Annotated in this window: 54 protein-coding genes (2 of these 54 cut by a window edge); 25 read left to right on the plus strand and 29 right to left on the minus strand. The window is 60.2% G+C overall.

Annotation, left to right across the window (positions count from 1 at the left end; genetic code table 11):
* Positions 1-639, plus strand: the end of a protein-coding gene (locus CFBP4996_RS24970; protein WP_080853398.1) for an ABC-F family ATP-binding cassette domain-containing protein. 969 nt of this gene lie to the left of the window's left edge; 639 of the gene's 1608 nt are visible here — the last part of the coding sequence; its start codon lies off the left edge, out of view; the stop codon is at positions 637-639.
* Here CFBP4996_RS24970 and CFBP4996_RS24975 read toward each other — a convergent pair.
* From CFBP4996_RS24975 to CFBP4996_RS24990, 4 genes are read right to left on the minus strand one after another with little or no spacing between them, the layout of a single operon-like run.
* Positions 633-1583: a Csu type fimbrial protein gene (locus CFBP4996_RS24975; protein ID WP_080853397.1), complete on the minus strand. Its 951-nt coding sequence runs from the start codon at positions 1581-1583 to the stop codon at positions 633-635. The two genes, CFBP4996_RS24970 and CFBP4996_RS24975, sit on opposite strands and share 7 nt — an antisense overlap.
* Positions 1580-4018 (minus strand): fimbria/pilus outer membrane usher protein, encoded by a 2439-nt coding sequence (locus tag CFBP4996_RS24980; protein WP_080853396.1) that lies wholly within the window; start codon positions 4016-4018, stop codon positions 1580-1582. The genes CFBP4996_RS24975 and CFBP4996_RS24980 overlap by 4 nt, the downstream gene beginning before the upstream one ends.
* The gene (locus CFBP4996_RS24985) at positions 3990-4709 is read right to left on the minus strand and encodes a fimbrial biogenesis chaperone (RefSeq protein ID WP_080853395.1); all 720 of its coding nucleotides are present in this window, start codon (positions 4707-4709) and stop codon (positions 3990-3992) included. The genes CFBP4996_RS24980 and CFBP4996_RS24985 overlap by 29 nt, the downstream gene beginning before the upstream one ends.
* A gap of 21 nt (positions 4710-4730) precedes the next feature.
* Entirely contained in the window at positions 4731-5228 is a 498-nt protein-coding gene (locus CFBP4996_RS24990; RefSeq protein ID WP_080853394.1) for a Csu type fimbrial protein, read from the minus strand.
* A gap of 359 nt (positions 5229-5587) precedes the next feature.
* Here CFBP4996_RS24990 and CFBP4996_RS24995 point away from each other — a divergent pair, with 359 nt between their 5' ends.
* Positions 5588-8377, plus strand: a complete 2790-nt coding sequence (locus CFBP4996_RS24995; RefSeq protein ID WP_080853393.1) for a bifunctional aconitate hydratase 2/2-methylisocitrate dehydratase — start codon at positions 5588-5590, stop codon at positions 8375-8377.
* 332 nt (positions 8378-8709) lie between these two features.
* Entirely contained in the window at positions 8710-9345 is a 636-nt protein-coding gene (catB, locus tag CFBP4996_RS25000) for a type B chloramphenicol O-acetyltransferase (protein ID WP_080853392.1), read from the plus strand.
* Here the strand turns inward: catB and CFBP4996_RS25005 are convergent.
* Positions 9309-11249, minus strand: a complete 1941-nt coding sequence (locus CFBP4996_RS25005; RefSeq protein ID WP_233283608.1) for a chloride channel protein — start codon at positions 11247-11249, stop codon at positions 9309-9311. The two genes, catB and CFBP4996_RS25005, sit on opposite strands and share 37 nt — an antisense overlap.
* Before the next feature lie 161 nt (positions 11250-11410).
* Between CFBP4996_RS25005 and CFBP4996_RS25010 the strand changes: the two genes are divergently transcribed.
* Entirely contained in the window at positions 11411-11830 is a 420-nt protein-coding gene (locus tag CFBP4996_RS25010) for a MarR family winged helix-turn-helix transcriptional regulator (RefSeq protein WP_080853391.1), read from the plus strand.
* Between the two features lie 79 nt (positions 11831-11909).
* Here CFBP4996_RS25010 and CFBP4996_RS25015 read toward each other — a convergent pair whose 3' ends face one another.
* Together CFBP4996_RS25015 and CFBP4996_RS25020 are read right to left on the minus strand one after the other, a co-directional pair.
* On the minus strand, positions 11910-12236 hold the full coding sequence (locus tag CFBP4996_RS25015) for a tetratricopeptide repeat protein (protein ID WP_080853390.1): 327 nt from the start codon (positions 12234-12236) through the stop codon (positions 11910-11912).
* 81 nt (positions 12237-12317) lie between these two features.
* Positions 12318-13397 (minus strand): LacI family DNA-binding transcriptional regulator, encoded by a 1080-nt coding sequence (locus tag CFBP4996_RS25020; RefSeq protein ID WP_080853389.1) that lies wholly within the window; start codon positions 13395-13397, stop codon positions 12318-12320.
* Between the two features lie 238 nt (positions 13398-13635).
* On the opposite strand from CFBP4996_RS25020, the gene CFBP4996_RS25025 reads away from it, so the two are divergent.
* The 8 genes from CFBP4996_RS25025 (at position 13636) to CFBP4996_RS25060 (ending at position 21854) form a co-directional block, all read left to right on the plus strand.
* Positions 13636-14613 carry a substrate-binding domain-containing protein gene (locus CFBP4996_RS25025; RefSeq protein WP_003521644.1) on the plus strand — a complete coding sequence of 326 codons (978 nt, stop codon included), beginning with the start codon at positions 13636-13638 and terminating at the stop codon, positions 14611-14613.
* A gap of 117 nt (positions 14614-14730) precedes the next feature.
* On the plus strand, positions 14731-16221 hold the full coding sequence (locus tag CFBP4996_RS25030) for a sugar ABC transporter ATP-binding protein (protein ID WP_080854781.1): 1491 nt from the start codon (positions 14731-14733) through the stop codon (positions 16219-16221).
* Complete coding sequence (locus tag CFBP4996_RS25035; RefSeq protein WP_080853388.1) at positions 16214-17230, plus strand: ABC transporter permease; 1017 nt, start codon at positions 16214-16216, stop codon at positions 17228-17230. The genes CFBP4996_RS25030 and CFBP4996_RS25035 overlap by 8 nt, the downstream gene beginning before the upstream one ends.
* Positions 17227-18222 (plus strand): ABC transporter permease, encoded by a 996-nt coding sequence (locus tag CFBP4996_RS25040; protein ID WP_080853387.1) that lies wholly within the window; start codon positions 17227-17229, stop codon positions 18220-18222. Before CFBP4996_RS25035 ends, CFBP4996_RS25040 begins: the two co-directional genes overlap by 4 nt.
* Before the next feature lies 1 nt (position 18223).
* Positions 18224-19072: a sugar phosphate isomerase/epimerase family protein gene (locus tag CFBP4996_RS25045; protein ID WP_137396289.1), complete on the plus strand. Its 849-nt coding sequence runs from the start codon at positions 18224-18226 to the stop codon at positions 19070-19072.
* A 26-nt stretch (positions 19073-19098) separates the two neighbouring features.
* Entirely contained in the window at positions 19099-19764 is a 666-nt protein-coding gene (locus CFBP4996_RS25050; RefSeq protein WP_080853386.1) for a nucleoside triphosphate hydrolase, read from the plus strand.
* Between the two features lie 65 nt (positions 19765-19829).
* The gene (locus CFBP4996_RS25055) at positions 19830-20699 is read left to right on the plus strand and encodes a D-psicose 3-epimerase (RefSeq protein ID WP_080853385.1); all 870 of its coding nucleotides are present in this window, start codon (positions 19830-19832) and stop codon (positions 20697-20699) included.
* A gap of 159 nt (positions 20700-20858) precedes the next feature.
* Positions 20859-21854: a hypothetical protein gene (locus CFBP4996_RS25060; protein WP_080853384.1), complete on the plus strand. Its 996-nt coding sequence runs from the start codon at positions 20859-20861 to the stop codon at positions 21852-21854.
* Positions 21855-21865: 11 nt separating this feature from the next.
* On the opposite strand, the gene ehuA is transcribed toward CFBP4996_RS25060, so the two are convergent.
* The 11 genes from ehuA to CFBP4996_RS25115 all read right to left on the minus strand — a co-directional run bounded on the left by ehuA (position 21866) and on the right by CFBP4996_RS25115 (position 33791).
* On the minus strand, positions 21866-22645 hold the full coding sequence (gene ehuA, locus CFBP4996_RS25065; RefSeq protein ID WP_080853383.1) for an ectoine/hydroxyectoine ABC transporter ATP-binding protein EhuA: 780 nt from the start codon (positions 22643-22645) through the stop codon (positions 21866-21868).
* On the minus strand, positions 22642-23334 hold the full coding sequence (ehuD, locus tag CFBP4996_RS25070) for an ectoine/hydroxyectoine ABC transporter permease subunit EhuD (protein WP_080853382.1): 693 nt from the start codon (positions 23332-23334) through the stop codon (positions 22642-22644). Before ehuD ends, ehuA begins: the two co-directional genes overlap by 4 nt.
* Positions 23335-23346: 12 nt before the next feature.
* On the minus strand, positions 23347-24012 hold the full coding sequence (gene ehuC / locus CFBP4996_RS25075) for an ectoine/hydroxyectoine ABC transporter permease subunit EhuC (protein ID WP_003521633.1): 666 nt from the start codon (positions 24010-24012) through the stop codon (positions 23347-23349).
* Between the two features lie 60 nt (positions 24013-24072).
* Positions 24073-24924 carry an ectoine/hydroxyectoine ABC transporter substrate-binding protein EhuB gene (gene ehuB / locus CFBP4996_RS25080; RefSeq protein WP_080853381.1) on the minus strand — a complete coding sequence of 284 codons (852 nt, stop codon included), beginning with the start codon at positions 24922-24924 and terminating at the stop codon, positions 24073-24075.
* A 61-nt stretch (positions 24925-24985) separates the two neighbouring features.
* Entirely contained in the window at positions 24986-25999 is a 1014-nt protein-coding gene (gene doeB / locus CFBP4996_RS25085; RefSeq protein WP_080853380.1) for a N(2)-acetyl-L-2,4-diaminobutanoate deacetylase DoeB, read from the minus strand.
* Positions 26000-26003: 4 nt separating this feature from the next.
* Positions 26004-27182, minus strand: a complete 1179-nt coding sequence (gene doeA / locus CFBP4996_RS25090; protein WP_080853379.1) for an ectoine hydrolase DoeA — start codon at positions 27180-27182, stop codon at positions 26004-26006.
* Positions 27179-28192 carry an ectoine utilization protein EutC gene (gene eutC, locus CFBP4996_RS25095; protein ID WP_080853378.1) on the minus strand — a complete coding sequence of 338 codons (1014 nt, stop codon included), beginning with the start codon at positions 28190-28192 and terminating at the stop codon, positions 27179-27181. Before eutC ends, doeA begins: the two co-directional genes overlap by 4 nt.
* Positions 28189-29208, minus strand: a complete 1020-nt coding sequence (eutB, locus tag CFBP4996_RS25100; protein WP_162936014.1) for a hydroxyectoine utilization dehydratase EutB — start codon at positions 29206-29208, stop codon at positions 28189-28191. Before eutB ends, eutC begins: the two co-directional genes overlap by 4 nt.
* Positions 29209-29276: 68 nt before the next feature.
* Complete coding sequence (gene ehuR, locus CFBP4996_RS25105; protein WP_080853377.1) at positions 29277-30725, minus strand: MocR-like ectoine utilization transcription factor EhuR; 1449 nt, start codon at positions 30723-30725, stop codon at positions 29277-29279.
* Positions 30726-30895: 170 nt separating this feature from the next.
* Positions 30896-32299, minus strand: coding sequence for an aspartate aminotransferase family protein (locus tag CFBP4996_RS25110; protein WP_080853376.1), 1404 nt, complete (start codon positions 32297-32299; stop codon positions 30896-30898).
* Between the two features lie 13 nt (positions 32300-32312).
* The gene (locus CFBP4996_RS25115; RefSeq protein WP_080853375.1) at positions 32313-33791 is read right to left on the minus strand and encodes an NAD-dependent succinate-semialdehyde dehydrogenase; all 1479 of its coding nucleotides are present in this window, start codon (positions 33789-33791) and stop codon (positions 32313-32315) included.
* A 121-nt stretch (positions 33792-33912) separates the two neighbouring features.
* Between CFBP4996_RS25115 and CFBP4996_RS25120 the strand changes: the two genes are divergently transcribed.
* A complete protein-coding gene (locus tag CFBP4996_RS25120) occupies positions 33913-34380 on the plus strand; it encodes an Lrp/AsnC family transcriptional regulator (RefSeq protein WP_003521623.1) in 468 nt (155 codons plus the stop codon).
* A 53-nt stretch (positions 34381-34433) separates the two neighbouring features.
* Here the strand turns inward: CFBP4996_RS25120 and CFBP4996_RS25125 are convergent, their stop codons facing one another.
* The 6 genes from CFBP4996_RS25125 to CFBP4996_RS25150 form a co-directional block, all read right to left on the minus strand.
* Positions 34434-34847 (minus strand): curlin, encoded by a 414-nt coding sequence (locus tag CFBP4996_RS25125; RefSeq protein WP_162936013.1) that lies wholly within the window; start codon positions 34845-34847, stop codon positions 34434-34436.
* 167 nt (positions 34848-35014) lie between these two features.
* Positions 35015-35413: a curli-like amyloid fiber formation chaperone CsgH gene (gene csgH, locus CFBP4996_RS25130; protein WP_080853373.1), complete on the minus strand. Its 399-nt coding sequence runs from the start codon at positions 35411-35413 to the stop codon at positions 35015-35017.
* Between the two features lie 62 nt (positions 35414-35475).
* The gene (locus CFBP4996_RS25135; protein ID WP_080853372.1) at positions 35476-35913 is read right to left on the minus strand and encodes a curlin; all 438 of its coding nucleotides are present in this window, start codon (positions 35911-35913) and stop codon (positions 35476-35478) included.
* Positions 35914-36049: 136 nt separating this feature from the next.
* Entirely contained in the window at positions 36050-36859 is an 810-nt protein-coding gene (locus CFBP4996_RS25140; RefSeq protein ID WP_121490309.1) for a cyclase family protein, read from the minus strand.
* Between the two features lie 176 nt (positions 36860-37035).
* The gene (locus tag CFBP4996_RS25145) at positions 37036-38244 is read right to left on the minus strand and encodes an MFS transporter (RefSeq protein WP_059756463.1); all 1209 of its coding nucleotides are present in this window, start codon (positions 38242-38244) and stop codon (positions 37036-37038) included.
* Between the two features lie 187 nt (positions 38245-38431).
* Complete coding sequence (locus CFBP4996_RS25150) at positions 38432-39298, minus strand: alpha/beta fold hydrolase (RefSeq protein ID WP_080853371.1); 867 nt, start codon at positions 39296-39298, stop codon at positions 38432-38434.
* A gap of 176 nt (positions 39299-39474) precedes the next feature.
* Here CFBP4996_RS25150 and CFBP4996_RS25155 point away from each other — a divergent pair, with 176 nt between their 5' ends.
* The 5 genes from CFBP4996_RS25155 (at position 39475) to CFBP4996_RS25175 (ending at position 43607) form a co-directional block, all read left to right on the plus strand.
* Positions 39475-39975 (plus strand): hypothetical protein, encoded by a 501-nt coding sequence (locus CFBP4996_RS25155; RefSeq protein WP_080853370.1) that lies wholly within the window; start codon positions 39475-39477, stop codon positions 39973-39975.
* Complete coding sequence (locus CFBP4996_RS25160) at positions 39972-40298, plus strand: hypothetical protein (RefSeq protein ID WP_137396288.1); 327 nt, start codon at positions 39972-39974, stop codon at positions 40296-40298. The genes CFBP4996_RS25155 and CFBP4996_RS25160 overlap by 4 nt, the downstream gene beginning before the upstream one ends.
* 95 nt (positions 40299-40393) lie before the next feature.
* A complete protein-coding gene (locus CFBP4996_RS25165; RefSeq protein ID WP_080853368.1) occupies positions 40394-40594 on the plus strand; it encodes a hypothetical protein in 201 nt (66 codons plus the stop codon).
* 72 nt (positions 40595-40666) lie between these two features.
* The gene (locus tag CFBP4996_RS25170; protein WP_080853367.1) at positions 40667-42610 is read left to right on the plus strand and encodes an ABC transporter ATP-binding protein/permease; all 1944 of its coding nucleotides are present in this window, start codon (positions 40667-40669) and stop codon (positions 42608-42610) included.
* Between the two features lie 184 nt (positions 42611-42794).
* On the plus strand, positions 42795-43607 hold the full coding sequence (locus CFBP4996_RS25175; RefSeq protein WP_035261435.1) for a nickel-binding protein: 813 nt from the start codon (positions 42795-42797) through the stop codon (positions 43605-43607).
* 41 nt (positions 43608-43648) lie between these two features.
* Here CFBP4996_RS25175 and CFBP4996_RS25180 read toward each other — a convergent pair whose 3' ends face one another.
* On the minus strand, positions 43649-45664 hold the full coding sequence (locus CFBP4996_RS25180; protein ID WP_080853366.1) for an aq_1923 C-terminal domain: 2016 nt from the start codon (positions 45662-45664) through the stop codon (positions 43649-43651).
* A gap of 146 nt (positions 45665-45810) precedes the next feature.
* Positions 45811-47046 carry an ROK family transcriptional regulator gene (locus CFBP4996_RS25185; RefSeq protein WP_121490308.1) on the minus strand — a complete coding sequence of 412 codons (1236 nt, stop codon included), beginning with the start codon at positions 47044-47046 and terminating at the stop codon, positions 45811-45813.
* Positions 47047-47349: 303 nt separating this feature from the next.
* Here CFBP4996_RS25185 and CFBP4996_RS25190 point away from each other — a divergent pair, with 303 nt between their 5' ends.
* The 4 genes from CFBP4996_RS25190 to CFBP4996_RS25205 all read left to right on the plus strand — a co-directional run bounded on the left by CFBP4996_RS25190 (position 47350) and on the right by CFBP4996_RS25205 (position 52167).
* Entirely contained in the window at positions 47350-48375 is a 1026-nt protein-coding gene (locus CFBP4996_RS25190) for a substrate-binding domain-containing protein (protein WP_035238465.1), read from the plus strand.
* Between the two features lie 230 nt (positions 48376-48605).
* Positions 48606-49691, plus strand: coding sequence for an ABC transporter permease (locus CFBP4996_RS25195; protein WP_080853365.1), 1086 nt, complete (start codon positions 48606-48608; stop codon positions 49689-49691).
* Complete coding sequence (locus CFBP4996_RS25200; protein ID WP_080853364.1) at positions 49688-50464, plus strand: ATP-binding cassette domain-containing protein; 777 nt, start codon at positions 49688-49690, stop codon at positions 50462-50464. Before CFBP4996_RS25195 ends, CFBP4996_RS25200 begins: the two co-directional genes overlap by 4 nt.
* Before the next feature lie 98 nt (positions 50465-50562).
* The gene (locus CFBP4996_RS25205) at positions 50563-52167 is read left to right on the plus strand and encodes an FGGY-family carbohydrate kinase (protein WP_080853363.1); all 1605 of its coding nucleotides are present in this window, start codon (positions 50563-50565) and stop codon (positions 52165-52167) included.
* 25 nt (positions 52168-52192) lie between these two features.
* On the opposite strand, the gene CFBP4996_RS25210 is transcribed toward CFBP4996_RS25205, so the two are convergent.
* Genes CFBP4996_RS25210 through CFBP4996_RS25220 form a run of 3 tightly spaced genes read right to left on the minus strand, consistent with a single transcriptional unit; the run spans position 52193 to position 55127 of the window.
* Complete coding sequence (locus CFBP4996_RS25210; protein ID WP_080853362.1) at positions 52193-53014, minus strand: DeoR/GlpR family DNA-binding transcription regulator; 822 nt, start codon at positions 53012-53014, stop codon at positions 52193-52195.
* A gap of 60 nt (positions 53015-53074) precedes the next feature.
* Complete coding sequence (locus CFBP4996_RS25215; RefSeq protein WP_080853361.1) at positions 53075-53848, minus strand: SDR family NAD(P)-dependent oxidoreductase; 774 nt, start codon at positions 53846-53848, stop codon at positions 53075-53077.
* 10 nt (positions 53849-53858) lie between these two features.
* Positions 53859-55127, minus strand: a complete 1269-nt coding sequence (locus tag CFBP4996_RS25220; RefSeq protein WP_080853360.1) for an ADP-dependent glucokinase/phosphofructokinase — start codon at positions 55125-55127, stop codon at positions 53859-53861.
* 108 nt (positions 55128-55235) lie between these two features.
* On the opposite strand from CFBP4996_RS25220, the gene CFBP4996_RS25225 reads away from it, so the two are divergent.
* From CFBP4996_RS25225 to CFBP4996_RS25235, 3 genes are all read left to right on the plus strand, one after another.
* On the plus strand, positions 55236-55430 hold the full coding sequence (locus CFBP4996_RS25225; protein ID WP_080853359.1) for a hypothetical protein: 195 nt from the start codon (positions 55236-55238) through the stop codon (positions 55428-55430).
* Positions 55431-55624: 194 nt separating this feature from the next.
* A complete protein-coding gene (locus CFBP4996_RS25230; RefSeq protein WP_080854777.1) occupies positions 55625-56641 on the plus strand; it encodes a hypothetical protein in 1017 nt (338 codons plus the stop codon).
* Positions 56642-56755: 114 nt separating this feature from the next.
* On the plus strand, positions 56756-56908 hold the 5' end (the start) of the coding sequence (locus CFBP4996_RS25235; RefSeq protein WP_059756491.1) for an ABC transporter substrate-binding protein. Its footprint extends 1134 nt past the window's final position; 153 of the gene's 1287 nt are visible here — the first part of the coding sequence; the start codon lies at positions 56756-56758; its stop codon lies off the right edge, out of view.

A 56908-nucleotide genomic window follows, 5' to 3' on the forward strand; every position in this document is an offset into this window, starting at 1 on the left:
ACATTGCCGCCCAGCGGGCTGCACGCGACAAAGACCGTTCTCAGCCTGCAAAATCTGACCGCGGGGTATCAGGCCGAACACCCCGTGCTTCGCGATCTGTCCTTCGAGATCACCGGGCCGCAACGCGTCGCCGTCACCGGTCCGAACGGGTCTGGAAAAACGACGCTGCTTTCGGTGATCACGGGGGACTTGCCGCCATTCGAAGGGGCGGTGCATGTTGGGGTGAAGTCCGTGTTTCTCGACCAGCAGGTCAGCCTGCTCGAGGCGAGCCTGTCCATCCGCGACAACTTCCTTCGGCTTAACCCTAAGGCCGGGGAGAATGCCTGCCGCTCCGCGCTTGCGCGCTTCATGTTTCGTGCCGATGCCGCCTTGCAGATCGTTGCAACACTCTCGGGCGGGCAGATGCTCAGGGCCGGTCTCGCCTGTGTTCTGGGAGGCCCGCAGCCTCCGCAATTGCTGATCCTCGACGAGCCGACCAACCATCTGGATATCGATTCCATCGCGGCCGTGGAGGCTGGCCTTCAGGCCTATGATGGCGCCTTGCTGGTGGTCAGCCATGATGAGGCGTTCCTCGCCGCCATTGGCATCGAAAGGCGGCTGGAACTTGGGAAGTCAGAGATGCGTTCGGGCGCTCAGTAGTTCACCGTCACGACGACCGTATCGGAGTAGTTTCCCGGCGCTGGCGTGTTCTGCGCCGGGACGCGGCCATAGACGGTCAATGTCTGCAGGCTGCCCGTTCCGGTGCCGGTGGCGATCTCGCCCGCCGCACTTCCCCAGACATTCGTGCGGTTCACGTCGCGGTAGAGACCATAGGTTATCGATGCGCCCGCCTGCACCATTTGGCGCGCAGCGGGCGGGCTGTTGCTCAGGCCGCCATTGAGCGCCACACTGTAGTTCAGATTGGTGGTGCAGGTCAGATTGATCGCTCCGGTCGCATTGACTGCCGTGTTCAGCACACCATGACTGCCGAAATCGATGTTCTGGGCCGAGATGATGCATGTGGGTGCCACTGCAGCCGAGACGTTGAACGGCACCTGCGTGGGGTTCTGGGTCATGGAAGAGCAGCTCGGTGCGAGCAGGGTAAAGCTCGTATAGGTGAAGCTCGTTTCCGCGCCGGCGAAGCTGGAGAGGTAAAGGCCGCGCGCTGCCGAGGCCTGACCGGCGTTGATCCGGCCATAGACCGTGCGGCTCGTGGTGTTGATCAGGAGCGGCAGCGCCATATCGATTGGCGGAGGCGAGCCGAGTGCGGGCTGCGTGACCGATCCCCATGAGGTTGTCCGCGCCGCGTTCTGGTAGAGCTGGTAATTGAGGATGTTGCTGCCCTGAAGCATGCGACGTATGCCGCCCGACTGCCCGCCGCTTCCGGCATTGATATTGGGGCAAATGCGGATGGAAAGCGCCAGCGACAAGGGGTTGGAGCAGGTGACTGACAATGTCGCCGTCGTGTCCACGGCGCTGCCGCTTGCGAGATTGACGAAGCCGAAATTCATATCCGACATGCTGAAGGTGCAGCTTTGCGCCAGTACCGGTGAAGCCGGGAGGAAAGCGGCGATGGCAAGGGCGGTACGGGTCAGGACCTTCATTGGATGCTCCTGCATAGGGCTTCGAAAGTTGCGCGCGTCGTGCCGGCAGAGGGGAGGGTGATCTGTGCTTCGCATTCGCCCTTCGTCGGCTGCATGATGCGGAGGCGATGCGTTTCGCTGATATTGTCTAGATAGGCCTGTCCGTCATAACCGACGATGAAATCGCGCTTGCCGTCGATTTTGCCGGTCGATCCGGTTTCGATGAATTGGCCGCTCTCGTCTTTCAGCGTCACCAGCGCCACCTGACCCTCGGTTTCCACCTTGAAATTGACCACCGCGCCGGCCTGCTGTGTCGGCCTGACGGTCTGTTTCGTCCGGTCGATGCGGGCGTCGACCGGGAGATTGCTCGGGTCGAGCGTGATGTTGTTGACGTCATAGGAACGCAGGTTCGGAAGCAATATCTTGCCGCGGCGGTTGGTCTGGCCAATGGGGCGGTTTTCCAAAAGGATATTGACGCCGGGCGCGCCCGCATCCACCACGGCGAAGGCGTCATCGATCCGGTTGCCGACAAAGACATCGCCGCCGGCGAGCGCTATCGATCCTTCGATCTGCGCATAGGCCTGTGTCGTGCGGTTAAATTGATCGACGCCGGCCGAAACGCGCGCGGCGCTGCCGCGGTAACTGCCGGAAACGGAGGCGATATCGTTGCCGCCGGTCGAGCCGCGCAGACGCCAGCCATAACTTCCCTCGGCCTGCTCTTCGGATTTTCCGACCTCGGCCGTCAGCGAATATCCATCCGCATCCGACGACATGCCGGCCGAGCCGGAGACGCCGCCGCCGAACGACCAGGAGAGGCCTGCGAAGATGCCGTAGGATTTGTTGTCCTCAAGGTCCTTATAGGCGGTGATGAAGATATTGCCGTTCTCGCCGAACGGCCGCGTGGCGGAAAGGCCGAGCAGCCGGGATCGCCTTTCATCGAAGGTTTCGAGTTCCGTATAGGAGAAATTGAGGCTGGTCTCATCGAAACCGAGCTGGGTGGAAACGGAAATCTGGTCGAGGGCACGCGGCGGCCGCGCGCTCAGCAGCCCGGATGCCGTGCGGATATCGGACAGGTCGGCGGAGACGGAGGCCATATCGTGATAATCGCCGAATGTCCTTTGCGACCGTGCGTGAAATTTTACCCCCAGCAATTCCGCTTCGACGCTTGCGGAGAGCTGATAACCGCTTTCCGCGCCAAAGCGGCTCGATGCGCCCGAAACCGCCGCCAGTCCCTCCGCTCCAAGGGTGAAGACGCCGCCAAAGCCGATATTGTAGAAATTCTCGCCGCCTTCCGCATGGCCTTCCAGCGTCAGACTGTCCGACACGCCATAACGCAGCGTCGCAGACCCCAGCGGTTTGTCATCGTAATCGAAAGACGAGGTTCCGTAATTGCGCCGGGCAAAGCCAAGCTCGGCCGAAAAATCGATGAGGCCCTGCGCTAGCAGATCCGGTGAAGCATAAAAGGGCGTTTCGGACACGGTTTCGCGCCCCAGCGCATCCCGCACCACCAGCCGCGCATTGCCTGCACCGCTGATGACGGGGAGATTGGTGATCGAGAACGGCCCTTCGGGAACATCCTGCGACAGGCGGCGGACATTGTTGACATAGACGTCGACGGTGGAGGGCACAGCCGCGGAACCGGCAAATTCCGGCATCGGCATGGTGACGATATCCGGCCGCAGGTCGAAATTACGGCGAATCTGCAGGCCGCCCAGCCGCGTCGGGCGTGTCCAGCTCAGCCCGCCGGTGATAAGATCGCCGGCCCGATAGCTCGTCAGTGTGTCCTCGTCCGAATAGCTCCAGGTGGTATCGAGGCGCTGGGTATCGAACTCCGACAGGCGCGATGTGCTCAAAACCTGCGATGAGGAGAGCACGCCGAGCGGGCCGAAGGCCCTGCTTTCCAAAAGGGCCGAGACACCGTTGAAATCGGCGATATCCGACCATTTGCTGCCGCCGGAGGAACCATAGATCGTGTAATTCACCAGACCTCCAAAATCGCTCGTGGCCTTTTCCCGGGTCTCTTCGTCTTGCTTCTGCGCAATCTTGCCGGAGGCGTCGATCACCCTGTTTGCCCGCGCCGCCATCGGCAGGGTGAAATGCATGGACTGGCTGCCTTCATCGTAACGCGCCACCACATCCGGCAGCCGGGAAACATCGATCCAGCCATCATCGCCGGCAGCGCTTTCAGCCGGGGAAATCCCGATATTGGTGAGCTGTTCCGGCTCGATGAGAAACGATCCGGCGTCGTTTTGACGAAATGTGGCGATCAGTTCTGTCGAAACATCGTTGATGTAGACTTCGAGCTGCAACTGTCCCGCTTCTTTTGCGGCAAAAGAGGCCGGTTGCGCCGCAGGGGGTATATCCTGCGCCACGGAGAAATTGCCCGATGAAATGACCGTCAGAGCGGCAATCGTCAAAACGGCGAGATCAGCCGCCCGAGACGCGCGCCGTCGCATTGACGGGGCCGCCTTCGCTGTCTGCCGAAATCTTCAGCGTACCGCCGCCTTTCTTGCCGCCCGTTGCCGGAACCACAAAGCTTGCGGCGGATCCGCCAAGTACATAACCCACCAGCCCCTGCTGCCGGGCAAGCGCCTGTCCGTTGCTACCGGAAAGCATCAGGTTGGCGATCCTTATCCGCTTTGCGCCCGTGTTGGATACCGAGACCCGGTAGCCATTGCCCTGCGGCGTTACCTTCCAGGCCGGTTCCGCGTCGCTCGTGGAGGCGGGTGAGAAGAAAACGGGTATGGAGTGGCGCACCACCAGATTGACCGTGCCGGATTGCGGTCTTCCCGCCGGCGGCAATTCGTCGACAATGACGCGGTAACTCTCTTCGGCCCGCAGCGGCGCCTTGGAAAGCCGGACGATGCGGATAAGGTTTTCCGCGCCTCCCTTCAGCTGCGTCATCGGCGGGCTGGCGACGACGTCCTGCGCCGCCGTATAGACGTCCTGCCCGTTCTGCTGGGTCCAGCGGAAGATCCTGACCTGAACGTTGATCGGGGTTTTCGCATCGTTCCAGATGCGGAGGCTGGAGGCCGCCGTGGGCGCTTTAAGATCCAGAAGCACGGGTGCGACCCGTAGCGATGCGGACTGTGAAGGTGAAACACTCAAACCGGCAAAAAACGCAGCCGCTAAGGTAAAAACACGCATGCGCGATCCTCCCTGTGGCGATCAGTAGTTGAGCGTGGCCGTCACCGTATCGGTATAGACGCCGACCGCGGGTGTCGTCTGGGCAGGTACGCGCCCATAGACAGTGAAAGTCTGCGGCGCCCCGGTTCCGGTTCCCGTTTGCCGGTCCGTTACCACGGTGTTCCCCCACACCGTGCTATGTGCCGCAGTCGTATAAAGCGAGTAGGAAATGGTCGCGCCCGCAGGCGATGTCATCAGACGGTTGGCGACCGTCGCTCCAGAGCCGGCACCGGCGCTGAGACCCAGGCTGAAGGGAGTGCTGGCCGTGCATTGCACGACAATATCGCTGGTCGCATCGATATTGCTGCCGATCACACCGTTGGTGCCGAAATTGAGATTGCCGGCGGAATTGATCTGGCACGCCGCCTGAATGGTGATCTGGACGTTGAAATTCGTCGTGGCGACCTGCGCGACGCCCGATGCCGGTGAGAGGACCAGTGCCGCAAATGATAATAAATAGCCTGATGCTGCAAACTTCATGCTGCCTCCCCAAGCTGCTGCGCTGCTGATTTTTCGATGCACAACATGGAATTACGCCAATAACGGGTAATTAGAATAATCTAATACTCGTACCGATTTGGTTAATAAATCCTTAATGGGGGATGCCTGAAAAACCACTGGCTGAAATGCAGCGGGCGCCACAATCAAAAGTGTCGCGACGTGGTTGCAAAGCACAGGATCGACGCTAAATCCCGTCTACGAGTTTTTTACTGAAATGCGACATCTTGTCAGCCGGCCCCGGTTGGCGTACTCGAAATCGATAGAAACCCGGGCCGATCAACAGTACCGTTCGGTGACGCTGTGTTCGGCCCCATAGACATCATGACGTTGGGATTGCGATGAACCTTTACTTGGATTACCTGGCTGAAATCAAAAGCAGAGAACCACAGGGTCTCGCGCCCAAGCCGATCGATGACGGTGCACTGACGGCCGAGATTATCGAGCTGATCAAGGATGCGGGCAGCGAGCACCGCACTGACGCCCTGAAATTCTTCATCTACAACACCCTGCCGGGCACCACGAGCGCCGCCGGCGTCAAGGCGGCCTTCCTGAAGCAGATCATCCTCGGCGAAGTCGTCGTGCCGGAGATCGCGCCTTCCTTCGCGCTGGAGCTGCTGTCGCACATGAAGGGCGGCCCGTCGATCAAGGTGCTGCTCGATATCGCGCTCGGCAACGACGCTGCGATTGCCGCTGAGGCCGGCGAAGTGCTGAAGACGCAGGTGTTCCTTTACGATGCCGACATGTTCCGCCTGCGCGACGCCTACAAGGCCGGCAACGCCATCGCCAAGTCCGTGCTGGAAAGCTACGCCAAGGCCGAATTCTTCACCAAGCTTCCGGATGTCGAAGACGAGATCAAGATCGTCACCTTCATCGCCGCCGAAGGCGATATTTCCACTGACCTCCTGTCTCCCGGCAATCAGGCGCATTCGCGCTCGGACCGCCAGCTGCACGGCCAGTGTATGATCTCGCCGGAAGCGCAGGCGGAAATCGTCGCGCTGCAGAAGCAGCATCCGGATAAGCGGGTGATGATGATCGCCGAAAAGGGCACAATGGGCGTCGGCTCGTCGCGCATGTCGGGCGTCAACAACGTAGCGCTGTGGACCGGTAAGCAGGCCAGCCCCTATGTGCCCTTCGTCAATTACGCCCCCATCGTCGCCGGCACCAACGGCATCTCGCCGATTTTCGCCACCACCGTCGATGTGACGGGCGGCATCGGCATCAACCTGAAGAACTGGGTGAAGAAGCTCGGCGAAGACGGCAAGCCGATCCTCAACAACGATGGCAACCCGATCCTCGAGCAGAAATATTCGGTCGAGACCGGCACTGTCCTCAAGATTGACGCGAAGAACCGCAAGCTCCGCGACGAGGCCGGCACGGAACTGGTGGATATCGCCTCTTCCTTCACGCCCCAGAAGATGGAATTCATGAAGGCCGGCAGCTCTTACGCTATCGTCTTCGGCAAGAAGCTCCAGACATTTGCGGCTGAAACGCTCGGTGTCGAGACCACTCCGGTCTTCGCGCCCAACAAGGAAATTTCCATCGAAGGCCAGGGTCTCACCGCCGTCGAGAAGATTTTCAACCGCAACGCCGTCGGCGTCACACCCGGCAAGGTGCTGCATGCCGGCTCGGACGTTCGCGTCAAGGTCAACATCGTCGGCTCACAGGATACGACCGGCCTGATGACCGCGCAGGAACTGGAAGCGATGGCGGCCACCGTCATTTCGCCGCTGGTGGATGGCGCCTACCAGTCGGGCTGCCACACGGCCTCCGTCTGGGACAAGAAGGCGCAGGCGAATATTCCGAAGCTCATGTCCTTCATGAACAATTTCGGCGTCATCACCGCACGCGATCCGAAGGGCGCCTATCACTCCATGACGGACGTGATCCACAAGGTGCTGAACGACATCACCGTGGATGACTGGGCGATCATCATCGGCGGCGACAGCCACACCCGCATGTCCAAGGGCGTTGCCTTCGGCGCTGACTCCGGCACCGTCGCACTGGCGCTGGCAACGGGCGAGGCGACCATGCCGATCCCGCAGTCGGTCAAGGTCACCTTCAAGGGCACGATGCAGCCCTATATGGACTTCCGCGACGTGGTGCACGCCACGCAGGCGCAGATGCTGAAGCAGCACGGCGACAACGTCTTCCAGGGCCGCATTATCGAAGTGCATATCGGCACGCTGCTCGCCGATCAGGCCTTCACCTTCACCGACTGGACGGCCGAAATGAAGGCCAAGGCGTCGATCTGCATCTCGCAGGACGAAACGCTGATCGAGTCGCTGGAAATCGCCAAGTCGCGCATCCAGATCATGATCGACAAGGGCATGGATAACCCCGCCCAGACGCTCAAGGGACTGATTGCCAAGGCGGATCAGCGCATTGCCGAAATCCGCTCCGGCGAAAAGCCGGCGCTGAAGCCCGATGACAATGCGAAATATTTCGCCGAAGTCGTCGTGGATCTGGACGTGATCGACGAGCCGATGATCGCTGACCCTGACGTCAACAACAACGACGTGTCACGACGCTACACCCACGACACGATCCGCCCGGTCTCCTATTACGGCGGCACCAAGAAGGTCGATCTCGGTTTCGTCGGTTCGTGCATGGTGCACAAGGGCGATATGAAGATCGTCGCCCAGATGCTGAAGAACATCGAGAAGTCCGAAGGCAAGGTCGAGTTCAAGGCGCCGCTCGTCGTCGCCGCGCCGACCTACAACATCATCGATGAACTGAAGGCGGAAGGCGACTGGGAAATCCTGCAGAAATATTCGGGCTTCGAGTTCGATGATCTGAAGCCGAAAACCACCAACCGGACGGAATACGAGAACATTCTCTATCTCGAACGCCCGGGCTGCAACCTGTGCATGGGCAACCAGGAAAAGGCCGAAAAGGGCGACACGGTTCTTGCAACCTCCACCCGCCTGTTCCAGGGGCGCGTGGTGGAAGATACGGCTGAAAAGAAGGGTGAATCGCTTCTGGCCTCCACCCCGGTCGTGGTGCTCTCGGCGATCCTCGGCCGCACGCCGAGCATCGAGGAATATCGCTCTGCCGTCGAAGGCATCGACCTGACGAAGTTCGCCCCGCCAAAGGTAACGCCGATCGATTCCCAGTCGGTCCATTACTGAGGTCGTGATTATCGCGGTGCGTGGGCTACAGGCGCCGCGCTGGCGATGCACTGAAAATGCCGAATGAACGCGGACAGCGGGGAGAAATCCCCGCTGTTTTTTATGGGCCGGAGGTGATCCAACTAAGCGGTGGGAGACTGGAGACATGTCTCGGCTTGGCCTTCGCCTCTTTTTGCGGTAACCAGACTGAATGATAAAAGCATCGAGTATCACCTGCATCTAGCTCCCGCCGCCGCGTGAGGAGCATCGAGCGAAAAGCCGACAGGTTTGGCGCTCGGCGTCGGCTTGTCTGAAGGCAAGCGAATGCGAACATATGCAGTGAGATTACTCCAATGGAAAATTACTTCGAAAGCCCGTTCCGGGGCATCACGCTTGACAAGCAGGTCAGGAGCCCGAACCTCGTGGTCGGGAAATACAGCTATTATTCCGGCTATTATCACGGCCATAGTTTTGAGGATTGCGCCCGTTATCTGCTGCCGGATGAAGGCGCGGACAGGCTGGTGATCGGAAGCTTCTGCTCGATCGGTTCGGGCGCCGCCTTCATCATGGCCGGCAATCAGGGCCATCGCAACGAGTGGATCAGCACCTTCCCGTTCTTCTTCATGCCGGAGGTGCCGGAATTCGAGAATGCCGGCAACGGTTATCTGCCGGCGGGCGATACCGTCATCGGCAACGATGTCTGGATAGGCTCGGAAGCGATCATCATGCCCGGTATCACTGTCGGCGATGGCGCCGTGATCGGAACGCGGGCGCTGGTGACGAAGAATGTCGAACCCTATGCCATCGTCGGCGGCAATCCCGCAAAAACGATCCGCAAGCGGTTCGATGACGACAGCATCGCCATGCTGCTCGAGATGAAATGGTGGGATTGGCCGGCGGCGCGGCTGAAGGCGGCAATGCCGCTCATGACCAGCGGCAATGTCGCCGAGCTTCATCGGTTCTGGCTATCCGATAAGCCGCAGTCGTAAAAATGCCCGGCCCGTTTCATGGAGGCGGGCCGGCGCTTTCGGGTGATATGCGGGCGAGCGGAAAGATCTGCCCTGTTTGAGGGCGTCGTCGCAGGCTGGCGGCGATTTGTCATTGCCGTTCCGATGAAGGGTTGCCGTTCCTGCTCGGACCTCTGCTGCGCCCGGCGCAGATGAAGCAGGTCCTTGCGCGTAACGAGACCGACGAGACTATTCGAGGACTTGTCTACAATGGCGATCCTACCCGTGTCGGCGCTAAGCATCAGGTCGGCGATCAAGCCAACGGGGTCGTTTTCGTGCGCAACCGGGATTTCACGGTCAGCCAGCCTGTCGGCCAATGTTTCTTCGCCGCCATGCGGCTCCTGTTGCCAGGAGAGAATGTCTGCCCTCGACACAAGCCCCACCAGCGTTCCCTCGGGCTGTACCACTGGATATGTCCGGTGCGTTTCCTGCGAGCCGGTGAAGAATGAAATCGCCTGCGATACCGTCATCCCGGCAGGCAGCGTGTCGACCTTGCGGATCATGATCTCGGACGCACGGGTGAGCTCAAAGGAATCGATCGCATATTCGCGCGTGATGTGCTGGCCGCGCCGGGCGATCTTTTCCGTGAGGATCGAGCGCCGCATCAAAAGGACGGTGACGGAATAGGCGGCCACGGTGGCTATCATGAGCGGGATCGCGGTGCTGAGATCGCCAGTGATCTCAATCGCGAAGAAGATCCCGGTCAGCGGTGCGCGCATTGTCCCACCCATCATGGCGGCCATGCCGAGCAACGCCCAGAGGGCGGGCTCGCCGGGCAGGAATGTCCCTGTCAGATAACCCGCCGATCCGCCGAGGATGAGAAGCGGCGCGAGCACACCGCCGGATGTGCCCGAGGACAGGGCGATGAGCCAGATTCCCGACTTGACCAGAAGAATGGTGAGGACGGCCTGAGCGGCAATATGGTTGTCGAGAAGGTCGGCAATGATGTCGTAACCGACGCCGAGCGCTCTTGGCTCCATCAGGCCGCCGAGGCCGACGGCGAGGCCGCCGAGCGCCGGCCACCACATCCAGTGGATGGGGAGCTTTTCGAAAAGATCTTCGATCTTGTAGAGCAATATAGTCATCAATCCCGACTGCAGGCCGGCGAGCACGCCGATCAGGACGCAGGGTGCAAGCCCCCACCATGGCAGGTCATAAGTGAAATCCGTAGGAAATAGCGGACCGGTGCCGAAATAGAACGGCCGCCAGGTAATCGAAACCGCAGCAGCGACTGCAACCGGTATGAAGCTTCTCGGCTTCCACTCGAATAGCAGGAGTTCGACCGCGAGCATGACAGCGGCGATCGGCGAACCGAAGATCGCCGTCATGCCGGCGGCGGCGCCTGCCACAAGCAGGGTTTTGCGTTCCGCGCTGCTCATGTGGAAACATTGCGCAAAGAGAGAGCCGATCGCGCCGCCCGTCATGATGATCGGGCCTTCCGCGCCGAAGGGCCCGCCGCTACCGATCGAAATGGCAGACGAGAGAGGCTTCAGGAGCGCCACTTTCGGCGACATACGGCTGCCGCCGATGAGGATCGCCTCGATCGCTTCCGGAATGCCGTGTCCCCGGATTTTTTCCGAACCGAAACGGGCCATCAGCCCGATGACGATACCGCCAAGAACCGGCGCCACGACCATCCACAGGGACGGATGTACGTCTGCGAAACTGACCTCGTGCGTGCTGAACCTGCCAAGCCAGACGCTGTTGGTAACAAGCTGGATGAGACTGACCAGAAGCCATGCGGCAAAGGCCCCGAGCGAGCCGACGATGCATGCCATGGCGATCAGCAGCAGCACGCGTTTGTCCGTCGTGAAATCTCCGGCTTGCCGCCTTGGAAAACCGCTATCGAATTGACTTGATCTGGAGGGTGAAGAGGCTTGGGTCAACGGCTTATCCTTGGGTGCGCGAAAATAGTGGCGCGATAAATATATCGTAATACGATATAAATCAATGGATTTGTAATCTCTCAGAATATCCGGCGATTTTCATTCGCGGATAGTCGGGCTAAAGAAGAATGGGAGGCGACCAGGATAAGGGCTTGCGAAATATGACATTGCCGACCCAATCGGAATATGAGGCGCTTGCCGTCTTTCGCCACACGCTTAAGAAATTCATGGATTTCAGCACCTCGGCCGCTCAGGCGGCGGGCCTGCCGCCGCAGCAGCATCAGGCGCTTCTCGCCATCAAGGGCTTGCCGGCGGGCGAGGTCATGACGGTGGGGCTACTTGCGGAACGGTTGCTGATCGTGCCCCATTCGGCAACCGAACTCGCCGGTCGTCTGTTAAGCGGCGGCCTCATCACGCGCGAACCAGACCCTGCCGATCGCCGCCGTCAGACGTTACAGCTGACGGAAAAGGCCGAGCAGGTCATGGCGCATCTGAGCGCGATCCATCTCAAGGAAATCCGCGAAACGGCGCCGCAGCTGATTGCCATATTGAGCGAGCTTGGAAACGTAGAGAAGACTTAGACGGAGACATGCCTGTCGCCCGGGGGCGCCTTGAGCTGCAGCGACAGATATTGCGAATAGGGCCGCGATACGCGTCTCATCAACTGACGCCTTTCAGGGCGCGTGACCGCAAACGTCGCAGCCGGACCTCCATCTGCCTCTTTGCCTGAATGTCGCCACGCCTGACGGCCACCGCGATGCCTTCCACCCATGCCGCAATGGCGCCGTCGTCATCTCCCAGCCGTGCGCGACATTCGCCGAGTTCGGCCCAGACCGCCGAATAGTCGGGATCCTGCCGGATAGCCGCCTGGAGATGAAGCGCGGCATCTTCGAACTGCCCGGCCGCCTTGAGCGTCTTTGCGATTGAAAAGCGCAGGAGCGGACTGTCCCGTCCGTCTTCCAGCATCCTCATGAGTTTTTCGATCATCATTATCCCGTTGCAATGGTGAAGCACCATGCAATCGGTACGACCTCAAGCGCAGTTGAGGTCAAGCGGGATTTCGCGCGGTCACTTCGCCATGCGACGCAATGCAACCGGGTCCCATATGTCGTCGAGCGGGCCTTCGAGAGCGGTTCGCGGGGAAATCAGCTTCGGTTCGATGATGGTGACTTCCGGCTCGGTCCGGTTCTCTTCCAGCAGTTCGAAACCCTTTTCGAGCATCTGTGCGATATCGGGTTTGATCATATAGACCGGGAAGGGAAGGAAGGATGCGAACGGGTCGTAGTCGAAGCAGCCGACAACGATGTCGCCGAAGGCCTCGCCATCATGACGCCCCATGAAACGCAGCAGGCCTTCGAAATTTATCGATGAATTGACGAAGAAACAGCGGGGCAGGCGGCCCCTGCGCTCGAAGAAACGTTCGAATGCCAGCTCCGTCATATGTGGTGAATAGCCGGTGATCTCGATATCGTCTCCGCCATCCGTCCCGAAATAAGCAGCCTTGGCGGCGTGGAAGCCGTCGATACGCTCGCGGCTGGCGTGGTCGTCATGACCGCCGAACAGGATGACGTCATCGGGACCAAGAGGCCCGCCTTTTTCCGCATGGGCAAGGATCGCCGATGTCAGTATTTCCGCACCATGCCTGTTGTCGGAAATGACGGAGGGTACAAATTTGCCGGGAAGGTCGATATTGACATGCGGCAGTGCTGCGCGGGCGCAGACCTGGTGCACACCATCGGGATCGGTCGCGCCCGCAATGAAGAGGGCATCGATGGAATAGGCGATCAGGGTCTCCACAGTGCGGCGTTCTTCCTCGGGATCGCGCCGCCCGGAGACCACCATGGGCGACAGGCCGCGTTTGCGCGCCTGCCCCTCGAATGTCTGCGCCATCGATGAAAAGAACCGGTTGTCATAAATGGGCACCAGAAGCCCGACGAGACCGGATTTCGAACTCCTCAAACCGCGGGCCTGCAGGTTGGTGGTGTAGCGATGCGCCTTGGCGAGCGAGAGAATCTTGTCGGCAGTCTCCTCCGAAATCCGCCGTTTGCGCCACGATCCGTTCAACACCGCGCTCACTGTCGAGGCTGACGCGCCCGACAATATCGACAAGTCATAAATGGTGGCTTTCTTGGAAGTTATGCCCGTCACTGTGATCTCCCCAACTGATTCCAATTATTAGAGCACACATCCCCTTGACGGAAGGGCGCTTCATGATATGGTTATTGCACCATCGATTGTGCAACTTGGCAATATCGATTGTGCAAGATGGTTGCTGTGGGAGTGGCAAGGGAGAGTCTCGAATAAGCGAGATGAGAAATTTTGAACGCGCCAGATAAAAAATGGCTGCGGCGGGTTTCGTTTGCCTGTTTTTTTGAGGAGGAACATCATGAAGAAAATTATTGCTGCAGCGGTCGGCCTGTCGCTCGCTTTGCTCTCGTCCGCCGCCTTTGCGGAAGGGCCGAAGGTGGGCGTCGTCGTCAAGATCGGCGGCATTCCGTGGTTCAACGCCATGGAGGCCGGTATCAAGGAGCAGAGCAAGAAGCTCGGCGTCGACGGTTTCATGGTCGGCCCGACCAGCGCCGACCCCGCCCTGCAGGTCCGCGCCATCGAGGACCTGATCGCCCAGAAGGTCGATTTTATCGGCGTCGTGCCCAATGATGCAAAGGTGCTGGAGCCGGTGCTGAAAAAGGCCCAGGCCGCCGGCATCAAGGTCATCACCCATGAATCGCCCAAGCAGCTCGGCGCCGACTGGGATTTCGAACTGGCTTCCGCCAAGGGTTTCGGGGAAGCGCATGGCAAGCTGTTGGCGGAAAAGATGGGCGGCAAGGGTTCTTATGCCGTCTTCGTCGGCTCGCTTACGGTTCCGCTTCATAATGCCTGGGCTGATGCCGCCATCGCCTATATCAAGGCCAATTATCCGGACATGAAGCTCGTCGGCGATCGCTACGGCGTGGCGGAGGACCTCGACAAGAGCCGTTCGACGGCGCTTGACCTGATGTCCGCCAATGCCGACCTGAGTGGTTTCCTCGCCTTCGGTTCGCAGGGACCGATCGGTGCCGGGCGTGCCGTCGAAGAGCGACGCAAGGATGGAAAGGTCTTCGTCATCGGCCCGTTCTCGCCGGGGCAGGGCGCCAAGCTGATCAAATCAGGGGCGCTGACGGGTGGCTTTATGTGGAACCCGAAACAGGCTGGCGAGGTCTTCATCACCCTCGCGGATCGTATCGCCAAGGGTGAGACACCCAAGGCCGGTGACAATATCGAAGGTCTCGGCACCATCAATCCCGAGGGCAACACCATCGTCGTCGACCAGCTTTTGAAGATCGACAAGGAAAGCATCGACAAGCTCGTTTCCATGGGCCTCTGATCCTCCCCAAGGCCAAGGGCGTCGCGCGAGGTGAATACTCGCGCGACGCCTCATCTGGAAAAACATGCCGAGCGCCACGTCTGCAATGCTGCCGCGGCGAAGGAGATTTACATTATCATGAGCGCAGAACCGCTCCTGTCCCTTAAAAATGTCAAAGTCACCTTCGGCGGCGTCCGCGCCCTGAAGGGTGTTTCTTTCGAGGTCAATCCCGGTGAAGTGCATTGCCTTGCCGGTGAAAACGGCTGCGGCAAAAGCACGCTGATCAAGGTCATAACGGGCGTTTACACGCCGGAAAGCGATGCCGAACTTTATTTCGACGGCAAGCCGATAACGGCAATGAACCCGACGCTTGCGCAATCGCTTGGCATCCAGGTGATCTGGCAGGATCTGGCGCTGTTCGATGAAATGACGGTGGCTGAGAATATCGGCTTCCAGTACGCGGTGAATGGAAAATACGGGCTGGTCGACAAGCGCGCCATCGAGCAGGCGGCCGAAAAGGCGCTGGCCCGGCTCGGCGTCGAGATCGATCTTGATAAGCCGCTCAAGGAACTACCCATCGCCCAGCGTCAGATCGTGGCGATTGCCCGCGCGCTGGTCGGGGAAGCGCGGCTCGTTTTCATGGATGAGCCGACCGCGTCACTCACGCAGTCGGAAACGGATTACCTGATCGACATCGTCCGCAACCTGTCGGCCTCGGGTGTCGCGGTTGTCTTCGTCTCGCATCGCCTTGCGGAAGTGCTCGAGATTTCGGATCGCATAACCGTGCTGCGAGACGGCTCGCTCGTCGGTGTCTTTCCCGTTGAAGGCATGACCCAGTCACGGGTGACCGAGCTGATGACCGGCCGCAATTTCGACAGCGCCGTCATTGCCGCCGATCACGATGACAAGCCCGTCGTTCTCTCGGTGCGCGGGCTGAGCCGGGCCGGCGAGTTCGAGGATGTTTCGTTCGATCTGCGGCGGGGCGAAACGCTCGGCATTACCGGCCTGCTGGGAGCCGGCCGCACGGAACTGGCTTTGACACTGTTCGGCATGCATCGGCCGCAATCGGGTGAAATCCTCATCGATGGAAAGAAGGTGGATTTCCATTCCAACCGCGATGCGATCCGGGCGGGCGTCGCCTATCTTTCTGAGGACCGGCTTTCGCTTGGCCTGAACCAGCCGCAATCCATTGCCGACAATCTCGTCATGGCCTCGCTCGACCGGCTGTTGAGCGGCGGCCTGATCTCACCGTCGAAAAAGGCGGATGTCGTTTCCCGCTGGATTTCGGCGCTCGGCGTCAAGATCGGCCTGCCGGAAGATCCGATCCGTACGCTTTCGGGCGGCAACCAGCAGCGTGTGGCGATTGCCAAGTGGCTGGCGATCGGGCCGAAAATCCTCATTCTCGATGCGCCGACCGTGGGGGTCGATGTCGGCGCCCGCGCCGGCATCTTCGAAATCGTCCGCAAGCTCGCCGCAGAAGGTCTCTCGATCATCGTGATCTCCGACGAGCCGCCGGAAGTTTATTTCAATACAGACAGGGTCATCCACATGGTCGAAGGCCGGTTCCACGCCACCTATGATCCGCGACGGCTGTCGCTGACCGAACTGGAGTCCGCCATCTATGCGTAGGCTCATCCTCGGACATACGACCGAATTCACGCTGCTTGTCGTCATGGTGCTGCTCTGCACGGGACTGTCCTTCGCCACCGACCGGTTCCTCACCATCTCCAACGCCTTCGATGTGCTGAATGTCTCGGCGGTCAACATCATCTTTGCGGTCGGCCTGCTCGTGGTGCTGATCTCGGGCGGTATCGACATCTCCTTCGCGGTCGCCGCCTCCGTCGTTCAGTATGTGACGGTGCTGGCGCTCAATGCGCTCGGCGGCGGCAACTGGGCGGAAGGTTTCATCATCGCCGGCGCGGTTGGCCTTAGTCTCGGTTTCGTCAACGCCTTCCTCGTCTGGCGGCTCAACATCATTTCCATCGTCGCGACCATTTCCACCTTCAACATCTTCTTCGGGCTGTTGATGTTCTTCACCAAGGGCGTGTCGATCTACGACCTGCCGGAATGGCTGTCGACGCGCGTGGTGTTTTACGAGCGTGAGATGTCCGATGGTTCCTGGGTTGAGCTGACGCTGCCGGTCGTGGTCATGATCCTCTGCTGCTTTGCCACCTGGTTCATGATTTCGCGCACCACCGTCGGCCGCAAACTTTATGCATTCGGCGACAATCCTGAAGGCGCACGCCGCTTCGGCATCAATATCGGCGCCATGCACTATATTTCCTTCGGCTGGCTCGGCCTGATGGCGGGCATTGCCGGGCTCATGCAGGCGCATTACGCGCAGGAGGTGGTGCCGAACGCGCTTTATGGCCGCGAGCTGGATGTTCTTGCCGCGACCGTCCTCGGCGGCGCGCGGCTTGGCGGCGGCAAGGGCTCCGTCATCGGCTGCGTGCTCGGGGTGCTGATGGTATCGATCACCCAGAACGGCCTCAACCTGATGGGCGTTTCTCCCTTTGCCTTCAAGATGATCGTCGGGGCCATCATCCTCATCGCCATCACGCTCTCCTCCACCCGCTTCGACAAGCTCCTGCCGAGCGCCTTACGGACATCCGCAAAGAAGGGGAGCGCACAGCGATGAACAGTCTCATCAGGAAATTCAACGCGATTTTCGGTGCCGACATGGCCGGGCCGGTGATTGCCTTCATCGCGGTCATGCTCATCTTCGGAACCTTTGCCGATAACTTTCTCTCGCTCGCGACATTCGGTTCGGTCGCCTTCCAGCTGCCGGAACTCGGCCTGCTGACACTGGCGATGCTGCTGCCGCTGCTGACGGGTGGCATCAATCTGTCCGTCACCTTCGCCGCCAATCTGTCGGGTCTCGCCGCAGCCTGGGTGTTGCAGGCCCATGGCGGGGTGGATGCGCCGCCGAGTGCATTCCTGTTCGCTTGCCTTGCCGCACTTGTCACCGGCGGTGCTGCCGGCGCAATGACGGGGGCGGCGATTGCCTACACCCGGGCGCACCCCATTCTGGTAACGCTGTCGATGATGATTTTCCTGCGCGGCCTTGGCGAGTTTCTCACCCGTGGCGGAGACGTTTCCGGTTTCCCCGCCTATATGGCGCCACTCGGTCACGGCACGCTTCTCGGTCTGCCGATCCCGCTTCTGATCTTCATCGTCTGCGTCGGCCTCTGGCATGTGCTGCTGACGCGAACCAAGCTCGGCTTCGGCCTGTTGATGATCGGCTCAAACATCGAGTCCGCGCGTTATTCCGGCCTCAATACGCGCAAGATCCAGGTTCTCGTTTACACGCTCTCGGGTCTGATGTGTGCGGTTGCCGGCATCATCATGCTTGCCCGTTTCAACTCCGTCCGTGTCGGCCACGGGGAATCCTACCTGTTGATCACGGTGCTGGCGGCCTTTCTCGGCGGCATCAATCCGTTCGGCGGTTTCGGTCGTGTCCTGCCCGTCTTCGTCGCGCTCTTCGTTCTGCAGCTTCTGTCATCCGGCCTCAATCTTCTTGGCGCCAACCAGCATCTGGCAACGGCGCTCTGGGGCGTGCTGATGATTGTCGTCATGGCGGCGCGCGGCCTGTTTTCAAGCTACTTCGCATCTCTCAGAAAGAAGGTATGACGTGAAAGGCTTCGGTGTTCACGCAATGGTGTGGTCTCTCAAATGGGATCACGAAAACGCCAGACGATCCATCGCCGCGGCCGCGGATTACGGTCAGGATTTCATCGAGATTCCGCTCATCGATATCCCCTCCGTCGATGCAAAACACACGCGCGCCCTGCTGGAAAAATACGGCTTGCGCGCCGTCTGCTCGCTGGTGCTGCCGGAGCCCGCCTGGGCGTCCGTACGTCCCGATGCGGCAATCGACCATCTGAACGCTGCGCTCGACAAGGCCGCAGAAATGGGCGCGGAAGCGCTGACGGGTGTTACCTATGGCGGCACCAATGAGCGAACCGGATTTCCGCCGACACAGGGTGAATACGACAATCTGACAAGGGCGCTCTCCAGGGCTGCCGGCCACGCAAAAACACTCGGCCTGCAATTCGGCATCGAGACCGTCAATCGCTACGAGAACCATCTGCTCAATTCCGCCGAACAGGCGGTGGCGCTGGTGGAGCGGATCGGTGCCGACAACATCTTTATCCATCTCGATACCTTCCACATGAATATGGAGGAAAAGGGCATCGCCAATGGCATCATCGCCGCCCGCAACCATCTGAAATACATGCATATGTCGGAAAGCGACCGCGGCACGCCGGGTTGCGGCAATGTTGCCTGGGACGAGGTGTTTTCGGCGCTCGCAGCCATCGGCTTCAAGGGCGTGCTGACGCTCGAAAGCTTCGCCGCGATGCCCAGGGAGATGGCGGGCGCGATTTCGACCTGGCGGCCGGTTGCGCCCAGCGCCGATGAGGTTCTCGACAAGGGACTGTCATTCCTGCGCGACAAGGCAAACCAGTATCGCATTTTCTAAAAGCACTCATTATCGGGGCAAGCACCTTGAACACTATTGACGATAATGCCCGCGAGATTGCGGGCCTTGCCCTCCAGCGACTGGAAGAGTCAAAGGGCCGGCGTGTGATGATTGCGATTGCCGGCGCCCCCGGATCGGGAAAATCAACCATCGCCGAATGTGTGGTCGATGCGTTGAATGCAGGCGAAGGCGTATCGGCCGCACTGTTCCCGATGGATGGCTTTCATTATGACGATGCCGCTCTGGAAGAGATGAAACGCCGTCCCTTCAAGGGCGCCATCGATACCTTCGATGCTCACGGCCTGCGCCACATGCTTGAGCGACTGAAGGCCAATGAGGACGATGTCGTTGCCGTCCCCGTTTTTGACCGCGCCATCGAGATCGCCCGCGCCGGTGGCCGTCTGATCCCGCAATCCGTCGATATCATCGTCTGCGAGGGTAATTATCTCCTCGCTGGCCAGTCGCCATGGGATCGTCTCAAGCCGATCTTCGATCTCACGATTTTCGTTGATGTCGACGAGGACGATCTGCGCGCGCGGCTGCGAGACCGCTGGCGGAGCTTCGGTCTCGGCGAGGGTGAGATCAACCGGAAGGTGGAGGAAAACGATCTCCCCAACGGCCGCTTCATCACATCCACAAGCACGGAGCCGGATCTTCGCATCGGAAATCCGGGAAGCAGTCCCGCGTCCTGAACCTGCCTGAGGGCTGCGCCTCCCTATCCAAAGTCAAGCGAAACAGAAAAGCGAAAGAGACCCCCATGAAACACGGCATCTATTACTCCTACTGGGAACATGAGTGGAGCGCCAAGTTCGGCCCCTATATCGAGAAGGTCGCCAGGCTCGGTTTCGATATCATCGAAGTCGCCGCCCACCACATCAATGAATACAGCGACGTCGAACTCGCCGTCATCAGGCAGAGCGCGAAGGATAACGGCATCATCCTCACGGCTGGTATAGGTCCTTCGAAAACCAAGAACCTGTCGTCGGAGGATGCTGCGGTTCGCGCAGCCGGCAAGGCGTTTTTTGAGCGTACCCTCACCAATGTCGCCAAGCTCGACATTCACACCATCGGCGGCGCGCTGCATTCCTATTGGCCGATCGACTATTCGCAACCGGTCGATAAGGCGGGCGATTATGCGCGCGGCGTCGAAGGCATTCACGGCATTGCCGATTTCGCCAATGATCTCGGCATTAACCTGTGCATCGAAGTCCTCAACCGTTTTGAAAACCACGTGCTCAACACGGCGGCCGAAGGCGTTGCCTTCGTCAAGGATGTCGGCAAGAACAACGTGAAAGTCATGCTCGATACCTTCCACATGAATATCGAGGAAGACAGTTTTGGCGAGGCCATCCGCACGGCCGGCCCGTTGCTGGGGCATTTCCATACCGGCGAGAGCAATCGCCGTGTACCGGGCAAGGGCAGGATGCCCTGGCACGAAATCGGCCTCGCTCTTCGCGATATCAATTACACCGGCGCGGTCGTCATGGAGCCGTTCGTCAAGACCGGCGGCATGATCGGCTCCGACATCAAGGTGTGGCGCGATCTCAGTGGCGGCGCCGACCTTGCGAAAATGGACGAGGATGCCCGCAATGCCCTGGCATTCTCCCGTTTCGTCCTTGGCGGCTGATGACCCATAAGTGCATTGACCGGGCGTCGGCCATCTGTCGCCCGGGCAGCCATTGCTATGTTTGCCCGCCATCGCCGAGTTGAAAAGACAACCGCTTGTGGGCTAAAGCACTGATGTCTCTTCGAGATCAAAACGATCCGCCCAAGACCATTGGTTTGCATGATCCCTGTCGCACTACCGTCCGTCGAAGCGCTGCTTCTCCTTGCTTTCTTGCTCATCACGACCCTTGTATGGATCGTCTGGACGCTCTCGCTGCTCGTTCGATATGTGGCGGGCCGCTGGAAGCGCCCGATGATCCTGCCCTATGGGCTGGTAACCGCCGTCGCGCTTTTCACCCTCTTTCGGTTCGGTGATTTTTATCTCCAGATGCGCGCCTATGACAAAGAGAGGGCGGCAAGCCATCGGCCGGAACTGCTAGAGCCGGCGCGCCTTGGCCAGATCGATATGCCCAAGGGCACGAAACTCGAACTGGCCATTGCCAATAACAGGGAGGCCTTCGACCGGGCCGTGTTTCCACATCCCGTGCGGGTGGCGGATATCGATGCCGTCGAAATCACTCGCTATATCTCGATAAAAACCAACGAGAATTACGAAACGGTGGGCTTTACCCCGCAGACCATGCGGATTACCGGCAACGGCGTGACCACCCAGAGCGGCTGGCGCTGCGACGCGACGCAACCGGTGGAGTTCGATCTTTCGCCCGATGGCGGCATCTTCGCTTTCAGCAACTGCGCTCTTTCCGATGGCAATGTTGTTGACGGCATCAGCCTGCCGAAAGGCACGTTCCTGCGCGCCTCCACCGGCAATGTCTATACCGATGGCTTCGTCGATTCCGATAGATGGGTTCTCGATACGGCTAAGGACCAGACCGTTCACATCGACAGTTTCGATCTTTCGGAGGCAACGCTTGCCCTTGATGGCGAGCGAAAACTCCACGAGATCAAAAGAGGTGTCCTGTCGAAAGACGCAACGCTCGGGACGCTTCACCACGCCGCCGGAACCAATATTCGTTATAATCCCCGGCGTCTTCGCAACGACTATCCCGACGCGTGGCTGATAATCCCGCCTCTGCCTGCTGCCGATGCTCTACCGGTCCCGTCGCACGATATCGTGCAGGGCAGGGACGGAAAGGTTCTTTCCAGCCTTGCCGACTGATTGCACCAGAGTCACCGTAAGACGGAAGCCAGAAATTCGCGTGTGCGGTCTTCTTTCGGCTGGCCGAAAATCTCGTCCGGTTTTCCCTGTTCGCAGATGCGGCCCTTGTCGAAGAAACAGACGCGGTCCGACACTTCCCGGGCAAAACGCATTTCATGGGTGACGAGAAGCATTGTCAGGTCATGCTCATGGGCCAGGTCGCGGATGACGGACAGCACTTCGCCGACTAGTTGCGGGTCGAGCGCCGAGGTCGGCTCATCGAAAAGCAGAACGCGCGGACGCATGGCAAGCGAGCGGGCAATGGCGACACGCTGCTGCTGCCCACCGGAAAGCTGCACCGGATAATGATCCTTCTTGTCCGCCAGCCCGACCATCTTCAGCAATTCGATTGCGCGCGATTCCGCCTCTGCGCGGCCGATGCCCAGAACCCGTACCGGCGCTTCCACGATATTGCGAAGGACGGTCATATGGGGAAAGAGATTGAAGCTCTGGAAGACCATGCCGACGTGATTGCGGATCTGGCGAAGGTGTTTTTCCGAGGCCTTGAAAGGGCCTTTGCCGCCTGGCTCATGGTAGGACATGTCCGCAAGGGTCAGCTTTCCCTCCTGGAACGGTTCCAGCGTCATGAGAATGCGCAGAACCGTTGATTTGCCGGAGCCGGATGGACCGATGAGGGTGACTTTTTCGCCCTTCGCCACGCTGAAATTGAACTGGTCGAGCACCGTCAGAATGCCGAAGCGCTTTGTGACATCGGAAAATTCGATCAGTGGCTGGTTGGTGTTGTTGGTCATCGCAAGGGTATTCCTGCTTTTGGAAGCGCCCTTTGCAGGCGGCTGAGGCCTGCCGAGCAGATTATGGTCAGAAGGAGGAAGATCAGGCCCACAAGCGTCAGCGGCACCAGATATTCGAAGGTGCGCTCGCCGATCATGTTGGCAAGGCCCATCATCTCCAGAACCGTGACGACGGAAAGCACCGGCGTTTCCTTGATCATGGCGACGAGGTAGTTGCCCATGGCCGGAACGATGCGCGGAATGGCCTGCGGGATGATGATATCCCTGTAGGTCTGCATGCGTGTGAGATTAAGCGCCGTCGCCGCTTCCCATTGCCCGTGATGCACCGCCTCGATGCCGCCGCGATAGACCTCGGAGGTATAGGCGGCATATTGCAGACCGAGCGCCAGCGCGCCGGTCAGAAACGCCGGCAGGACGATGCCGAAATCTGGAAGCACGTAGTAGAGAAAGAACAGCTGTACCAGAAGCGGCGTATCACGCAGGAACTCGACAACCAGCGCGGTTGTCCAGGAGATCATCCTGACGCGGCTGCGGCGCAGCAGCGCGAAGACAAGCCCCAGAACCAGCGCGATGGCAAAGCCGGCGGCGGCGGCCTTCAGCGTCACTGTCAGGCCGATCAAGATGATCGGCAGAATGGAGGTCGTGTAGGTGAGCCAGGTGGTCGTGTCCCATTCGTAACCATACATCATTACAGGATATCCTTACGAATGGCGGGTGCGCGGGAAGACGTTGCCGCGCCGCACGAAGCGTTCGATCACCCGGATGACGACCATCAGGATCAGCGACATCGCGAAATAACAAAGCAGCGTGATCGAATAGATGCTGGCGCTATCCAGCGTCAGGTTGCGGATCGACTGCGCCGCGAAGGTGAGATCGGCAATCGAGATCAGCGACACGAGCGAGGAAAGCTTCAGCGTTTCGATGGCGAGATTACCGAAGGCCGGCATCATCTCGACAACGGCCTGCGGCAGCGAGATGCGAAACAGCGTCTGCATCCGCGTGAAATTCAGCGCGCGTGCGGCCTCCAGCTGCTGCACCGAAACGGAAGACAGCGCGCCGCGCACGATCTCGGCGCCATAACCGCCGGCATGGGCGGCAAGCACCAGCACGCCGGTGGTAATCGGATCGAAGCTCAGCCCGACCAGCGGCAGCGCGTAATAAAACCAGAAAAGCTGAACCAGCAGCGAGGTGCCGCGGAACACTTCCGTGTAACAAAGCGCGATGGTCGACAGGATCGGTCCACCCTCGACGCGCAGAATGCCGAAGAAAAAGGCGAGCACCGTGCCGACGACAAGGGCTGCGAGCGTAATCGTCATGGTGACGACAGCGCCTTGCCATAACATCGGCAGGTAAGCGGTCATGTCCATCTGGCGTTTTCCCGAGTTCCCGAGGAACGGCGCCCGGTTATGGCCGGGCGCCGGCTGGCATTACTTGCCGGCGCAGAGATCGGCGACCTTCTTTTCGGCTGCCGCCGCGATACTCTGTTCGGACAGGCCGTATTTGGCGAGGATTTTCTTGTAATCGTCGGTCTCGCGGAATTCGACGAGTGCGGCGTTGAAGGCGTCACGCAGCTCCTTGTCTTCCGGCCGGAAAGCGAAACCGCCGTAATTACGCACCGGCGCATCCTTCACGACGGGGTCGGTGAAAGGCTCGACCTGCTCGACATTGGCCTGACCCTTGGCGAGCTCCGAAACCGTCAGCTCCGTGGCGGCGTAGGCGTCGGCGCGGCTCTGGACGGTTGGGATGGCGTCGGCATTGGCGGGGATGAAGACGATCTGCTCTTCCTTGACGCCGACCGCCCGCAGGAAGTCGACATTGTTGGCGCCCGACACGACCGCCACCTTCAGCGAGGGGTCCTTGGCAATATCGGCATAGGTGGTGAGTTTTTTCGGATTGCCCTTCTTCACCAGCAGGCCTTCGCCATAGGACGAGTTCGGTTCGGTGAAGGCGACCTGCTTGCAGCGCTCGGGCGAGATGTTCTGTTCGGCGGCCGCAAAATCGAAGCGACGGGCTTTGAGGCCGGGGATCAGCGTGCCGAAGGGCGTTACCGTCCAGTTGACCTCTTCGATGCCCATCGATTTCAGAACCGCATTGGCCACATCGGGGCCGATGCCGGCGGAGGTGCCGTCTGGCTGCATGTAGGAATAGGGCACTTCATTGGCCGTGGCGGCGCGGATATAGCCTTGGCTTTTGACTTCCTCGACTGTCAGGGCGCTGGCGGACGTCACGCCGATGGTGAGGGCGAGGGTGGAAAGCCCGGTAAGTCTGATCATACGCATGTTCTTACTCCTCTGGTTGGGTTGCGTGGTCCGTTTTCGGATCTCACGATGTTTCTTCTGGCTAAGTGTTCTCCGTAACCGTGGCGATGACGGAAAGGCAGTCGCCGGCCTTGATGAGGCCGGGAACATGGCGTGCGGCAAGCACGCCATTGATGGAGGCGCGGTAATCGACCGGCGCGAGGCCGGTTTTGCCGACGGGATAAACCCGGGCGATTGTTTCACCCGCCGTGACCGCGTCTCCCAGATCGCGGACAAAAGCGACGAGCCCGTCGTCTTCGGCAAAGGTGAAGCAATCGCTGGATGGCATATCCAGCCAGCGGCTTGGCGCTGGCACCGGTGCGCCGGTGAGGATGCCGGCATGGCGCAGCAGATTGACGGTGCCTTTCCGGGCGATGTCGATCGATTTTGCGCTCGCCGTGCCGGCTCCGCCGAGTTCGGTCGTGACAAAGACCTTGCCCATCTCCTCGACCGTTGTGTCGAGCATGCCGACGGCATCGATTTCCAGCATCTTCATCGAATAGGGAGCCGCAAAAGCCGCTACCGCTTCAAAACACCGGGCTTCCTGCGTCTTGTCGGGCAATTCGTGGGCTGCGGCATAGGGCAGGAAATCAAGCGTCCTGCCGCCGGAATGAAAATCGAGAACGATATCCGCAAGCGGTATCAGATGGCGGGTCACGTAGTCGGCGATCTTCTCCGTCACCGTGCCGTCAGGGCGGCCGGGAAAACTGCGGTTCAGGTTTCCCCGGTCGATGGGCGAGGTGCGTGTGCCCGCTCGAAAGGCCGGATAGTTGAGCGCCGGCACGATGATGACGCGCCCGTTCACGTCTGCCGGATCGAGCGTGTGGGCGAGTTCGAAAAGCGCGGCCGGTCCCTCATATTCGTCGCCATGATTGGCGCCGGTCAAAAGGGCTGTCGGCCCTTCGCCATTGGCAACGATGCAGATCGGGATCATTACCGAACCCCAGGCGCTGTCATCGCGGCTGTATGGCAGCCGCAGATGACCGTGCTGCACACCCTTCGCGTCAAAATCGACGGAGGGCGTGATCGGCGAGGGGCGAAGCGCGGTCTTCGACATCGTCTCAGCCTTTCACGAAGAGTTGCCGCGGCACATTGGACAGGCATTCGACACCGGTTTCGGTGATGGCGATGCTTTCGGTGATTTCGAGGCCCATGTCTTCCAGCCAGAGACCGGTCATGAAATGGAACGTCATGCCGGGCTTCAGCTCCGTGCGGTCGCCGGGTCGCAGGCTCATGGTGCGCTCGCCCCAATCCGGCGGATAGGACAGGCCGATGGGATAGCCGGTGCGGTTGTCCTTGATGATCCCGTATTTTTTCAGGACGGCGAAAAAGGCATTGGCGATGTCCTCGCAGCTGTTGCCCGGCTTCGCTGCGGAAAGACCGGCTTCCATGCCTTCAAGCGTTGCCTTTTCCGCATCGAGAAACGCCTGTGTCGGCTTGCCGAGAAAGACGGTGCGCGACAGCGGGCAATGATAACGGCGGTAAGCGCCGGCGATTTCGAAGAAAGTCCCTTCGCCTGAGCGCATCGGCTTGTCGTCCCATGTCAGATGCGGGGCGGACGCGTCGGCACCCGAAGGAAGCAGCGGCACGATGGCGGGATAGTCGCCGCCGAATTCGGCGGTGCCACGAATGCCGGCATCGTATATTTCAGCCACGAGATCGCATTTGCGCATGCCCGGCTCAACGACATCGACGATACGCTTGTGCATCAGCTCGACGATCTTGCCGGCCTTGCGCATATAGTCGAGTTCGGTCGGGCTCTTCACCGCGCGCTGCCAGTTCACGAGACCGGCGGCATCTTTGACACGGGCGTTTGGCAGATGTTTCTGCAGAGACGTGAAGGCGGCTGCCGAGAAATAATAATTATCCATCTCGACACCGACCGTCAGGTCGGACCAGCCGCGCTCCTCGATGATCTCAGACAGCAGGTCCATCGGGTGCCGTTCGGTCGATTGAACGTAGTGATCCGGATAGCCGATGATATTGTCGTGTGCGAGATAGGCTGTGCGCCTGGCGCCGTTGGCATCCTGCTTGCGGCCGTACCAGATCGGCTCGCCCTCCGGCGGCACCAGCACGCATTGATGCACATAGAAGGACCAGCCGTCATAGCCGGTCAGCCAATGCATGTTGGACGGGTCGGTGACGACCAGAAGATCGAGCCCGGCCTTTTCCATGGCTTTACGGGTTTTGGACAGGCGCGCGGCATATTCCTCGCGCGTAAAGTTCAGCGTTACGCTCACGCTGCGTCTCCCATTTTTACGCTGTTTTCGATTGTTTGACCGCTCTTGGCTTCCTTTGCGCGGGCAAAGGCGAGATTGGCGATAGCCGTGTCCTGCACGCCGGTGCCGGTCAGATCGGCAAAGGTGATGTCCTTGCTCGACATGCGGCCATGCACCTTGCCGGCAATGACGTCCCCAAGTTCGGCGAAGTGCTGATCCGACGCGGCGTGGCCGGCGGCGATGGCATGATGCAACTCACCGAGAATGCGGGTCTGCGAGATGCGATCAGCGACATAGCGCGCTCTGGCGAATACGGACGGATCGATCTCGTTCTTGTGTTCGGCATCCGATCCCATGGCTGTCAGATGCTGGCCTTCTTCCAGCCAGTCGGCAAAGAGGATCGGCTTTTCGGCTGGTGTCGTTGTCACGATGATATCGGCACCCCGCGCGGTGGCCTGCGGATCGGCCATGGCGATGACTTCGATGCCGTGTTCGCTGGCGAAATCGCTCGCAAATCTCTTGGCCTTGTCATGGTCCCGCGCCCATATCCGCGCCGATCTGATCGGGCGCACCAGCATCAGGGCTTCAAGCTGCAAACGCGCCTGCATGCCCGCCCCGAAGATCGCGGCGACGGAGGCGTCTTTGCGGGCCAGATGCCGCGCCGCGACAGCACCGGCCGCGGCGGTCCTCACATCGGTAAGATAGCCGTTATCGAGGAGAAGGGCCTCCACCAGTCCGGTCTTTGCACTGAAGAGGATCATCAGGCCATTGAGGCTGGGCAGACCGAGTTTCGGATTGTCAAAGAAACCGGGGCTGACTTTGATGGCGAAACCCTCAAAGCCCGGCACATAGGCCGTCTTCACATCCACTTCGCCGCGAAACTCGGGGATATCGAGCCGCAGGATCGGCGGCATGGCGACGGCTTGCGTTGCGAGCGCCGCAAAGGCCCGCTCCACGCAGTCGACCGCCGAGAGGTCGAGCTTGATGACACCGCGAAGGTCTTTTTCGGTTAGGATGGTGATGCGGCTCATGCGGCTCCCCCGTCGATGATGGTCTTATGCACCGCCGGATCGATATTTCCGCCCGACACGATGATGGCGGTCGGGCCGCTGATGTCGATCTTGCCGGACAGGATGGCAGCGAAACCAACGGCGCCCGCACCCTCCACTGTCAAACCTTCTTCGCGCGCCGCATGGCGGATGCCGGCTGCAATCTCGTCTTCGGAAACCAGTACGATCTCATCGAGGAGTTGCTGGCAAAGCGCGAATGTCACGCGGTTCTCCAGTCCAATCCCGCCGCCCAGCGAATCCGCCAACGTTTCTTCCTCCCGGACGGCGACGGGTCGGCCGGCTGCGACCGACGCCTGCATGGCCGCACCCCGCTCCATGGAAATGCCGATGATCCGTGCCCGTGGCTTCAACGTCTTGACCGCAACGGCGATACCGCCCGCAAGGCCACCGCCGGAAAGAGGAACGAGCACTGTCGCCAGTTCAGGCATGTCTTCGACAACCTCGAGACCGATCGTGCCCTGTCCGGCCACGACGTCAGCATCATCGAATGGCGGGATTGCGATCAGGCCGAGACTCTTGGTTAGGCGCTCCGCTTCCTCCTGCGCGTCATCCTGTGACCTGCCGACGATCCGGATCTCCGCACCGAGCGCGCGGATCGCCTCAACCTTGTTCGCCGGCACGAGCGCCGATATGCAGATCGTGGCGGGAATTCCGAGCTTGCGGGCCGCATAGGCCACGGCCCGGCCATGATTGCCGGTCGAGGCGGTGACGAGGCCACGTCTGCGTGCCTCCTCGTCAAGCGAGAGTATGGCGTTCATCGCGCCGCGCAGTTTGAAGGCGCCGATGGGCTGAAGGGTTTCAAGTTTCAGATGAACGGGATGACCACAGCGTTCGGACAGAGTGTCCGAGCGAAACAACGGTGTTCGCTCCACCTGTCCGGCAAGCCGCACAGCCGCCTGCTCAATCGCGGCCAGCGAGACCGGAAGCGGGGTTTTATCGGCGGATATGGACAGGTTTTCTCGCTTCATGATTGTCATGTTGAGAGCGAAGTAAAATCATGTCAATTATTATATTGTAATGATTCAATGATTTTCGGGCGGCTGCCTCAGCCGATTGAACCGATATCGTAGACCGGCGGCAGTTGCTCGAAGGTCTGCCGCACGGTGGTCAAGGCTTTGACGAGGCTTGGGTGATTGAGGCGGCCGCCGAGACATATGCGGATGCCGCCGCCATGGCCGGGGCCGGCAATGAATGGTTCCGACGGCGTGACCGCGACGTTCTGGTTTGTGAGCGCGCGCACCAGGCCGTCCTCCGTCCAGCGCGGTGGAACCTTCAGCCAGGCGCAGAAGGAGAGGGGGTGGCTCGAGGCGATATGGTCGCCCAATATGTCCGTGGCAATCTTTTGCCGCGCACGCACTTCGGCGCGCTGGACATCCAGCAGCCGCCGTGCGGTGCCGTTTTCGACCCAGCGTGTGGCGATTTCGGCCGTGAGATAGGTGCCGCTCCAGCTCGATACACGCAGGATAGAGGCGGCGCGGATGGAGTAGGCGGGCGGCACGACGAGATAACCGACGCGCAGCCCGGTCAGGACCGTCTTGGTAAAGCTGGTGACGAAAAAGCCCAGATCAGGCAGCATTTCGGTGATGGATGGCAGATCATCCTCGATGATCGGGCGATAAACTTCGTCCTCAATGACAAAGACGCCGTACCGTTCGGCAATCGCGGCAATCGCCCGTCTACGTGCAGCACCCGAAACATGCCCGGTGGGATTGTTGAGGGTGGGAATGAGCACCAGCGCCCTGACGCCACCGGCTGCACAGGCGGCCTCCAGCGCGTCCGGCAGAATGCCCTCTTCGTCGGTCGGCAGGCCCTTGAGGCTGAAGCCCAGAATGTTCGACAGGCCGATAATGCCGTGGTCGGTGAGGTTTTCGCAGAGAACCACGTCGTTCGAGCGGATAATGCAGCTCAAGGCAAGGAAAATGCCGTGCGCAGCACCGTTGGTGACGAGAATACGCTCCGCGCCGGCGGTCACGCCCATCCTGCCAAGCCAGAGCCGGGCGGTTTCGCGATGGCTATCGAGGCCCGCGACCGGCCGGCAGGGGCGCATGAAGCCCGAATTGTCGCCATCGGCCAATTCGCGAAGGATGGCGCGCGAGGCGTTTTCATGGTCGTCGAGATAGACGCCACGGATAATGGAGAGATCGAGTACCTCGGTCGGGCTGTGATCGAGCATCATGCGTCCCGCCCGGTCCGTCACCCGTGTCTTCACGAAAGTGCCGCGGCCGATTTCGCCGCTGAGATAACCCAGCCTCTCGGCCTCCTTGTAGGAGAGGCTTACGGTCTGGACCGAAAGGCCAAGTTCGCGGGCAAGATCGCGGTGGGTCGGCATGCGGTCCATCGGCTTCAGGACGCCGGCGTCGATATCGGCAATGATGCGTTCCGTCAGTGCGGAATGTTTCGTTTCGCCCTTCTGCTTGGCAAGCGACGGCCGCCATGCCACCGGTTTGGTTGCGGAAACCGGATCGGAGCTGAGCGGATTGGCTTGACGGCGCATGAAATTGTCTCGTTTTTGACGAAGGTAATTTCATGACATTATGCACGCTTCTGCGAAAAGATGAAGCCTTATGCAGCGCAGATGACAACTGCGCCGCAAATAGGCGCAGTTGTCATGTCATTGCTGTCGAAATGGGCAGCAGTGGTGACCGTTAAACGCCAAGGCTGGCGTCAGATTCTTTCGCCGGCCCGTACCAGATCATCCATGACGCTGCGGACGGCGGCTTCGGCGATGGCGATGATCTCATCCACCTCAGCCTTCGTTGTGACAAGCGGCGGTGCAAAGCCGAGAATATCGCCATGCGGCATGGCGCGCGCAATAAGGCCGCCGTTGCGCGCCGCCTTTGAAACGCGCGCACCGACTGTAAGGCTGGGGGCAAAACGTGTCTTCTTTTCACGATCCGCCACGAATTCGATGGCGCCCATCAGGCCCACACCGCGCACCTCTCCGACGATTGGAAGCTGCGCGAACCTCGCCTTCAGCTGCTCCTGAAAATAGCTGCCGACGGCGCGCGCATTGCCGGGCAGGTCTTCCTTTTCGACAATGTCGAGCACGGCGTTTGCCGCAGCCGCACCGATGGGGTGGCCGGAATAGGTGTAGCCGTGGGAGAAAGCCCCGACGCGATCGGCGCCTTCCTCCATCACCCTGTAGACTTTCTCCCCCACGATGGCGCCGGAGAGCGGGAAGTAGGCCGAAGTCAGGCCCTTGGCGACGGTGATCAGGTCCGGCTCGATGCCGTAATGTTGCGATCCGAACATGGAGCCTGTGCGGCCGAAGCCGGTAATCACCTCATCGGCAATCAACAGGACATCGTATTTTTTGAGAACATCCTGTATCGCCGGCCAGTAGCCTTCCGGCGGCGGTGTGATGCCGCCCGTGCCAAGCACCGGTTCGGCAATGAAGGCGCCTATCGTGTCGGGCCCTTCGCGCAGGATGAGCGCTTCCAGTTCGTCGGCGCGGCGTTTTGAGAATTCCAGTTCGGTTTCACCGGCCTCCGCGCCCCAGTAATGGTGCGGAGCGCCGGTGTGCAGCACGCCGGCGCGCGGCAGATCCATGTGGTCGTGATAAAAACTCATGCCGGTCATGGAGCCGGAAACCACGCTGCAGCCGTGATATCCCCTTTCGCGGGAGATGATTTTTTTCTTCTGCGGTTTGCCGCGCAGATTGTTGTAGTACCAGACGAACTTGGCCTGTGTCTCATTGGCGTCCGAGCCCGACATGCCGTAAAAGACCTTGCTCATCTTGCCGGGCGCCATCTTCACCAGCCGGTCGGAAAGGATCGCCAGTTCGTCCGTCGTGTGGGCGGCGTAAGAATGATAATAGGCAAGCCGATAGGCCTGACGGGAGATGGCTTCCGCCACCTCGGTGCGGCCATAACCGACATTGACGCAATAAAGACCGGCGAAGCCATCGATCAGCTGCTTGCCGTGCGCGTCCTGAATACGGATGCCCTTGCCGGTTTCGACGATGGTCGGTTCGCCGAGTTTGCCGCTGGCGAAATCCTTCAGCTGCGTGAAGGGATGCAGAACCGCATTTCGATCCATTTCCGCGATGTTTTTGATGTCGATGGTCATAGGCGAGTTCCTTTCAGGCAGCCAGGTTGCCGAAGCAGACATATTTGGGTTCGAGATATTCCATGAGGCCATGACGTGAACCCTCGCGGCCAAGGCCGGATTGTTTCCAGCCGCCGAATGGAATGGGTGCGCCGGTGAATTTCGGGGTGTTGACGGCAACCATGCCGTATTCCAGCTGGTCGGTCAGGCGCATCGCCCGGCCGAGGTCGTTGGTGTAGACATAGGCCGCAAGCCCCATCTCCGTGGCATTGGCGCGGCGGACCACCTCCCGCTCGTCATCGAAGGGCAGGATGGCGGCGACCGGGCCGAAAGTTTCTTCGCGCGCGATCAGCATGTCGTCGGTCACATCGGCCAGCACGGTGGGGGTGACGAAATTGCCGCCGAGCGGGCTATCCTGCCCGCCGCAGACGAGGCGTGCGCCGGAAGAGAGGGCCTGCGCGATCTGCTGACGACACTTTTCGGCGACGGACGGTCGTGTCATCGGCCCGATGTCGATACCGGGTTCGAGGCCATGGCCGACGGTCAGTCTGGAGGTCGCATCGGCAAACCGCTCAATGAAACGGTCATAAAGCCCGCGTTGAACATAGATGCGGTTTGCCGCAAGGCAGTCCTGTCCCGATGTGGCGAATTTGGCGGCGAGGCAGCCCTTCACGGTCTGGGGCAGGTCCGCATCGGCGAAGACGATGAAGGGTGCGTGGCCGCCAAGTTCCAGCGAGGCTTTTTTAATGGTCGCCGCCGATTGCGTGAGGAGGAGCCGTCCCACCTCGGTCGAACCGGTGAAGGAAAATGCCCGCACCTCGGTATGCTCCAGCAGGCGGCGCGCAAGCGGTGCGGCTTCACCCGGCAGAACCTGCAACACGCCGGCCGGCATGCCCGCCTCCTGCGCCAGTTTCGCCAGTGCCAGTGCCGAAAGCGGTGTTTCCGGTGCGGGTTTGACGATCATCGTGCAGCCGGCAGCAAGGGCCGCGCCCGCCTTGCGGGCGATCATGGCTGAGGGAAAATTCCAGGGCGTGATGGCCACCGTGACGCCGATCGGCTGCATCCGCACGGAAAGATTGCCGCCTTGGAGGTGGCTTGGAATTGTCTCGCCATAGGATCTCTCGCCCTCGCTCGCAAACCAGTCGAGAAAGGCGGCGGCATAGGAAACTTCGCCGAGCGATTCCGAAAGCGGCTTTCCCTGTTCGGCGCTGATGATAACAGCGAGGTCGCGGGCATTGTCACGCATCAGCCGGCCCCATGCCCGCAGGATATCGCCGCGTTGGATGGGCAGCATGTCCCGCCACCGGAGAAATGCTCTGCCGGCGGCCTCGACTGCGGCGTCCACGTCGTTCAGGGAGCAGGAAGAGACATCGAGCAGATGATCTCCGCTTGCCGGATCGACAACGCCCAGCGTCTCCTTACGCGCCACCCATTGCCCATCCAGAAAGGCACGATGCTCGATCAGCTGCGGTCGGTGAAGATTTTTAAGCGCTGCGCTGGCGATAGCTTCCATCGGCAAGTTCCCTTTTCATTTGCCAGAAGCTTAACTGCGCTGCATGATTGATCGACGGCGTTTAGGCGCGCTTCAACGCAGGAATAATGCTTAGTTTGATATTCATACGCAGGAATCCCGCATGACCCAGATTGATCGAGCCGACCGGGCGCTGCTTGACGCCGTGCAGAAGAACAATCGCCTGACATCGGAAGAGCTGGCCAAAATCGTCAACCTGTCGCCAACCGCGTGCCAGCGTCGGTTGAAGCGTTTGCGTGATGAGGGGGTGATCGAAGCCGATGTGGCAATCGTTTCGCCCAAGGCCGTCGGGCGCGGCATCACCATGATCGTTCTCGTCTCGCTGGAGCGAGAAAGGGCCGATATTGTCGACCGTTTCAAGGCTGCCATTCGCGCCACGCGGGAGGTGATGATCGGTTATTACGTGACGGGCGATGCCGATTTCATCCTGGTTATCACGGCCAAGGACATGGAGGACTACGAGGCCTTCACCCGGCGGTTCTTTTACGAGAACCACGATATCAAGGGGTTCAAGACGATGGTCGTCATGGACCGCGTCAAGGCCGGATTCGCCTTCCCGATAGACCCTTGATTCGCGTAGCAAGGCAACGTAAAGACCGGCCTGCGATAAAATAGACCGCTTTCTTACCAGCCATAGCTGAAGGTTAGGCCGTTGCCATTGTCGCCATCCTGCACCACATTGGTTTGCGTGTTGCGGCCATACTGGAAAATGCCATAGGCATTGTTGTTGCCATTCTGCTGCAATGTTGCGGCATGGCCGTTGCCCCGTTGCCGGATGAAACCGAGATTGCCGCCGCCGTTCTGGGCGATGCCGGCGGCGTTGCCACGGCCGAGCTGCCGGATATCGGCATCCTTCAGGCCACGGTACAGCGAATAGGCGCGAAGCCCGGTGGAAAGAAGATCTCCATCCGCTGTATTGCCCGGTGCGAGGTCGAATGAAATCCGGCCGCCGGCCTGAGCGGGTGCGGAAAACCCGATTGGCGCGAGGCTGCCGACAAGCGCAGTAATGGTAAGAAATTTCAATAGGTTGCTGGTCATTCTTATCTCCATCTGTCAGCCTCTTGCCGATGATCCACTGTCGCATTTCGCAACTGAACCTGACCGGAATTGCCCATTCACATGTCGTTCAGCGGTTCGGCACGATCAAAAGAAAAGGGCGCCGAAACCGGCGCCCTTTCTGGTGAAACATACGACATGGCGGCAGCCTAATCGCCGCCAATCTGCTTCGTACAACTGAAGCTCCTGCCATCGATCACGAGATCGAGCACCGCCTTGTAGCGGGCTCCCTTCGCATCGAGCGTCACAGAACTCAGCAGTTGCGAACGTCCGGCCGCGGCGTCGAAGTCGCCGCCCTGATTGATGACCGAACTCCCGCCGCCGCCCGATTTTTCGACGTGAAAGGAGTAGGTCCCGCCGCCACCGGCGTCACCCTTCGTGACGGCCTCCAGCCTTACCATGCCGGCCTGCGGTGTTGCCCTGATCTCGCAACGCTGCCCTTCGGCCGGTTCCTTTGCAGTCGATACGGCCGCAACGGCGCCGAAAGGAAGCAGGGCCATTGCAAGGATCGCCGCCAGACGGCGCGGATGTCTGAGGGTATGGGGCATGGCTCGTCTCCCTGACGATCTGATATTTCGATCTCGACCCGTTTCACGACATCGCCGACTGCTTAAGGGCAGGCCTGCACGAAGGCCGCGACATTGTCGTTGCCGCCCTGGCTCACATTGGCGCTGCAGCCACGGCCCACCTGAACACCGGCCGCGATGTTGCCGTTGCCGTCCTGGGTGAGGATGGTGGTGTGGTTGGAGCCGAATTGCCCGATGCCGGCCACGTTGCGGCTGCCGTTCTGATAGGTGGAGCCGTAATTGTCATGCCCCTCCTGACCGACGGCCGAAAGGTTTTGGCGACCGTACTGATGGCCGACAATCCGGTTGTAACCGCCGTTCTGGTAGGTGCGGATCCGGTTGCCATAACCTTCCTGCGCGCCACCGGCAGAGTTGGACCAGCCATATTGTTCGATGCGCACATCATTCGCCATGGCGGGTGCCGTGGCGGCGATGCCAACGAGAGCAACGAGTGCACTTGCAATAAAAGACTTCCGGATCATGACTGTGTCTCCTCAGGCGGATAGGACCGCGGTTGAACGTCTTTGTTTTAGACGGTCCCGTTGGAACGGAAGCTGAAGAGATTATTCAGTCGTAGTTCATTCGGCGGCCTTGTTGTTCTGGCACCCTGTGCCGGTGTCAGACCAGGGCTAGAATACGGGCTGGGCCGCCCGTTCCGCCGCGGTGTGCCGGTGCGCCGACGATTATGGTCGCTCCCTTCACCGGCAGAGCCTCGAGGTTGTTCAGCCCTTCGATGCCGTAGCGCCCCGCCGGCAGCCAGGAATTGTGAACCGCGAAATCTGCGGAGTTACCCGGATCCAGCGAAAGCGTGTCGACGCCAATGGCGACGGTGTCGAGCTTGAGTAGAAGGTCGGTCGCCGACTTGCCGAAACCGGGGAAGGCGAATTTTCCGGCGTCGTCATTGCGGAATGAGGGGCTCTTCACTTTGGTTGCCCAGCCGGAGCGCAGAGCCACGATTGCACCTGCCGGGATGTCGCCATTCGCAGATATCCAGCGTTCGATATCTTCGGCTTCAATGGTGGAATTGGCATCGTCTTTCGCACGGTCGGTGATGTCGACGATGACAAGCGGCGCGACAAGTTTCTGCGGCTCCAGTTGGTCGACGCTCGCGCCATCCGCGCTGAAGTGGAAAGGCGCATCGATATGGGTGCCGGTATGTTCGTAGATGGTGAGTTTGTGGAGCTGATAGCCGTCCTTGGCGATCTCCGCTGCCCACTCATATTCTATGCCCGGTTTGCCATCGAATGTGGGAAATGTGGAATCATAGGTATGGGTGAGATCAACGACCTGCCGGGGCGATTGCGCCAGCACCGGGGCCGCCAGGCTGCCCGCCGTCATGGCCGTTAAACCGGCCACGGCACCTTTGAACAGCAGGCGTCGTGACAGCATGTTCCGTTTTACGTTCTCGATCACGCAATTGTTGCACATGCCTCAGTCCCTCCATTGAGAAATCCCTGTTCCCAAGCGTAGCGCAAAGGTGGAGTGACGCAAGGCAGGACATCCCCTGATTTTTGACCCGTGTTCGGATGGCGGTTTGGGCAAGTCGCCGCGCAGCCGAGTGCCGCAGGCAATCGCGTTGCCTGCGGCCTCGAAAAAGGCAGGGATCAATCGGGACGCTGCAGCAAGGCGAGAGCGACCGTGGATGCAGCCAGGATTGCGGTCAGGGCCAACGGAGCGGTCGCACCGTAGGAGTCGACGATGTAACCGCCGAAAACCGCACCGATGCTGATAGCCACCTGAAAGGAAACGACCATCAGGCTGCCTGCCGCCTCAAGAGCATCGGGAGCGCCGCGGGAAAGATTGGTCGGCAACACCACGGGCGCCATGCCGAAGGCAAGGCCCCAAAGGGCGACGAGAGCAAATGCGGCGCCGGTATGAACGCCCCAGACAACGAGGGCGATTGTCGCAAATGCCATCAAGGCGGCGGTGACGACGAGTGCGAGGCGGATACTGGTATCGGCCATTCGGCCGCCCGCGACATTGCCGATCACGGAGGCGACGCCAAACCCGAGCAGGGCGAGTGCAATCGGCTTGGTCCCAAGCTGCGTTACCTGTTCGAGGAACGGCCGGACATAGACCGAGCCGGCGAAATGGCCCGTCATGAGCAGCAGGATCGCAAGCATCCCCAGTTGAATGCTACGCCGCCGCGTCAGCCGCAGAACATCGGAAAGACTGTTGCTTGTACTTGCCGGCAGCGACGGCAGGCTGAGTATCTGAAGCAGCATGGCAACTATGGCAAGTCCCGCCGTCATCGACATGGCGATGCGCCATCCCAGCCAGTCGCTGATCAGGGCGCCCATTGAAGGAGCAGCGATGGTGGCGAGCGAAACGCCGAGGGTGACGATAGCCATGCCGCGCCCGGTCGAGTTTGCGCCGACAAGCCGCGCCACAACGGCAACCGACAGCGCCCAGAAACCGCTGAGCGCAATACCCAGCCCGGCCCGACCCAACAGCAATAGCCAGAAATCGGCGGCAACCGATGCCAGAACGTTGGAGGCGATCGCCAGCGCGCTAAGACCGACGAGTACGGTCTTGCGGTTCAGTCTGCCGATCAGAACGTTGCTCAACAGGGCCGTCACCGCGCCTACGGAGGCGGTGGCGGTGACGACCTGCCCGGCCGTGCCTTCGGTGATGCCAAGATCGCGCGCCATGGGCGTCAACAGGCCCGCCGGCAGGAACTCGGCCGATACCAGCGCGAAGCTGGTGGCCGCCATGGAAAGAACGGCGAACCAGGTCGCAGCCGTCCATGCGGGTTCTTCTGTGGTTTCCAGGGGGATAGCTACCCCATCAAACTGCGATGTCGTGTCCGTCATGACGTCTCTCCTTGAGTTGAGAGAGTTTTAGACGGCTTTTTCCGGATGATATGTATCTAAAAATCCGAATTTCATGCCTATTCCTCCGAAATTTGTGCATCGCACAACATTCGCCGCGCCATTCGCGTGGGAGGATGCCATTGCGGACCGGCGGCCTGAATGAGGGCGCGATGAAAGCGTGGTCCCATCAGTGGTGGATGCGATCAAGGAAGCTCCTGATCAAGGGGATGACTTCCTCCAGGTTTGTCTCCAGGAGCCAGTGTCCTCCGTCCAGCAGGTGAAGCTCGGCATCGGGCATATCGCGAAGATAGGCGCGGGCGGAGCGCTCGGGCATGTAGTGATCCTGCGGTCCCCAGATGATGACGGTCGGCGGCCGACAGGTTTGCAGGTAGCGGCGGTGGATCGGAAACCACTCGCGATTTGCCTTGAGGTCGGAAAGTAGTTCTGCTGCGATATCCTTCCTCCTTTCGGTCATAAGGCTCCAGTGCAATTGCCAGAGGTCAGGAGAAATGAGTGCGGTAAGCTCGGTGCGGACGTCATTCAGAAACTCGTCACGAAAATTCTCTTCGGTGACGGCATCGCGAAATGCGGCGCGCATCCGGTCTGCAGGCAGCGACCAGAACTTTTCGATATCGGCATATTTCGGCCCCAGCGCGTCTTCATAGGGAATATCGCCATTCTGGATGATCTGTCCCACGATGCGGTCCGGCTTCATGATGGCAAGCCTTGCGCCGATGGGAGAGCCGAAGTCGTGCAGGTAGAGAACAAAACGATCGAGACCCAGCGTCTCGACAAAAGCGTTAAGCCAGCTGGCATAACCGTCAAAGCTATAGGAAAAGGTTTCGGGATTGCCGCTATAGCCGAATCCCGGAAAATCGGGTGCGATCAGCCGCCATCTGTCGGCCAATCTGGGCATGAGGTTTCGGAACTCGAAGGATGAGCAGGGATAGCCGTGCGGCAGCAGAATGACCGGCGCATCCTGCGAGCCAGCCTCCCTGTAGAAGGTCTCTACCCCCGCAATTGAGGTTCTGCGATGTGTGACGCGCGTGTCCATTGAACTGCTCCCTCAGGGATAAGAGCGCAGAGCGGGACGAAAGGTTCCCATATCCGTGCATGGGCCGAACGTCGTCGGTCCTCAACCTCAGCAAAATGCGACTGTTGTTCGCCACACGGCTCGGCTAAAACCTTTCAAAAAAACGGACGTGCATCGGGCTGGAGTGGAGACAAGACATGGCGTTACAGCATTCGAAACCACTGAAGGCCGCAATTGTAGTATGGATAGCCTGCGCATCCGGCGTCCATGCGCAAGAACCGGCAAGTGGATTGGTATGGAGCAGGGATCCCGCCAGCCATTGCGAATTCGTTTCACCCGTGTCGCTCACGGCGGGTCCGACATATTGGATCGGCGCATGTCCGGGAAACAGGGCATCCGGCCTCGGCATGCTTCGCCGTCGCGATGGTGACAAGGCCGGTCCCGCTTTTTATGGGCGAATGCAGGCGGGCGTGCCGGTGATCGGCGTTATCGATGATGAAGGTTATCGCGTGGGGGCGTTCGACAATGGCGATATCGGCGGCGACGCGCAACAGGAGCCACAGGTCAGGCTCGACGCCTTCCGCCTCGCGGCCGAAGCTGCGCGGGTCGTGGCCGGGCGCTACGCCCGGGATGGCAATGCGGCCTCGGCGCGGCATTACGAAGCCGTTGCAAAGCAACTGGAGGATCAGGTCGAATGATGATGGGCCGTCATCCGGCGAAGCGTGCTGGCATCGCATTGGCGCTGATGGGGTTTGCAGCGCCGTTATTTGCGCAGCAACCGTCACTTCCAGACGACGTCAGTGCTTTCGTCAGCCGCCGTGATGGCTGTGATCATTTCCGTGGCGAGGAAGCCACTGATCATGATCGCCGTGCCCAAATAGAAGAAGCACTGAACCGGCTGTGCCGGGGAAGTGATGCCGATTTGGCCCGCCTCAAACGGCAGTATAGCGGGAACAAGGCTATCATGACGATTCTCGAGCGCTATGAGCCCGATATCGAAGGTGACGGTGCCGCCGATTGAGAAGAAAATATTCGCCGCTGAACCAACGGCGTGAAGCAACGCAGCCTGAATGTGCTTCATGAACCGCAGACGCAGCCATTTTGGAGAGGATTGCCATGTCGAATTCTTCCCGGGACCTGATTATCGCCGCCGCACTCATCGTCGGTGGCCTGGCGGCTTTTTTTCTCTTTCTCTATCTCACCGGGCATGATCCCGATGAAAGCCCATTGGGCCTGATGGAATGGGTCATAGCCGGCGCTCTGCTCGGACCGGGATTTGGCTATCTGCTGAAGTGGAGAAGAAACCGAGGTCGCTAGCCCGGCGTCTTCGGCCGACCGCAAACCGTTCCGGAACGGCAACCTTTCAAACCGTCGTCCGTTTAAGCATCCATGACCGATGCTGACGCAAAACCGAACCCGATCGATGGCACCGGCAAAAAGGGTGCAGAGAATGTTCATGCCAACGACGCACCCGATGATCCCCTTCCGCCGGAGGAATTGGAGCCCGCTTCGGGTTTGACGCCGCAGCAGGCCGAAGAGGCTCGCAAGCGATATCTTCTGAAGCGCTTCCTGATCAGCGCGCGGGGTTTCTGGAGCCGCCGTGGGGATGGGCTGGCCTGGCCGTTCTCCATCGGGCTTCTGGCGATGATCGGCGTCAATGTCGGTTTCCAATATGGCATCAACGTCTGGAATCGCGGGATTTTCGATGCGATTGAGAAACGGGATGCGTCGACGGTCTACTTTCTCGCTTCCATATTCCCGCCGCTGGTTCTTGGAAGCGTTTTCATTGTGACCTCGCAGGTGTACGTCAGAATGCGTATTCAGCGGCGCTGGCGGTCGTGGCTGACCAAGGTGCTGGTCTCGCGATGGATCGCAAATGGCCGCTATTACCAGCTCAACCTGATCGACGGCGATCATCAGAATCCGGAGGCGAGGCTGTCGGAAGATATGCGGATCGCCACCGAAGCGCCCGTGGATTTCGTGGCGGGCGTCATTGCCGCCTTCGTATCGGCGTCCACCTTTATCGTCGTTCTGTGGACGATTGGCGGTGCGCTGACGCTGCCGATCGGCGGCTTATCGGTCACGATACCCGGCTTTCTCGTGATCGCGGCGGTGATCTATGCGCTCATCACATCGAGTTCCATCGCGTTGATCGGCAGGAACTTCGTCCGGGTCTCCGAGGTCAAGAACCAGCTGGAGGCGGAATTCCGTTACACGCTGACCCGTGTCCGGGAAAACGGGGAGAGCATCGCCCTGCTGGGCGGCGAAGAGGAGGAGCGAAGCGACCTCGACAGAAGGTTCCGCAATGTCCGGCACCAGTGGAAGCAGATGGCACAGCAATATATGCGCACCACCGTCGTGTCGCATGGATCGATGTTGATCGCGCCCGTTGTTCCGCTTCTTCTCTGCGCGCCCAAATTTCTCGATGGAAGCATGTCTCTAGGTCAGGTCATGCAGGCGGCATCCGCTTTCACCATCGTTCAATCCGCCTTCGGCTGGCTGGTCGACAACTATCCCCGGCTGGCGGACTGGAATGCCTGCGCACGCCGCGTTGCCTCCCTGATGATGTCGCTTGACGGGCTCGAGCGGGCCGAACAGAGCGATAAGCTCGGCCGGATCGTGCGCGGTGAAACGGAAGGCGAAACGATGCTCAGCCTCAAGGATGTCTCGGTGTCGCTCGGCGACGGCACGGCCGTCGTCAAGGAGACCGATGTCGAGATCGGGCGGGGAGAAAGGGTGCTGGTCGCAGGTGAATCCGGATCCGGTAAAAGCACGCTCGTTCGGGCAATCGCGGGCCTTTGGCCATGGGGCGGCGGCAGCGTCAGTTTTCGGGCCGGCAGCCGGCTTTTCATGTTGCCGCAGCGGCCATATGTGCCCTCCGGCACCCTTCGCCGGGCGGTCTGCTATCCGCAGGCGGCCGAGAGCTGGACTTTCGAAGAGATAGGAGAAGCTCTCGACAAGGTTGGTCTCGGCCATCTCAAAGACAAGGTGGAGGAGGAGGCGCCTTGGGATCAGACGCTGTCTGGTGGTGAAAAACAGCGGCTGACCTTTGCCCGCCTGTTGCTGAACGACCCGGATATCATCGTTATGGACGAAGCGACCGCGGCTCTCGACGAAAAAAGCCAGGACAGGATGATGCAGACGGTGATCGATGAATTGCCCGACGCCACCATCATCAGCGTGGCGCATCGTGCCGAACTGGAGGCCTTCCATAGCCGGAAGATAACCTTGGAGCGACGGGAGGGCGGCGCAAAGCTGGTCAGCGATATCCACCTCATTCCCCGCAAGGCCCGCTCCCGCTCCCTGCTTCGGCGCATGGTCAAACGCAGGTAAGTCGCTGCGGCTGTCGGGAAGGCTTGCAGGCATGTCGCCTGCGAAATTCTAACGCGAACGAATATCGCCCTTTCCGGTGTTCCCGCCTTGTGCGGCGTCACCCGTAAGAACGATAGACGGCAATTCGGCGACGTCATAAAATGGCTGGCAGAGGAGGCAACGATATACTCTTGGGAGGAAACCAATGCCTATCTTCATGGACCGGCACGAGCTTGCCGGCGTCTCCGCTGCGGATATCGCCGCGGCACATCTTAAAGATCTCAACATCCAGGATCGGTACGGCGTCAGGTTTTTGACCTACTGGTTCGATGAAAGGCGCGGTACTGCGTTTTGCCTTATGGATGCTCCGGACGCTGAAACCGCGCAATGCGTGCATCGCGAAGCGCACGGGTTCGTCGCCAGCGAGGTGGTGGAAGTCGCCCTGTCGGCCGTGGAAGCGTTTCTCGGGCGAATACAGGATCCGGTAGCGCCCGGGGCCGCCTCGAAAAATATGGACCCCGGCCACCGCGCGATCCTTTTCACGGACATCGTCGGTTCAACCGAAATGACGGCCCGCCTTGGGGATCGCATGGCGGCGGAACTCATCCGGGCGCATGACGCCCTCGTGCGCGGTTGCCTGGGGCGGCGCTCGGGGCGGGAGGTGAAGCACACCGGCGATGGCATAATGGCCGTGTTCTCCTCCACGCCATTTGCGGTGGACTGCGCCATCGATATCCAGCGCGAGTTCCACCGTTACAACAGCGACAGGGGCGAGCCGATTCACATCCGTATCGGTCTGGATTGTGGGGAGCCTATCGAGGACAGCAATGATTTCTTCGGTACGACCGTGCAATTGGCGGCAAGGCTTTGCGCCGCCGCCGAGAGCGACCAGATCCTGATTTCGGACAAGACCTTCCAGGAATATGGCGGTGCCGATGTCCTCGTGCATGGCGATCGTTACAGGCTGAAAGGCTTTGCCGAGCCGGTCCTCGCCTATAGTTGCGAGTGGCTGCACTAGCTACGCTTGTGCAGCCACTGAAGGGGCAGAGGTCGCCCGATTTATTCGGCCGTCGCCTGAATATCGACCTTGTCGAGAAGCCCCATCGGATTGTCGGAGGCGGCAACCAGATCGAAAATGCCGAGGCCGTTTGCGCCGGTGGATTTGACCGTTACCGTCAGGGTGCCGGGTTTGCTGATGAACTGGACGAGCGCTTCCACGGCGTTTTGCAGCTTGGGCTGTTCAGCCGCCACCTGCGGCAGCATCATGCTCGCCACCAATGTCAGGGTGGCGCGTACCTGATCTTCCGTCATGTCGTTCTGCAGGGCATAAAGCTTGATCGCCTTGGCCATCAGGCCTTCATCCTTGATCGTGAGCTTCACTTCGCGGCCGGCAAGCCCGAAGAGCGCCGCCTGCGCGCGATTGACGTCAAAAGAGAAGAACTCTTCCGTAAAGCCGCTTACCAGACCGGCAAAATTGACGCTGCCGAAATCCTTGCTGCTGAGCGAGATATCACGGATCACCAGATTGCTGTTCGGTTCGTCCCAGCCGGCGGCGAGGCCATAAGAGAAGGCCAGCGTTTCGAGACCCAGTTTGCGGGCTTCGACGAAAACTTCCTCCGTCGAGTCTGCCGGGATCGGAAGCGTGAGCTCGTCCTGCCTGATCTCGATATCGGTCGGAATGCCGTTGAAGGGCTTGGTAAGCCCCATCTCGAAATTCTTGAGCGAGAATTTGATACGTTCCGGCGTGCCGGCCGTTTCTTCCTCCGTTTCCTCCTCCGTCTTTTCCGGCGCGGCGATATCGACGTTGATGCCGCCGAGGCGCACCCGGCCAAGTTCCGGTATCAGGCGATTGAACTGGAAGGTCTCGATCTGCGTCTCGTCGAGCGCGATGATCTCGGAAATTCCCTTGAGCGTCGAACTCCAGTCGAAGCCCTTGAGGCTCGCTTCCGCGACTTCGATCCTGCCGTCGCCGTCTCCGATAGACATGCCATTCACGCCGAAGTCGAGCTTGCGGCTGTCCATCTGCATGTCGATGCGGTCGATGGTGGCCTTGACCCTTTTGCCGGCCGCCCCTTCCTTTTCATCCGGCGCATCGACCTTGAAGCCGATGAGCTGCATGTTGCTCTTGCCGAACATGTCGAGAATGGACACGACCTTTGCGAAAAGCGCCTGGCGTTCCTCCGGTGGAAGCTGGTCGGGATCTTTGGTCGCCGTCAGCGCTTTCAGGGTATCCAGCAGCGGTTCGGATGGCATGCGGGCGGTAAAGCCATCGCTGCGGATTTCATCGTAGCTGAAATGACCGTCTCCTTCAGAGAAAGAAACTGCCTTGACGGAGAGCGGCCCATAGAGCGGCTTCGCTTCCTTGTCGTCCGGGCCGGCCTTTTCCGTATAGAGCCGGGCGAGATAAGCGACGTCGATGTCCTGGCCGGCGATCGCGCCGGTCGACACGACCATATGCTTGTCCTTCATCGCACCTTCGCTGTCGGGAAGCTGCATCTTGATGTCGTAGCTGCCATTGTCGATAGAGTATCGGGCAATGCGGCCGCCGGCGATCTCAGAGAAAGCCAAGTTCCTGTAAACGGTCTTCTGCTCGGTGGTCGCGACGGACTGGGTAAACGTCACCTCCGGCGTGGAGATGCTTGTCGCCGCGAAGCGCTCGATGCGCCGGGGCAGGGAGCCGCCGTTTCCTTCCGCCTGTGCCGGCTTTTCGAATGCGGCATTCTCGACGCGGGCCTGTGCCATCGAAATCTTTCCGGTCGGCACATCGATGTCGATGGTGATCATGTCCAACGCGCCGTCCAGAAACGGAAGTTTCGGACGTCCATCGATAGCCGCGATCTTGATATTTCTGCCCTCTTCAAGCGGCAGCGTCAGATCGCGAACATGAATTTTCCCGAGAAAATCGACCTCGATGGAAGTGGCCGTCGCACCGCTGCGGGCAACGAGTTCCTTCACCTTTGCTTCGTAGAAGGTCTTGCCGCCGACGACGCCTGCGGCAGCAACGGCAATAATCGCAACTGCCGCCCAAAGCGCCCTGCGCCGACCCTTGCCGGTCTGGATGTTTTCCTGTTCCACGAAGTGAGTCCTCTCTAACGAACTGATATTGGCCGCCTTTTAAGCACGCAAAAGTTGCTTAGCAAGTGGTCATTGCCAGTTGGTTCTTTGCGTGGAAAAGCTTGACGGAGAGGAGGTGTCAGGTAATCCTAAGTGCTGGCTGTCCTCTACCTGGGCTGCGCGCTATGGCGCAACATCACCATTTCGACATTCTGTGCCTTCATCTGTTCTTCAACCACAAGAATGGCGGCGCCCATGATGCCTGCATCCGGGTCCGGGGGCGAGATCACCAGTTCCAGCTCCCTCGTCGCCAGGGGAAGCGAGCGCTTGTAGACCAGCTCGCGTATGCCGGCCAGAAGGTGGTCGTTGGCGATTGCCAGTGTCCCGCCGATCACGATCATCTGCGGGTTCAGGATGCTGACGAGGCTTGTCATGACCTCGCCGAGAATGCGGCCGGATTCCCTGACGAGGTGAATGGCAAGCGGCTGGCCAAGTTCGACCAGCCGGGTCACGTCGCGGGCGGTGTGCGCCTCGATGCCCTCTTTGCGCAACTCGCGTGCGATTGCCCAGCCGGCGGCGCGCGCTTCGACGCAGCCGATCTTGCCGCAGCGGCAGAGCGGTGCGGGTTCGCGCGCGAACTGGATATGGCCGATATCGCCCGCCGCACCTTGCGCACCGCGATAAAGGCGGCCTTCGGTAATGATGCCGCTGCCGATGCCCGTCCCGACTTTGACGAACACCATCTCGCTGACATTCGTCCGTCGCTGCCGATGGTCGCTCAAGGCCAGAAGGTTCACGTCGTTTTCGGCGTAGACGGGAACACCGAATCTTTCTTCAAGATGTTGCCTGATTTCGAAATTGTCCCACCCGACCATCACGGAGGGACCGACGACCCGGCCGTTGGCGTAATCGACAGGGGCAGGCAGGCCAATGCCGATGCCCAGCACGTCGGCGGTTGTTTTGCCAATCTTCGATAAAAGCGCCTCGAATTGCTCCTCGATCCAGTTGAGAACCACAGCGGGGCCGCGCAGAATATCGAATGTTTCCGAGATTTCCGTCAGGATTCGCGGCTGCAGGTCGGTGACGGCGACGCGGATATGCTGCTCACCGATATCGGCGGAGAGAACGACGGCGAAGTCGCGGTTGAGATCAAGCGCGCGTGTCGGGCGTCCGCCGCTCGGAAGCGTTTCCTCTGTCTCGCGGATCAACCCCGCGTCGATCAGGCCCGCGAGTTTCTGGTGTACAGTCGCCCGCGAGAGACCGGAAAGTTCGGTCAGGGCGCTGCGCGAACGGGCGCGACCCGAACCGACGAGCGACAAGAGCGCGGCGCTTGCCTTGATCGCGTTGAGATCGCCCTGCCATTCGCGAGGGTTAGATCCTTGTCCGGAGGTTGTGCTTGCCATTGCCGGTTTCCGTTCCTCACAGCGTCTTTTAGTGTGTGGCATGCGGCCGCGTGCCTGACGAGACTGCTTACCAACATTTGGTAGAAAATCCCCTTATAATCCGAAATTTCCGATATTGCTCCTGATATATGTATAAAAAAATACAAAATGGTAATTAGATAATGTTGACAGTATTCATAATTGCGGTCAGTAATAATCGCGCCAAGACGGATTACGTCCTCCGGATGGGAGGGAGCGCTTGGTAATCTGGGAGGATTTCAAATGAAGTTTTTTGAGAAACCCGCTTCTGCGGGCAGTTTTGCCATGTCCGGACGTCTCGGCGCCGCAGCGCTCGCTCTGGGGGTAAGCCTTGCCTTCATTCCCTTGAACGCGCAGGCCGAAGACATCCTTATCGGCGTCATCACCAAAACCGAAGCCAATCCGTTCTTTGCCAAGATCCGCGAAGGCGCGACCTTGAAGGCCAAGGAACTTGGTGGCGTGAAGATCCAGAGTTTTGCCGGCAAGTTCGACGGCGACAATGAAAGCCAGGTGGCTGCCGTCGAAAACCTGATCTCCGCCGGTGCAAAGGGCATTCTGATGGTGGCGAGCGACACCAAGGCAGTGGTGCCGGTGGTGGAGCAGGCCCGTAAGGCGGGTATCCTCGTCATCGCGCTCGATACGCCGCTCGAACCTGCCGATGCCGCCGATGCGACCTTTGCGACCGACAATTTCAAGGCGGGTGAACTGATCGGCTCCTGGGCCGCCAAAACGGTGGGCGATGCTTCCAAGGCCAAGGTCGCCTTTATCGATGCGCTTGAAAACCAGCCGACAGTGGATGTCGCCCGCGATCAGGGCTTCATGAAGGGTTTCGGCATCGATCCCAAGGACGTGACGCGTTATCTGGATGAAGACGATGCGCGCATCGTGGGCCACCAGTGGGGGCAGGGATCTGAAGAGGGCGGCCGCACCGGCATGGAAACGCTTCTCCAGAAAGACAGCGATTTGAATGTGGTCTACACCATCAACGAGCCGACCGCCGCCGGCGCTTATGAAGCGTTGAAGGCGACCGGCAAGCAGGACTCCGTCATAATCACCTCTGTGGACGGTGGTTGCCCCGGCGTTAAAAACGTGAAGGCGGGCGTCATCGGCGCAACGTCGATGCAATATCCGCTCAAGATGGCGTCGCTTGGAGTCGAGGCGATCGTCGAATATGTGAAGTCCGGCAAGAAGCCCGAAGCCAGCCCCGGCCTGCCGTTCTTCAACACCGGCGTCACGCTCGTCACCGACAAGCCGGTTGCCGGCGTTGACTCGATCACTTCCGATGAAGCGCTGAAGGCCTGCTGGGGCTGAGCAGCCTTTGACGCCCCGTCCTCTCTAAGCCGCGGGGCGTCACTCCTGGCTAGGTCAGTTTCCGAATAAACACCGTCTGGCCACGCTTTTGAAAATTTGCCGTAACAGAACGCCGCACTTCCCTGCTGATGTGAAAAGGCGCTCCAACGTGTTTAATCCGTGCATCGCATTTTCCGGCAGCCGATCCTGTATCCGGTTTGAAGCCGCAGACCTGTGAAGGGTATATCTCGATGACTGAACCCAGCAAACATGCTTCGACTGGTCCGGCAGGCTTTGAGGCCGGTTCGATAGCAAAAGAAACATCTCATGCCGTGTTCGAGGATCAGGACACGAGCCCGCTTCGCAGGCTGCAACGTTTCCTGCACGGCAATCCAACCGTGGTGCCGTTCATTGTTCTTGCAGCCAGCGTCGGGGTGTTTTCCGTCATCGTCGGCTCACGGTTCTTTCAGCCTTTCAATCTTTCGCTCATCCTTCAACAGGTCACCATCATCGGAATTATCGGCATCGCCCAGACGCTGGTGATCCTGACGGCGGGCATCGATCTGTCCGTCGGCGCCATCATGGTATTGACCTCGACGCTCATGGGCCGCCTTGCCATTACAGCCGGGTTGCCACCGGAACTCGCCTTCCTTATCGGGCTCGGCGGCGGGCTGGGTTGTGGCCTCATCAACGGGTTTCTCATAACCTATATGCGTCTTCCGCCATTCATCGTCACCCTCGGGAGCTGGAGCGTGTTCGGGGCGTTGAACCTCTGGTATTCCGGCAGCCAGACCATCCGTAGCCAGGAGGTGGCGGAGGTTGCACCGATCCTGCAATGGATGGGGGCTGCGCTCCAGTTCGGTGGGGCGCGCATTACGCTCGGAACCGTGCTGATGCTCGCTCTCGCAGCTCTCGCCTGGTATGTGCTCAACCGCACCGCCTTTGGCCGCCATGTCTATGCGACAGGTGACGACCCGGATGCGGCGACGCTTGCGGGCATCGATACGCGTCGCGTGCTGCTGGCGGTCTATGCCTGTGCGGGTCTCATCTCGGCCATCGGCGCCTGGGCGTTGATCGGCCGGGTCGGCGCAATCAGCCCGACCTCCGGGTCGACTGCCAATCTGGATTCTATTACGGCGACGGTGATCGGCGGAACATCGCTGTTCGGCGGGCGCGGCACCATCATTGGCACCCTGATTGGCGCGCTGATCGTGGGGGTCTTTAGAAACGGCCTTGCGCTCGCGGGCCTCGATGCGCTGTGGCAGGAATTCGCGGTCGGCATTCTGATCGTGGCGGCCGTCGGCGTCGACCAGTGGCTCCGGAGGGTTTCGGCATGACAGGCGAACTTGCGCTCGAAGGTCGCGGCCTGACCAAACGATACGGCAATGTCGTTGCCCTCAACGGGGCGGACTTCGAATTGCGCCGCGGCGAAATTCTTGCCGTGATCGGTGATAACGGCGCTGGAAAATCCACGCTCATCAAGGCGCTCGCCGGTGCGGTGATCCCCGACGGCGGCGAAATCCGGCTGGAAGGCAAACGTGTCGATTTCAGAACGCCGATGGATGCGCGCTCCGCCGGTATCGAAACGGTGTTTCAGAACCTTGCCCTTTCGCCGGCGCTGTCCATCGCCGACAATCTTTTCCTCGGGCGTGAAATGCGTGTGTCCGGCATCGGCGGATCGGTCTTTCGCCTGCTGGACCGCCCTCGTATGGCGGCCGAAGCGCGGCGGCACCTGTCGAGTCTCGGTCTGATGACGGTGCAGGACATTCACCAGAGCGTCGAAACGCTGTCCGGCGGGCAGCGGCAGGGCATTGCCGTCGCCCGTGCCTGCGCGTTCGGTGGGCGCGTCGTCATTCTCGATGAGCCGACCGCAGCTCTCGGGGTCAAGGAATCCCGCAAGGTTCTCGACATGATCCTTGGCATTCGCGACAAGGGCCTGTCGATCGTGCTTATCAGCCACAACATGCCGCATGTGTTTGAAATCGCCGACCGTATTCACATCCACAGGCTCGGCAGGCGGGCGGCCGTCGTCAATCCGGGAGACGTCACCATGTCGGATGCCGTCGCGATCATGACCGGCGCGATGGCTGCTGCCAGTCCGACAGCGTGAAGAACGGCAGTGTTTCAGTTCCACCCAATTGCGAGATCCCATGCCCCTGAATGATGCCCACACCATATTTGCCAGCAGTCGCCGGGGGACGTGAGATCATGACCGATACCTATATGATCGGCATGGATTTCGGCTCGGAATCGGCGCGCGGCATTCTCGTCAATGCCCGCACCGGCGCGCAGGAAGGCCACCATGTCCACCCGTATCGCAACGGCATTCTGACGCATTCGCTGCGCGGTCGAAGCCTGCCCGCCAATTTCGTGCTTCAGGTCGCAGACGACTACTCGGAAGCCGCCGAGATCATTCTGTCGGCGCTCGGCAACGGCCGCAACGTTGCGGGGATAGGTATCGATTTCACCGCCTCTTCACCCATGCCCGCACGTGCCGACGGCACGGCGCTTTCGGTGCTTTATCCGGATGAGCCGCATGCCTATGTGAAGCTCTGGAAACACTCGGCGCAGGCTCATGCGGATGCGATCAATGCTTTGGGCGGCGATTACCTTGGAAACTTCGGCGGAAAGCTCTCCGGTGAATGGATGCTTGCCAAGGCGGCGCAAATGCGCGCTGAAGCACCCGCTTTGTGGGCCGAAACCGGGCGCTTCATCGAAGCGGGAGACTGGCTGGTCTGGCAGTTGATCGGCAAGGAGGCGCGAAGCCTCGACTTCGCCTCCTACAAGGCGCAGTTCTCCCGGGAAACCGGCTATCCGCAAGACGTGGTGCCGGGGCTTGCGGAGCGTCTTTCAAAACCGCTTCAGGTCGGCAACCCGGCCGGCTCCCTGACGCCGGAGTGGCGTCGTCGCACCGGGATTACAGGCGATGCCGTCGTTGCGGTTTCGGTTATCGACAGCCATGTCGTGCTGCCTGCGGTCGGCGCCGTCTGTCCCGGTGTTTTTGTCGGCGCGCTCGGAACCTCTGCCGGTTTTCTCATTCTGGACGGGGAGGGACGCGGCCTGCCACAAGGGCTCGAAGGGGCGGCCTTCGGCGCTGCCCTGCCGGATCTGTGGTGTTACGAGGCGGGGCAGGCGGCGTTCGGCGATATGCTGGCCTGGTATGTGAAGACTTTCCCGCGCGATGACGACCTTTCCCGCAACTTCGCCCTGCATAATGAGGCGGCGCAGGCGGTCGGCCCGGGCGGGGGCGGTGTTCTGGCGCTCGACTGGTTTGCGGGCAACCGCATTCCGCTGGCCGACTCCATGCTGTCGGGATTGCTGGTGGGCCTCAGCCTGAAATCGACCTCGGCCGGAATCTACCGGGCGCTGATCGAGGCGCTGTGTTTCGGCACGCGATCCATTCTGGACATGGCGATAGCGGGCGGTGTGCCGATCAGCCGTATCGTGATGACGAGCGGTCTGGCCCGCAGCAATCCGTTTCTGGTGCAGACGATGGCGGATGTGTTCGGACGGACGATCGAGGTTCCTGATGTGGAGAACCCGACGGCGCTCGGCGCGGCAATACATGCGGCGGTGGCGGCCGGGATCGTTGGCTCTTTTGCCGAGGGCGCAGAAAGGCTCGGTGCGCGCAGCCTTCGCGAATTTGTGCCGAACCTGCACCATTTCGAAAAATACGAGACGCTTTATGCCGAATATCGCCGGCTTGCGGCGGACGAGGAACTCCGGCGGGCCATGCGCTCGCTGCATCTGTTTGCCGCACGGCAAAATGCACATTCGCAACCGCAGTCGCCTAACGCCGAGGCGGCACAGTGAATTTGGCGATGGAAGCGGCGGTTCTTCAGGCAAGCGGCGCAGGGGCCGCAGGCGAAACCAGCGTCACCTTGCACTCCGTAGCTTTGAGCGAGGTCATCGCATCCTGCGAAATGCCGTTGTCGGTGATGACCTCGTCTATCTCTGAAATATCCGACAGCGTGCAGAAACCGGGCGCTGCGAATTTCGAGCTGTCGACCAGAAGCACGGTCCTGCGGGCCGCGGCGATCATGGCGCGCTTGAGCGAAGCCACTTCCAGCGAAGTTTCCGTCAGCAGCGTGCCGGTAACGGCTGAAGCCCCCGTCATGCAGATATCGGCATGCAGCGTTTTGATGAAGCTTTCCCCCGGCTCGCCCGCCAGGTGGCGGTGCCCCGGCCGCACGGTGCCGCCCGGCAGGATGGTGCGCCAGGATTTGATGTCGGCGGCGAAATCGGCGATCTGTAGGCTGTTGGTCACCACCGTCAAGGGAAGGTCGCGTTCGGCGGCGGCACGCACCGCCTCCATCACCGTCGAGGAACTGTCGAAGATGACGCTGTCGCCGGCACTCAGCCGCTCCGCCGCCTCGCGGCCGATCGCAACTTTTTCCGCGTGCTGAAGCGCGGCATTCACCGTCATCTCCCGTTCGAAGGTCGCACGCATCGGCTGCAACAGATGCGCGCCGCCGTGGGTGCGCTCGAGATAACCTTTTTCCACCAGATGCTCGAGATCACGCCGCACGGTCGATTGTGACCCGCCGATCGTGTCCGCGAGTTCCTGAATGCCCGCCGCGCCATTGATGCGCAGGTGCTCCAGAATGAGCGCCCGTCTTTTGGCGGGAACCATATCAACACGCTTGCTCGAAGACTCCATGCAATCACCCGGTTTTCGGCCCGTAGAAACGCGCCGATTCTCTCCAATGTCCGTCAAGCTCTACCAAATCGTGTATCCGCAATCCACCGCAACGATTGTGCCCGTCATGGCGCTGGCGGCGTCCGAGGCCAGAAACAGGATGGGCGCGGCGATCTCATCGGGCCTTGCGACGCGCTTCATCGGCGTCATCTCCATCCAGACCGGCATCAGCGTTTCGTCTGAAAAACCGCCGCGCGACATGACGGTGTCGACATAGGTGGGCGCAACGCAATTGACCCGAACGCCGCGCTCAGCCCATTCGCCCGCGAGGCACCGCGTCATGTGGTGAACGGCGGCCTTGGCGGTGTTGTAATGTACCTGCCGCTGCGGCTTGTTGGAGATCAGTCCGGACATCGAACCGAGGGTAACGATGGAACCGCGTCCGCGCGCCAGCATCGGCCGGGCAAATTCACGGCATGACCAGTAAGCGCCGTTGAGATCGACATCCACCACCTTCAGCCAAACCTCGTCGCTCATCTCTTCGCCCGGCGTGTCCGGCCAGGCGATGCCGGCATTGGCGATCAGGATGTCGACGGCGCCGAAGCGGTCGTTGGCGGCCCGCGCAGCCTCGGCGACGGCCTTCGCATCCGTTACATCCAGCTGCACGGCATCCGCCTCATGGCCTTTTGCCTTCAGTTCCGAGAGACCCGCCTCCAGCACCTCGGCATTCATGTCGGAAATGATGACATGCGCGCCTGCTTCCGCCAGCGCCTGCGCCGTCGCAAGGCCGATGCCGCGCCCGCCGCCGGTGATGAAGGCGGTTTTTCCATCCAGACGAAATCGTTCGAGAAACATCGTTTTTCCTTCAGGCCTGTTTGAGGGCGGCGGGTGCGGTCGCGACGCCGGGATTGCCGAGAACGAGAAGGCACCCGGCCGTGAAACTGTCGCCGAGACCGAGCGTGGTGGCGGGCTTTTCAACATAGGGCGAGGCGCAGGCAACAAAGGTCCAGCGGCCTTTCCGCACGCGATTATAGAACGGCAACGCGTGGAACTGCGCCAGCGCATCGGTACGGATCGCGTTTGCCGGTTCCCCATTGGCGGCCCGGGCGCTGGCAATGGCGCATCCGGCCATCAGCGCCAGTTCCTCCTCATCGGGGTCGTTGCGTGTCACAGCGGCCGCCCAGGTGTCGGCATGCACGCAGACGCGGTCGACATCCAGCCTGTCCCCAAGAGCGATCAGCGCCTCCATCGGATGCTGGGCGGCGCTATCCATCGCCAGCAGTTCCGAATGGCTCATGCCGAGCGAACTGATCGCACCCCTGGCGTGATCGAGCAGCTCGCTTACGGCGTCCTGCGAAGCATAGCCGGCAAGCTCGAAATGCACCGTCTTCAAGCCCGCATCCATCCAGTCGCGGCTGAGCGCAAAGACATGGCGGGCGGCGGCGCCGACATTTTCCGCGGCCTCGTCGTTGAGGCCGGACAGAAGGCCGGCAGCGGCGGTGGAGGCGCGCTTTCGTGATACCGCCTCAAATGCCGCATCATGCTGGATACCGCGATCACAGAAACGCACGATGATGCGTGTCGAACGATTGGGTATGAGCGCACCGATAGGTTTGCCCGCCGTGAATTCGAAGATGAATATTTCAGGGATATGCCGTTCTGTCGGCGTCACTTCCGCTGCCGTTTTGAGCGCGTTGCCCTCAGCCAATAAAACGCCCGGCGGGATCTGACGAAGCTGCTGCTCGTGGCGGTCCTCCAGCGCCACCAGGGAGGCTACGCCGAGCCGCGAAAGCACCCAGGCGGCCTGCGGCCCGGTGCCGCCCAGCGCGTAGCGAACATCCAGATGATCGCGCAGCCATTGCGGGCCGTCCACCCAGTCGGCGCGTACTTCACCGCCGATGCCCTTTGCGGCGCGCGCCAGCAACATGGCGGCGAATTGACCCGCCGGCGTTTCGGCTGGAGCATTAAGAAGCGGCTGCATATTGTGCATGTCGACCCGTGCATCGACACAGGTGGACATGCCGCACAAGAACAGCCCCGCCCGCGAAAGCGCCGATGTTCCAATCGGGCCGGAGCGCGGATCGGCGAGCGCAGCATAACGCTCCCCCCAGTCGCCTGTAAAAACGTCACCCATAGCCGAGTATCTCCTCCTCACGCGGCAATGATGTCAATTGCTACCATTATCTCTCAAATCGTCAACGAGATTTTGCGCTGAAAATGCTATTTTGCCAGAATTTGCGCAATGCAGCGCATTTTTAAAGCGACGCAGCACATGTTTTGCGCATGCGAAGGTCTTTGGTGGCGTATTGACCGTTGGTTTGCCAAAAATAAAGATATTTCAAGCGTATGGGCTGACGCCCATTATAGCGCTGATGTTTTGTTGATGCGGCATGAAAAGACGCTGGAAGACGTTTGGATGAGCAATTTAAAATATTGATTTCTTTTTATAAAGCTCGAACTTTTGGAATTTTTCGTCCCATCCTTCGGTCAAGAATATGGAGTGAGCCGTCTTCTTTTAGATAGAAAAAGATAGCTATTGACAGATTATGAGAAGTGGCCGTTTATGAATGCAAGTCTGCGGTCGCAATCGAAGCGCTGGCAGCCGAACTCCAACATTCATTGAGGGCTACGATGGTCACGAGACTCGACAGAAAACTGGCGAATATTCGCGCAGGGCGTTACAAACCGTCTGATTTTATCATTGCCGATGCGAAGGACAGCGATGTCGGCGCGGGTGTCTCCGCCACCGGTTTCGACTATTCCGTCAAGCCGCCCCGCCGTCGCACCCGGCAGGAATTCATCACCCAGATCGAGGAGATCATCGACCAGGACGTGGTCGACATCATGCTGGTGTCGCAGTCCAATCTCGATCTGCTGGACGAGCGCGGCGCGTTTTCCGGCAGCGAGGTGAAACCGGCCATTCGCGGCAATCTCGAAAGCATGTGCTGGGGTGGCGTGCGACATGGCACCTATACACAGTCCCCATCCGTGCCGTTCCGCGATACGGGTCTTGCCCGCGCCATCGCCAACTACCCGACCTCGGGCACCGATCTCTGCCTTTATTCGGTGTGTTTCACCAACGATCTCGACCGTGACATATGTACGCTGAAAGCTTTCGCCGAGTTCCGCGCCGAAGCGTCGAGGCACAATTTCAAATATTTCTACGAGGTCTTCAATCCGAATGTCGATATCGGCCTGACGCGCGAACAGACCGGCGAGTTTGTCAACGACCACATCATCAAGTCACTGGCGAGCGTGCCGCGTGCCGAACGGCCGCTGTTTCTCAAGATGCCCTATAACGGGCCAAAGGCGCTGGAGGAACTCGCCTCGTTCGATTCCGAGCTGATCGTCGGCGTGCTTGGCGGCGGAGCGGGCACCACCCGCGATACGTTCGAGCTGGTGGCGCAGTCGGAGCGTTACGGCGCGCGGCTCGCGCTGTTCGGGCGCAAGATCAATCTGGCTGAAGCTCCGCTCAATCTGATCGTGCTGATGCGCGCGGTTGCCGACGGCGCCCTGAAGCCGGAAGAGGCGGTTCGCGCCTATCACGGCGAGTTGCAGACACTGGGGCTTTCCCCGGTACGCCCGCTCGCGGACGACCGCGTCATTACCGAGGACGTGCTGAAAGCGGCGGCGGCCAAGGCGGCCTGATAGCTGCCGGGTTTCGAGTGAACGCGGCTCTGGGGAGGGCCGCGATAAAATCGGGCGGCAGGTCCGCCGGCATCTTTAAACAATGCGTCTTTAAACAATAAAGGGAGGAATATGATGAGGAAGACGTTGTTTCTTGCAACGACAGTTCTGACTGCCGTTCTGTCCGCTGCTGTCGCGAGTGCGGCGCAGAAAGAAGTGACCGTATGGTCATGGTTCGTGCAAAGCACCATGAAGAAGTCGATTGCGGCCTTCGAGAAGGCCCATCCA

The organism is Agrobacterium leguminum (assembly GCF_005144435.2).
Classification (GTDB): Bacteria; Pseudomonadota; Alphaproteobacteria; order Rhizobiales; family Rhizobiaceae; genus Agrobacterium; species Agrobacterium leguminum.

Coding starts and splice junctions, on each gene's coding strand:
- CFBP4996_RS24995 (WP_080853393.1), top strand. CDS start 5,588: ATGAACCTTTACTTGGATTACCTGGCTGAAATCAAAAGCAGAGAACCA.
- ehuA (WP_080853383.1), bottom strand. CDS start 22,645: ATGACCAACAACACCAACCAGCCACTGATCGAATTTTCCGATGTCACA.
- CFBP4996_RS25190 (WP_035238465.1), top strand. CDS start 47,350: ATGTCCGGACGTCTCGGCGCCGCAGCGCTCGCTCTGGGGGTAAGCCTT.
- CFBP4996_RS25125 (WP_162936013.1), bottom strand. CDS start 34,847: ATGACCAGCAACCTATTGAAATTTCTTACCATTACTGCGCTTGTCGGC.
- eutB (WP_162936014.1), bottom strand. CDS start 29,208: ATGACAATCATGAAGCGAGAAAACCTGTCCATATCCGCCGATAAAACC.
- CFBP4996_RS25115 (WP_080853375.1), bottom strand. CDS start 33,791: ATGGAAGCTATCGCCAGCGCAGCGCTTAAAAATCTTCACCGACCGCAG.
- CFBP4996_RS25035 (WP_080853388.1), top strand. CDS start 16,214: ATGCGTAGGCTCATCCTCGGACATACGACCGAATTCACGCTGCTTGTC.
- CFBP4996_RS25230 (WP_080854777.1), top strand. CDS start 55,625: ATGGTCACGAGACTCGACAGAAAACTGGCGAATATTCGCGCAGGGCGT.
- CFBP4996_RS25195 (WP_080853365.1), top strand. CDS start 48,606: ATGACTGAACCCAGCAAACATGCTTCGACTGGTCCGGCAGGCTTTGAG.
- csgH (WP_080853373.1), bottom strand. CDS start 35,413: ATGCCCCATACCCTCAGACATCCGCGCCGTCTGGCGGCGATCCTTGCA.
- ehuR (WP_080853377.1), bottom strand. CDS start 30,725: ATGCGCCGTCAAGCCAATCCGCTCAGCTCCGATCCGGTTTCCGCAACC.
- CFBP4996_RS25175 (WP_035261435.1), top strand. CDS start 42,795: ATGCCTATCTTCATGGACCGGCACGAGCTTGCCGGCGTCTCCGCTGCG.
- CFBP4996_RS25170 (WP_080853367.1), top strand. CDS start 40,667: ATGACCGATGCTGACGCAAAACCGAACCCGATCGATGGCACCGGCAAA.
- CFBP4996_RS25150 (WP_080853371.1), bottom strand. CDS start 39,298: ATGGACACGCGCGTCACACATCGCAGAACCTCAATTGCGGGGGTAGAG.
- CFBP4996_RS25140 (WP_121490309.1), bottom strand. CDS start 36,859: ATGTGCAACAATTGCGTGATCGAGAACGTAAAACGGAACATGCTGTCA.
- CFBP4996_RS24980 (WP_080853396.1), bottom strand. CDS start 4,018: ATGCGACGGCGCGCGTCTCGGGCGGCTGATCTCGCCGTTTTGACGATT.
- CFBP4996_RS24990 (WP_080853394.1), bottom strand. CDS start 5,228: ATGAAGTTTGCAGCATCAGGCTATTTATTATCATTTGCGGCACTGGTC.
- CFBP4996_RS25030 (WP_080854781.1), top strand. CDS start 14,731: ATGAGCGCAGAACCGCTCCTGTCCCTTAAAAATGTCAAAGTCACCTTC.
- CFBP4996_RS25165 (WP_080853368.1), top strand. CDS start 40,394: ATGTCGAATTCTTCCCGGGACCTGATTATCGCCGCCGCACTCATCGTC.
- ehuC (WP_003521633.1), bottom strand. CDS start 24,012: ATGGACATGACCGCTTACCTGCCGATGTTATGGCAAGGCGCTGTCGTC.
- CFBP4996_RS25055 (WP_080853385.1), top strand. CDS start 19,830: ATGAAACACGGCATCTATTACTCCTACTGGGAACATGAGTGGAGCGCC.
- ehuB (WP_080853381.1), bottom strand. CDS start 24,924: ATGCGTATGATCAGACTTACCGGGCTTTCCACCCTCGCCCTCACCATC.
- catB (WP_080853392.1), top strand. CDS start 8,710: ATGGAAAATTACTTCGAAAGCCCGTTCCGGGGCATCACGCTTGACAAG.
- CFBP4996_RS24985 (WP_080853395.1), bottom strand. CDS start 4,709: ATGCGTGTTTTTACCTTAGCGGCTGCGTTTTTTGCCGGTTTGAGTGTT.
- CFBP4996_RS25185 (WP_121490308.1), bottom strand. CDS start 47,046: ATGGCAAGCACAACCTCCGGACAAGGATCTAACCCTCGCGAATGGCAG.
- CFBP4996_RS25025 (WP_003521644.1), top strand. CDS start 13,636: ATGAAGAAAATTATTGCTGCAGCGGTCGGCCTGTCGCTCGCTTTGCTC.
- CFBP4996_RS25060 (WP_080853384.1), top strand. CDS start 20,859: ATGATCCCTGTCGCACTACCGTCCGTCGAAGCGCTGCTTCTCCTTGCT.
- doeB (WP_080853380.1), bottom strand. CDS start 25,999: ATGTCGAAGACCGCGCTTCGCCCCTCGCCGATCACGCCCTCCGTCGAT.
- ehuD (WP_080853382.1), bottom strand. CDS start 23,334: ATGATGTATGGTTACGAATGGGACACGACCACCTGGCTCACCTACACG.
- CFBP4996_RS25160 (WP_137396288.1), top strand. CDS start 39,972: ATGATGATGGGCCGTCATCCGGCGAAGCGTGCTGGCATCGCATTGGCG.
- CFBP4996_RS25155 (WP_080853370.1), top strand. CDS start 39,475: ATGGCGTTACAGCATTCGAAACCACTGAAGGCCGCAATTGTAGTATGG.
- CFBP4996_RS25135 (WP_080853372.1), bottom strand. CDS start 35,913: ATGATCCGGAAGTCTTTTATTGCAAGTGCACTCGTTGCTCTCGTTGGC.
- CFBP4996_RS25015 (WP_080853390.1), bottom strand. CDS start 12,236: ATGATCGAAAAACTCATGAGGATGCTGGAAGACGGACGGGACAGTCCG.
- CFBP4996_RS25120 (WP_003521623.1), top strand. CDS start 33,913: ATGACCCAGATTGATCGAGCCGACCGGGCGCTGCTTGACGCCGTGCAG.
- CFBP4996_RS25145 (WP_059756463.1), bottom strand. CDS start 38,244: ATGACGGACACGACATCGCAGTTTGATGGGGTAGCTATCCCCCTGGAA.
- CFBP4996_RS25040 (WP_080853387.1), top strand. CDS start 17,227: ATGAACAGTCTCATCAGGAAATTCAACGCGATTTTCGGTGCCGACATG.
- CFBP4996_RS25200 (WP_080853364.1), top strand. CDS start 49,688: ATGACAGGCGAACTTGCGCTCGAAGGTCGCGGCCTGACCAAACGATAC.
- CFBP4996_RS25205 (WP_080853363.1), top strand. CDS start 50,563: ATGACCGATACCTATATGATCGGCATGGATTTCGGCTCGGAATCGGCG.
- eutC (WP_080853378.1), bottom strand. CDS start 28,192: ATGAGCCGCATCACCATCCTAACCGAAAAAGACCTTCGCGGTGTCATC.
- CFBP4996_RS25010 (WP_080853391.1), top strand. CDS start 11,411: ATGACATTGCCGACCCAATCGGAATATGAGGCGCTTGCCGTCTTTCGC.
- CFBP4996_RS25110 (WP_080853376.1), bottom strand. CDS start 32,299: ATGACCATCGACATCAAAAACATCGCGGAAATGGATCGAAATGCGGTT.
- CFBP4996_RS25215 (WP_080853361.1), bottom strand. CDS start 53,848: ATGTTTCTCGAACGATTTCGTCTGGATGGAAAAACCGCCTTCATCACC.
- CFBP4996_RS25220 (WP_080853360.1), bottom strand. CDS start 55,127: ATGGGTGACGTTTTTACAGGCGACTGGGGGGAGCGTTATGCTGCGCTC.
- CFBP4996_RS24975 (WP_080853397.1), bottom strand. CDS start 1,583: ATGAAGGTCCTGACCCGTACCGCCCTTGCCATCGCCGCTTTCCTCCCG.
- CFBP4996_RS25210 (WP_080853362.1), bottom strand. CDS start 53,014: ATGGAGTCTTCGAGCAAGCGTGTTGATATGGTTCCCGCCAAAAGACGG.
- CFBP4996_RS25225 (WP_080853359.1), top strand. CDS start 55,236: ATGCAGCGCATTTTTAAAGCGACGCAGCACATGTTTTGCGCATGCGAA.